This window comes from Sporosarcina sp. SG10008 (assembly GCF_044569405.1).
In the GTDB taxonomy this organism is placed as follows: domain Bacteria; phylum Bacillota; class Bacilli; order Bacillales_A; family Planococcaceae; genus Sporosarcina; species Sporosarcina psychrophila.
Genome location: NZ_CP172607.1, coordinates 2,234,095 through 2,291,765, shown reverse-complemented (window position 1 = coordinate 2,291,765; position 57,671 = coordinate 2,234,095). Strand labels below are relative to the sequence as shown.

At 39.4% G+C, this 57,671-nt stretch carries 49 protein-coding genes and 1 pseudogene (2 of these 50 only partly in view); 41 read left to right on the top strand and 9 right to left on the bottom strand.

Annotated features, from left to right (window positions below):
- The 3 genes from ACGLYD_RS11105 to ACGLYD_RS11095 form a co-directional block, all read left to right on the top strand.
- On the top strand, positions 1 to 935 hold the 3' portion of the coding sequence (locus tag ACGLYD_RS11105) for a sugar ABC transporter permease (RefSeq protein ID WP_338656823.1). The gene continues 163 nt to the left of window position 1, outside the view; the window shows 935 of its 1,098 coding nt (coding positions 164-1,098); the start codon falls outside the window, past its left edge; the stop codon is at positions 933 to 935.
- A 203-nt stretch (positions 936 to 1,138) separates the two neighbouring features.
- Complete coding sequence (locus tag ACGLYD_RS11100; RefSeq protein WP_399632977.1) at positions 1,139 to 1,693, top strand: Gfo/Idh/MocA family protein; 555 nt, start codon at positions 1,139 to 1,141, stop codon at positions 1,691 to 1,693.
- Positions 1,684 to 2,130 carry a Gfo/Idh/MocA family oxidoreductase gene (locus tag ACGLYD_RS11095; protein WP_399633195.1) on the top strand — a complete coding sequence of 149 codons (447 nt, stop codon included), beginning with the start codon at positions 1,684 to 1,686 and terminating at the stop codon, positions 2,128 to 2,130. The genes ACGLYD_RS11100 and ACGLYD_RS11095 overlap by 10 nt, the downstream gene beginning before the upstream one ends.
- An 89-nt stretch (positions 2,131 to 2,219) precedes the next feature.
- On the opposite strand, the gene ACGLYD_RS11090 is transcribed toward ACGLYD_RS11095, so the two are convergent.
- Positions 2,220 to 2,882 carry a ribonuclease H family protein gene (locus ACGLYD_RS11090; protein WP_399632974.1) on the bottom strand — a complete coding sequence of 221 codons (663 nt, stop codon included), beginning with the start codon at positions 2,880 to 2,882 and terminating at the stop codon, positions 2,220 to 2,222.
- 802 nt (positions 2,883 to 3,684) lie between these two features.
- Between ACGLYD_RS11090 and ACGLYD_RS11085 the strand changes: the two are divergent.
- From ACGLYD_RS11085 to ACGLYD_RS11065, 5 genes and pseudogenes are all read left to right on the top strand, one after another.
- Positions 3,685 to 3,825: pseudogene (locus ACGLYD_RS11085) on the top strand (vitamin B12 dependent-methionine synthase activation domain-containing protein); the annotation flags it as partial.
- 231 nt (positions 3,826 to 4,056) lie between these two features.
- Entirely contained in the window at positions 4,057 to 5,664 is a 1,608-nt protein-coding gene (locus ACGLYD_RS11080) for a spore germination protein (RefSeq protein ID WP_399632971.1), read from the top strand.
- A gap of 15 nt (positions 5,665 to 5,679) precedes the next feature.
- A complete protein-coding gene (locus ACGLYD_RS11075) occupies positions 5,680 to 6,867 on the top strand; it encodes a Ger(x)C family spore germination protein (protein WP_399632970.1) in 1,188 nt (395 codons plus the stop codon).
- Between the two features lie 6 nt (positions 6,868 to 6,873).
- On the top strand, positions 6,874 to 7,098 hold the full coding sequence (locus ACGLYD_RS11070) for a hypothetical protein (protein ID WP_399632967.1): 225 nt from the start codon (positions 6,874 to 6,876) through the stop codon (positions 7,096 to 7,098).
- 35 nt (positions 7,099 to 7,133) lie between these two features.
- The gene (locus ACGLYD_RS11065; protein WP_399632964.1) at positions 7,134 to 8,246 is read left to right on the top strand and encodes an endospore germination permease; all 1,113 of its coding nucleotides are present in this window, start codon (positions 7,134 to 7,136) and stop codon (positions 8,244 to 8,246) included.
- 560 nt (positions 8,247 to 8,806) lie between these two features.
- Here ACGLYD_RS11065 and ACGLYD_RS11060 read toward each other — a convergent pair.
- Both ACGLYD_RS11060 and ACGLYD_RS11055 read right to left on the bottom strand, forming a co-directional pair.
- A complete protein-coding gene (locus ACGLYD_RS11060; protein WP_067210690.1) occupies positions 8,807 to 9,031 on the bottom strand; it encodes a small, acid-soluble spore protein tlp in 225 nt (74 codons plus the stop codon).
- A gap of 288 nt (positions 9,032 to 9,319) precedes the next feature.
- Positions 9,320 to 9,889: a biotin transporter BioY gene (locus tag ACGLYD_RS11055; RefSeq protein ID WP_399632962.1), complete on the bottom strand. Its 570-nt coding sequence runs from the start codon at positions 9,887 to 9,889 to the stop codon at positions 9,320 to 9,322.
- A 343-nt stretch (positions 9,890 to 10,232) separates the two neighbouring features.
- On the opposite strand from ACGLYD_RS11055, the gene ACGLYD_RS11050 reads away from it, so the two are divergent.
- A complete protein-coding gene (locus ACGLYD_RS11050; protein ID WP_399632959.1) occupies positions 10,233 to 11,159 on the top strand; it encodes a dipeptidase in 927 nt (308 codons plus the stop codon).
- Here the strand turns inward: ACGLYD_RS11050 and ACGLYD_RS11045 are convergent.
- Entirely contained in the window at positions 11,144 to 11,521 is a 378-nt protein-coding gene (locus ACGLYD_RS11045; protein WP_067210682.1) for a DUF3899 domain-containing protein, read from the bottom strand. The genes ACGLYD_RS11050 and ACGLYD_RS11045 overlap by 16 nt on opposite strands.
- A gap of 134 nt (positions 11,522 to 11,655) precedes the next feature.
- Here ACGLYD_RS11045 and ACGLYD_RS11040 point away from each other — a divergent pair, with 134 nt between their 5' ends.
- The 6 genes from ACGLYD_RS11040 (at position 11,656) to ACGLYD_RS11015 (ending at position 19,156) form a co-directional block, all read left to right on the top strand.
- Positions 11,656 to 13,305: a peptide ABC transporter substrate-binding protein gene (locus ACGLYD_RS11040; RefSeq protein WP_399632957.1), complete on the top strand. Its 1,650-nt coding sequence runs from the start codon at positions 11,656 to 11,658 to the stop codon at positions 13,303 to 13,305.
- A gap of 209 nt (positions 13,306 to 13,514) precedes the next feature.
- The gene (locus tag ACGLYD_RS11035; protein ID WP_399632954.1) at positions 13,515 to 14,447 is read left to right on the top strand and encodes an ABC transporter permease; all 933 of its coding nucleotides are present in this window, start codon (positions 13,515 to 13,517) and stop codon (positions 14,445 to 14,447) included.
- 53 nt (positions 14,448 to 14,500) lie between these two features.
- A complete protein-coding gene (opp3C, locus tag ACGLYD_RS11030) occupies positions 14,501 to 15,502 on the top strand; it encodes an oligopeptide ABC transporter permease (protein ID WP_067213991.1) in 1,002 nt (333 codons plus the stop codon).
- A 14-nt stretch (positions 15,503 to 15,516) separates the two neighbouring features.
- Positions 15,517 to 16,536, top strand: coding sequence for an ABC transporter ATP-binding protein (locus ACGLYD_RS11025; RefSeq protein WP_338656178.1), 1,020 nt, complete (start codon positions 15,517 to 15,519; stop codon positions 16,534 to 16,536).
- Between the two features lie 5 nt (positions 16,537 to 16,541).
- Entirely contained in the window at positions 16,542 to 17,555 is a 1,014-nt protein-coding gene (locus ACGLYD_RS11020) for an oligopeptide/dipeptide ABC transporter ATP-binding protein (RefSeq protein ID WP_340742624.1), read from the top strand.
- Positions 17,556 to 17,860: 305 nt separating this feature from the next.
- Positions 17,861 to 19,156, top strand: a complete 1,296-nt coding sequence (locus ACGLYD_RS11015) for a serine hydrolase domain-containing protein (RefSeq protein WP_399633191.1) — start codon at positions 17,861 to 17,863, stop codon at positions 19,154 to 19,156.
- A gap of 686 nt (positions 19,157 to 19,842) precedes the next feature.
- Here the strand turns inward: ACGLYD_RS11015 and nagE are convergent.
- From nagE to ACGLYD_RS10995, 4 genes are all read right to left on the bottom strand, one after another.
- Positions 19,843 to 21,303 carry an N-acetylglucosamine-specific PTS transporter subunit IIBC gene (gene nagE / locus ACGLYD_RS11010; RefSeq protein ID WP_399632951.1) on the bottom strand — a complete coding sequence of 487 codons (1,461 nt, stop codon included), beginning with the start codon at positions 21,301 to 21,303 and terminating at the stop codon, positions 19,843 to 19,845.
- A gap of 75 nt (positions 21,304 to 21,378) precedes the next feature.
- Positions 21,379 to 22,197 carry a PRD domain-containing protein gene (locus tag ACGLYD_RS11005; RefSeq protein WP_187045214.1) on the bottom strand — a complete coding sequence of 273 codons (819 nt, stop codon included), beginning with the start codon at positions 22,195 to 22,197 and terminating at the stop codon, positions 21,379 to 21,381.
- A gap of 39 nt (positions 22,198 to 22,236) precedes the next feature.
- A complete protein-coding gene (locus ACGLYD_RS11000) occupies positions 22,237 to 22,719 on the bottom strand; it encodes a PTS glucose transporter subunit IIA (RefSeq protein ID WP_187045213.1) in 483 nt (160 codons plus the stop codon).
- A 292-nt stretch (positions 22,720 to 23,011) separates the two neighbouring features.
- Positions 23,012 to 23,275 carry a YqhV family protein gene (locus tag ACGLYD_RS10995; protein ID WP_067213988.1) on the bottom strand — a complete coding sequence of 88 codons (264 nt, stop codon included), beginning with the start codon at positions 23,273 to 23,275 and terminating at the stop codon, positions 23,012 to 23,014.
- A 404-nt stretch (positions 23,276 to 23,679) separates the two neighbouring features.
- Here ACGLYD_RS10995 and ACGLYD_RS10990 point away from each other — a divergent pair, with 404 nt between their 5' ends.
- From ACGLYD_RS10990 to ACGLYD_RS10895, 20 genes are all read left to right on the top strand, one after another.
- Positions 23,680 to 25,776 (top strand): helix-turn-helix domain-containing protein, encoded by a 2,097-nt coding sequence (locus ACGLYD_RS10990; RefSeq protein WP_399632947.1) that lies wholly within the window; start codon positions 23,680 to 23,682, stop codon positions 25,774 to 25,776.
- A gap of 343 nt (positions 25,777 to 26,119) precedes the next feature.
- Positions 26,120 to 28,294, top strand: a complete 2,175-nt coding sequence (locus ACGLYD_RS10985) for an acetate--CoA ligase family protein (protein ID WP_399632944.1) — start codon at positions 26,120 to 26,122, stop codon at positions 28,292 to 28,294.
- Between the two features lie 5 nt (positions 28,295 to 28,299).
- On the top strand, positions 28,300 to 28,743 hold the full coding sequence (locus ACGLYD_RS10980; RefSeq protein WP_399632941.1) for a MaoC family dehydratase N-terminal domain-containing protein: 444 nt from the start codon (positions 28,300 to 28,302) through the stop codon (positions 28,741 to 28,743).
- A gap of 17 nt (positions 28,744 to 28,760) precedes the next feature.
- Positions 28,761 to 29,180, top strand: a complete 420-nt coding sequence (locus ACGLYD_RS10975; RefSeq protein ID WP_187045209.1) for a MaoC/PaaZ C-terminal domain-containing protein — start codon at positions 28,761 to 28,763, stop codon at positions 29,178 to 29,180.
- A gap of 37 nt (positions 29,181 to 29,217) precedes the next feature.
- Positions 29,218 to 30,378, top strand: a complete 1,161-nt coding sequence (locus tag ACGLYD_RS10970) for a thiolase C-terminal domain-containing protein (RefSeq protein ID WP_340763750.1) — start codon at positions 29,218 to 29,220, stop codon at positions 30,376 to 30,378.
- A gap of 11 nt (positions 30,379 to 30,389) precedes the next feature.
- Positions 30,390 to 30,809: an OB-fold domain-containing protein gene (locus tag ACGLYD_RS10965; RefSeq protein WP_338656187.1), complete on the top strand. Its 420-nt coding sequence runs from the start codon at positions 30,390 to 30,392 to the stop codon at positions 30,807 to 30,809.
- Between the two features lie 28 nt (positions 30,810 to 30,837).
- A complete protein-coding gene (locus ACGLYD_RS10960) occupies positions 30,838 to 32,031 on the top strand; it encodes an acyl-CoA dehydrogenase family protein (protein WP_187045206.1) in 1,194 nt (397 codons plus the stop codon).
- A 22-nt stretch (positions 32,032 to 32,053) separates the two neighbouring features.
- A complete protein-coding gene (locus ACGLYD_RS10955; protein ID WP_399632936.1) occupies positions 32,054 to 33,187 on the top strand; it encodes an acyl-CoA dehydrogenase family protein in 1,134 nt (377 codons plus the stop codon).
- 43 nt (positions 33,188 to 33,230) lie between these two features.
- A complete protein-coding gene (locus tag ACGLYD_RS10950; protein WP_222617985.1) occupies positions 33,231 to 34,709 on the top strand; it encodes an aldehyde dehydrogenase in 1,479 nt (492 codons plus the stop codon).
- A gap of 349 nt (positions 34,710 to 35,058) precedes the next feature.
- The gene (locus ACGLYD_RS10945; protein ID WP_399632932.1) at positions 35,059 to 35,994 is read left to right on the top strand and encodes an MFS transporter; all 936 of its coding nucleotides are present in this window, start codon (positions 35,059 to 35,061) and stop codon (positions 35,992 to 35,994) included.
- Positions 35,979 to 36,533, top strand: a complete 555-nt coding sequence (locus ACGLYD_RS10940) for a hypothetical protein (protein ID WP_399632929.1) — start codon at positions 35,979 to 35,981, stop codon at positions 36,531 to 36,533. The genes ACGLYD_RS10945 and ACGLYD_RS10940 overlap by 16 nt, the downstream gene beginning before the upstream one ends.
- A gap of 359 nt (positions 36,534 to 36,892) precedes the next feature.
- The gene (locus ACGLYD_RS10935; protein ID WP_399632927.1) at positions 36,893 to 38,539 is read left to right on the top strand and encodes a glycerol-3-phosphate dehydrogenase/oxidase; all 1,647 of its coding nucleotides are present in this window, start codon (positions 36,893 to 36,895) and stop codon (positions 38,537 to 38,539) included.
- Positions 38,540 to 38,585: 46 nt separating this feature from the next.
- The gene (locus tag ACGLYD_RS10930) at positions 38,586 to 39,146 is read left to right on the top strand and encodes a glycerol-3-phosphate responsive antiterminator (protein WP_067210665.1); all 561 of its coding nucleotides are present in this window, start codon (positions 38,586 to 38,588) and stop codon (positions 39,144 to 39,146) included.
- 157 nt (positions 39,147 to 39,303) lie between these two features.
- Entirely contained in the window at positions 39,304 to 40,128 is an 825-nt protein-coding gene (locus ACGLYD_RS10925; protein ID WP_399632924.1) for an MIP/aquaporin family protein, read from the top strand.
- Between the two features lie 54 nt (positions 40,129 to 40,182).
- The gene (glpK, locus tag ACGLYD_RS10920) at positions 40,183 to 41,676 is read left to right on the top strand and encodes a glycerol kinase GlpK (protein ID WP_067210660.1); all 1,494 of its coding nucleotides are present in this window, start codon (positions 40,183 to 40,185) and stop codon (positions 41,674 to 41,676) included.
- Positions 41,677 to 41,804: 128 nt separating this feature from the next.
- The gene (gene hpaB / locus ACGLYD_RS10915) at positions 41,805 to 43,238 is read left to right on the top strand and encodes a 4-hydroxyphenylacetate 3-monooxygenase, oxygenase component (protein ID WP_399632920.1); all 1,434 of its coding nucleotides are present in this window, start codon (positions 41,805 to 41,807) and stop codon (positions 43,236 to 43,238) included.
- Positions 43,239 to 43,591: 353 nt separating this feature from the next.
- Complete coding sequence (locus ACGLYD_RS10910) at positions 43,592 to 44,152, top strand: DUF1697 domain-containing protein (RefSeq protein WP_342538610.1); 561 nt, start codon at positions 43,592 to 43,594, stop codon at positions 44,150 to 44,152.
- Positions 44,153 to 44,374: 222 nt separating this feature from the next.
- On the top strand, positions 44,375 to 44,809 hold the full coding sequence (locus ACGLYD_RS10905; protein WP_067210656.1) for a YugN family protein: 435 nt from the start codon (positions 44,375 to 44,377) through the stop codon (positions 44,807 to 44,809).
- A 351-nt stretch (positions 44,810 to 45,160) separates the two neighbouring features.
- A complete protein-coding gene (gene cax / locus ACGLYD_RS10900; RefSeq protein ID WP_067213987.1) occupies positions 45,161 to 46,216 on the top strand; it encodes a calcium/proton exchanger in 1,056 nt (351 codons plus the stop codon).
- A gap of 161 nt (positions 46,217 to 46,377) precedes the next feature.
- The gene (locus ACGLYD_RS10895) at positions 46,378 to 48,051 is read left to right on the top strand and encodes a ribonuclease J (protein ID WP_067210653.1); all 1,674 of its coding nucleotides are present in this window, start codon (positions 46,378 to 46,380) and stop codon (positions 48,049 to 48,051) included.
- A 125-nt stretch (positions 48,052 to 48,176) separates the two neighbouring features.
- On the opposite strand, the gene ACGLYD_RS10890 is transcribed toward ACGLYD_RS10895, so the two are convergent.
- Positions 48,177 to 49,109 carry an MBL fold metallo-hydrolase gene (locus tag ACGLYD_RS10890; protein ID WP_067210650.1) on the bottom strand — a complete coding sequence of 311 codons (933 nt, stop codon included), beginning with the start codon at positions 49,107 to 49,109 and terminating at the stop codon, positions 48,177 to 48,179.
- A gap of 352 nt (positions 49,110 to 49,461) precedes the next feature.
- On the opposite strand from ACGLYD_RS10890, the gene ACGLYD_RS10885 reads away from it, so the two are divergent.
- The 6 genes from ACGLYD_RS10885 to ACGLYD_RS10860 form a co-directional block, all read left to right on the top strand.
- Positions 49,462 to 50,229: a formate/nitrite transporter family protein gene (locus ACGLYD_RS10885; RefSeq protein WP_067210647.1), complete on the top strand. Its 768-nt coding sequence runs from the start codon at positions 49,462 to 49,464 to the stop codon at positions 50,227 to 50,229.
- A gap of 390 nt (positions 50,230 to 50,619) precedes the next feature.
- The gene (locus ACGLYD_RS10880) at positions 50,620 to 51,117 is read left to right on the top strand and encodes a DinB family protein (RefSeq protein ID WP_067210644.1); all 498 of its coding nucleotides are present in this window, start codon (positions 50,620 to 50,622) and stop codon (positions 51,115 to 51,117) included.
- A 1,095-nt stretch (positions 51,118 to 52,212) separates the two neighbouring features.
- Positions 52,213 to 53,643, top strand: a complete 1,431-nt coding sequence (locus ACGLYD_RS10875) for an NAD-dependent succinate-semialdehyde dehydrogenase (protein ID WP_399632917.1) — start codon at positions 52,213 to 52,215, stop codon at positions 53,641 to 53,643.
- 193 nt (positions 53,644 to 53,836) lie between these two features.
- Positions 53,837 to 54,262 carry a hypothetical protein gene (locus ACGLYD_RS10870; protein WP_399632914.1) on the top strand — a complete coding sequence of 142 codons (426 nt, stop codon included), beginning with the start codon at positions 53,837 to 53,839 and terminating at the stop codon, positions 54,260 to 54,262.
- Between the two features lie 13 nt (positions 54,263 to 54,275).
- Positions 54,276 to 54,740, top strand: coding sequence for a hypothetical protein (locus ACGLYD_RS10865; RefSeq protein WP_342538606.1), 465 nt, complete (start codon positions 54,276 to 54,278; stop codon positions 54,738 to 54,740).
- 948 nt (positions 54,741 to 55,688) lie between these two features.
- Positions 55,689 to 57,671, top strand: the start of a protein-coding gene (locus tag ACGLYD_RS10860; protein WP_399632911.1) for a S8 family serine peptidase. The gene runs 2,481 nt beyond the window's last position; the window shows 1,983 of its 4,464 coding nt (coding positions 1-1,983); the start codon lies at positions 55,689 to 55,691; its stop codon lies off the right edge, out of view.

Here is a 57,671-nt window from a genome sequence, read left to right as displayed (position 1 = left end):
GGCATATTGATTTATCTGTCGGTTCCTTAGTAGGTTTAACCGGTGGTGTTACGGCGATTTTACATGTTTGGTACGACTGGAATACTTTTGCTGTTGTCGTTGCCGCGATTGTAGTTGGTGCAATTTTGGGAGCATGGCAGGGATGGTGGGTTGCGTACAGAGCGGTTCCAGCATTTATCGTTACGCTAGGTGGAATGCTTATTTTCCGTGGTATCCTTATTGGATTAAGCAAAGGGCAAACGATAGCCCCGATGAGTAATAGTTTTAAGGATATTAGTAATAGTTATTTCCCATTTGGTCTAGGCTATTTATTAGCGTTAGTTAGTATTGGAATGTTGTATTTTTGGACGGTTCGAAATCGATCTAAAAGAAAAGATATGGGCTTGTTACTTCCAACGCAGTTAATAGATTATGGCAAGATTGGAGTCTATTCGTTTTTCATTTTATTAGCTACATATATGTTAAATCGTTACCATGGGATTCCGACGCCAATATTAATTGTTGTTTTATTAGCGGCTATCTTTATCTTTATTTCTAATAAAACTGCGTTTGGTAGATACGTTTATGCAATCGGTGGAAACCCAGAAGCAGCAGCCCTTTCGGGTATAAACATTAAGCGAAATACATTATGGGTTTTTATATCAATGGGCGCGCTAGCAGGAGTTGCAGGTGTGATTTTAACAAGCCGACTAAATGCGGCTACAGTAAATGCGGGTAATATGTATGAGCTTGACGCAATTGCGGCATGTGTTATTGGTGGAACGAGTTTAATGGGTGGTAAAGGGAAAGTCGTTGGTGCCCTTATTGGTGCATTAATTATGGCCAGTATCGATAATGGGATGAGTATGATGAATATTGAAACGTTCTGGCAATACATCGTTAAGGGGTTAATCTTAATTGTTGCTGTCTGGATTGATATTGCTAGTAAAAAGTAAGGAAGTATCATAGTGATATAGTTTTTAAAATATAAATTTTCTGGAGGAGTTTTCCATAATTTATTTCAAAAATATCAATCAAATCAAATATGAAGGACGAAAATCTGCTAATTCACTTGCATATAAACATAATAACTCCGCGGAAAAAGTGGCAGGTAAGACTATTGAAGAGACTTTGAGATTTGGTAATGGAGAATGTTACGATGGATAAAATTCGTTGGGGAGTTTTAAGTACGGCAAATATCGCTCAAACACAGGTGATTCCTGCTATGTTTCGTGCGAGGAATGCAGAAGTAGTTGCAATTTCAAGTCGAGGGAGTAAAGTACATGCAATTGCATCTGCACTAAATATACCTAAAGCATACGAAAGTTATGAGGAGCTTCTGAATGATCCTGAAATAGATGCAGTTTATATTCCTCTTCCGAATCACTTACATAAGGAGTGGGTGTATAAGGCAGCGAGGCAAGGTAAACACATACTTTGCGAGAAGCCAGCAGCTCTAACATCTATTGAGGCTGCCGAAATGGTTGAAGTATGTCGTGAGCAAAAAGTGAAGTTCATGGAAGGGTTTATGTACCAGTTGCATCCACAACATGAGCGGGTGAAAGAAATTATAGCTTCCGGAGAAATCGGTAATCTTAAACTAATAAAATCAAGCCACTCCTTTAATTTAAAAAACCGTGACTATGATATTAGAATGGAAAAGGATATGGGCGAGGTAGTCTATATGATGTTGGTTGTTATTCTATCCAAGTAATTCGCCATATATCAGGTGCAGAACCTGTGGAAGTACACGCTATTGCAGAAATTGATCCTAAATCAGGGGTTGATATGAGCACCTATGGATATTTAAAGTTGGATAATGGCTTGACTGCTACTTTTGATTGTAGCTTCGATATGACTGAAAGAAATGAATATGAGATTGTGGGGACAAAAGGCACTATTAAAGTGCCATTGGCTTTTCGTCCAGATACGAGTGGCGGTATAGGTTCTATTATTGTAGAGGGAAGTGGAATAACCCGAGAAGAAAAAATATATGGTGATATTTATCGACTAGAAGTTGAACACTTTTCCGCAGCTATTTTAAATAATACGAGTCCTGTAATTACTGGGCAATCTACTATTAATAATATGCGTGTAATAGAGGCCTGTTATCAATCAATTCGAACAGGGAGCTTTGTAGAAGTGAAGTAACATATTTATTGGAAATCTTATAGAAACGCTGTGCGACAATCATAACTGTTTGTCGCACAGATGTATTTTACCTTAATTATCCACAATTACTAATCCACTGTAACTTCGCTCGTGGCCGTAATCGAGACTCCATTCAGCGCTTGTGTTGCCAGCCGATCCGCTTCTGAATTTAATTTCCGCTGTACCAGTTTGTATTCTGGTTGGATGCCGAGGTCTTTCAGCTTATCTTCTATCCGGTCTGCCCAGTTGGACAAATTATTTTCGAGCGCTGGCCATTCCCCGGTCAGCTGGTTGATGACCACCTGTGAATCCCCGATGAAGCGGACAGGTAGATGATGGACATTCAAATGCTCGAGCTCCTGTAGGCCAAGGTAGAGTGCTGCATATTCTGCCTCGTTATTCGATGAGAGTTCGGCAGAAGGTGCATTTTGCCGTAACCTATACGATTTCCCGCTTTGTTCATAATAGATGACGCAGCCTAATCCTGATTTACGTGTTTTAAGATCGAAGCCGCCGTCGAAATAAACCGTGATGTTATGTGGTTCGGTTTCAATTCCTTTCAAATAACCTTTCATCTCTTTGACCGTCCACGTGCTGTCGAACTGGTCAATGAATAGTACATTTTTGGTACGTCCGGTCCGTGCCAAGTCTTCCGCAACTAGTATGGCTTGTGCTGCCGGCATCTCCTCGGAGCGGAAGACGGTTTCTGCTCCTTTTGGAGATTTGTAAATCCATTCGATTAGTATATTCATCGCTAATCCTCCTGTATCAGTAAGTCTATGTATTCATCTTCTATCTCTCTCAAAAATGCAGATACAATATGAGTATACCCAATTCAGGCTATATTTATGAAACGACCCAATTTATTAGGTACCTAAGCGGGACACTACAATTGCATGAGCATAGCAAGAAAACCAGGCAGCTCAATGTCTGGTTTTTTTAATGTGTATTGAGATATGTGAATTACTTATTTTGCTCCTCTCACGTGGAAACTCTTAAGGTGATTTTTACCGATAACCATTTCTTGATTTTCTTCGTATTCAAATGGCCAACAAAATCTCGGCAAATAGACTACTAATCGCAAATATAGTAGTGGCAAAGAAGGCGAAATTAATCCCATGTAGTATTTCATCTGCAGAAATAATACTGAGGTGTTTCGATTGCTCACGCAATAGCATGGAGCGTATTTTGCATGCTGTAGAATATACGTGTAATTTACTTGGCAATGAATTTAATCTAGCAATCGAGAGGTTATTGAAAATACTCATCGAGGTTATTTAGTACTGGGTTCCGATTTCATTTAAATGATTACGTTCGATGGAAAACCAGTTGTGTTGAATGACTATCATCTTGGAGACAAAGTAATGACATTAATTTCTGAGAGTATAATTTGTGGGGGAATATACAGAAGAAATCATTACACCAGTGGCCAAGTTTTGTGCTGGAGCAATTGGACCTGCGACGAAAAAGCTGCTTGTCACATGTGAAAATAGGTTTGATTAAGTAAGACATGACTTTTAGATACAAGCGAAAGTGACTTGATTTTACTAGAAACAAGCCAAGTTATTTAATTTGAAAAGACCTGAAGATATTGGCATGCAGTTAACAGAAGGATTGCTGATGGAATCCAAAGTATGCGTATCTGCGATGGTATTCGCTCATCCAGATGCGAGGTGTTTTTTGCAGCGAAACTGAAATGTCTATTGTCTAATAAAGTAAGTATTGATGGATAAGCAGGGGTTTAAAATCACAACGGAGTTAGTTTAAGCTTACAAGAATACCTATGGACTACGACATAACAAACGTATGAAAAAAAGAGAAATAGCTCATGCTGAATACTATAAAAGGGACTTGACCCGCCGAATAATGTAATTTTTATTAGCAGAATATAATCGTATTCATAATAGAAAGTGAGGGACAGAAAGTATGCGGTTTTTTAAAAAGAAAAAAACAAACGAATCAAATAAAGCTGTTCCCTCACAAAGTCAAATGGTGGATCCAAATAAAAAAGATGGTCTGAAAGTTAGTCTTCAGGAAAATATACAAATCTTAAAAGATACACTTGGGAAAAGTACGGATATTGTCTTTCGAGAAATACGAATTGGAAAAGAGGGATGCATTAAAGCGGGCATTATATACACTGATGGATTAACTAATACAACTTCGTTACAAGAATACATTTTAGAAAAACTTATGTTGGATAGTAAAGATATTGAATTACAGGAAAAGTTGTCAACTGGGCAAAGTATAATAAACATATTAAAAGATTTCGCCATGACAGTAGGAGAAATTAAAGATTTCACTACTTTTGAAGTACTTTATAACGGCCTTTTGTCGGGCGATACAATAATACTAATTGATGGCTATGCACAAGGGTTAGTCATTTCAAATAAGCACTGGATTGAGCGTGGGGTAACGGAAGCAGTGGCCCAAACGGTAGTGAGAGGACCCCGCGAAGGATTTTCCGAAAACTTACGTGTAAATACGGCCTTAGTTCGTCGGAAACTTAAAGATCCTAATCTTTGGGTGGAGTCTAAGGTAATTGGAACACGGACGAAAACGGATATTGCGTTGATGTACATCAACGGTGTTGCAGATGAAAAAATAGTGAAAGAAGTCCATTTGCGTTTGGATAATATTGAAATTGATGGAATTCTAGAAAGTGGATATATCGAAGAATTAATTGAGGATTCACCTCATTCACCTTTTCCCACTATTTTCAATACAGAACGCCCAGATGTAGTAGCTGCAGCACTACTGGAAGGAAGAATAGCCATTTTGGTAGATGGAACGCCATTTGTACTTATTGTTCCTGCGTTGTTCATTCAATTTTTCCAGTCTTCTGAGGACTATTATCAACGTGCGGATATTTCGAGTTTTATTCGACTCCTTCGTTTTGGCTCTTTTGGTATTTCTTTGCTGGCGCCGGCGTTGTTTATTGCAATCACAACTTTTCATCAGACAATGCTGCCACCTGCACTGCTAATTAGTCTGACAGCCCAACGAGAAGGTGTTCCATTTCCCGCATTTTTTGAAGCATTGCTAATGGAATTGACCTTTGAAATTTTACGTGAAGCAGGCGTAAGGATGCCTCGTTCGGTTGGACCTGCCATGTCTATTGTAGGTGCATTCGTCGTAGGAACGGCAGCAGTCGAAGCAGGTGCAATTTCTGCGGCAATGGTAATCATTGTTTCTATAACTGCTATCGCGAGCTTTGTTTCTCCAACTTATGATATTGCGATAGCTGTAAGATTACTACGTTTTGGTTTTATGGGACTAGCTGCCTCGTTCGGTTTATTTGGAGTTATGGTGGGTTTAATTGCCCTCGTACTGCATTTATGTAGTATTCGTTCTTTTGGCATCCCCTACATGTCTCCATTGGGTCCATTTAATATTTCCGATCAAAAGGACACATTTATTCGACTGCCTAGATGGAAAATGTTTACCCGACCTCGTCTTATCAATCAACAAAATATAGTTAGGCAACAAGATTCAGCTTCTGCAAAACCAAAGCCACCAGAAAATGAGGAGTAAGAAGGAGCTTTAACGATGAAAAAACATATTTTCGTGCTCCTAATTCTCAGCCTTACCCTAACGGGGTGTTGGGACAGGAGGGAATTAAATGAGATTGCGATCACTTTAGCGCTAGGAATTGATAAAGTGGATGAAGAATTTCAATTAACTGCTCAAGTAGTTGTACCGTCGGAAGTATCCATGAAACAAAGTTCTGGTCGTTCAACAGTAACCTTATTCCAAGCTACCGGTGAAACAATATTTGAAGCCTTTCGGAAAATGACAATCGACTCACCCAGAAAGATATATCCCGGTCATCTTCGAATGCTTGTGATTGGCGAGGAATTAGCTAAAGCAGGTGTAGGTGAGTCATTGGATTTACTATCAAGAGATTGGGAACTAAGGTCAGATTTCTATGTTGTTGTTGCAAAGGATAAGACTGCTGCAGAAATACTGAATGTTACAACACCGATTGAAAGCATACCTGCAAATAAAATGTTTAATACGCTTAAAACGTCTGAGGAAAACTGGGCTGTGACGAAAGGGGTTACATTAGATGAGCTGTTAGGCGATTTGATAACTGATGGAAAGGATGCAGTTTTAACGGGTATTCAGGTGTTTGGAAATCAGGAAGTAGGTTCAAGCAAGCAGAATGTGGAGTCAATTACGCCTGCTGCCCAAATTCAATATGATTATTTGGCGGTATTTAGGAAAGATAAACTAGTGGGATGGTTAAATGAAAGTGAAAGTAAGGGATATAACTATATTATCGACTCCGTTAAATCGACAGTAGCATCAATTCCTTGCCCCGAGAAAGGGAAAGTTTCAATTGAGGTAATTCATTCAAAATCTGAAATGAAAGGAAAGATTAACAAAGGGAAACCGGAAGTAAATGTAACTATCGAGGTAGAGGGGGATGTGGGAGCTGTGGAATGTCACATCGATCTGACAGAAACAAAATCAATAGATGCGTTAGAAAAAAGTTATGAAAAAGAATTGAAGGAAATCATTCATCAGACAATTGAAACGGTACAAAAACAATATAAAACAGATATTTTTGGATTTGGACAAGCCATTCATCGATCAAATCCGAAAAAATGGGCAAAAATTAAAGATCAGTGGGATGAAAAGTTTACGGAATTAACAGTAAACGTTGAGGTTGATATGAAAATACGTCATACGGGTACAGTAAGAAATTCATTCTTACAAAAGTTAGAGGAATAAAGAATCATGCTGAAAAATATTGGACTCCTGTTGATAGTAGCTGCAATCGTACGATTTGAAGTTCCATCCCTATTACGAAAGAAAAATAAAAAAGAATTGGTTGTCTTTTTACTCTTTCTTTCTATTGGTACAGGTTTAGGGATTGCTCAAGTATTAGGAAAACCCATTCCAAATCCAATGGACTTACTAACTTTCATTCTAAGACCAATAAATGAAACGCTCTTCCGTTAGTTGAATTAGAGAGGTAAGGAAGGTGAAGAGTTGAAATGATGCATAATATTAAAATAAATTCAAATCAGTTTCTAGTGTTAGTTATCTTTTTTACGATTGGTACGAGCATTTTAGAAGTTCCGTCAGTTTTAGCAGCAAAAACGAACCAAGATGCTTGGATTACAGCTATAATTGGTATGGGAATCGGGTTTTTGGTGATATGGTTTTTCACAGCGATAGCACTTTGGTTTCCTCACCTCACCTATGTTCAAATCAATGAAAAGGTATATGGAAAATGGATTGGTAAAGCCGTTTCAGTTTTATTTGTAATGATGTCACTTCTTTATGCTTCAACTCTTTTATTTCAATCAGGGAATTTTTTCAATACCCATATTATGCCAAACACTCCAGTGTCAGCCCTTAATATTCTGATGGCTGGAATTATGGTATTGGGCGTTTATCTTGGATTAGAGACCATCGCACGTTCTGCAGAAATCTTTGCCGCCTTTTTCATTATCACCTTTATTGTATTTACCGTTTTAATTGTACCTGATATCCGGTTTGATAACATAAAGCCTGTGTTTGAGGCAGAACCGAAAACGATGATCAAATCCTCCTTCTTTTTTGTCCTTATATCTTCTGGAAATGCGATTGTTTTATTAATGATTTTCCCTGCATTTATTAATAAAGTTAAACAGGCAAAAAAATCCTTTCTAATTGGAAATTTAATTGGCGGACTTATTATTATTCTCATTACATTTTTGAGTATCTCGGTATTAGGAGCAGCAAAAACGGCAAACGAAGTTTATCCAAGCTATGAATTGGCCAAAAGAATTAGTGTCGGAAATTTTATTGAGCGAATTGAAGTATTAATGGCTTTACTATGGATTATCTCTCTCTATTTCAAGTTGATCCTTTATTTTTACGCTACTATTTTAGCAATTGCACAAATCTTAAATTTGAAGGATTATCGTCCCATAATAATGCCAATGGGGATAATTGCAGTGGTTCTCTCTCTCGTGGTTTATCCTAATATTATCTATAAACAGAATTGGGACAATACTACGGGGAATTCCCTCACATTAGTAGTCGGAATTATATTTCCACTTTTGTTAGCTATCGTTTACGGAATACGAAGGAAGAATTTGAAGAAAGAAGTTACAAAATAACAAGATACGAAACGAATAAATTTGTAGCGTAAGTATTTTACTAGAGGGTTAGATGACCAACTCTGGTTAGGTCGGGTACGTTTATTTGATACTTAGATGTTTATATACCAGGTTGATTTTGTACTGGCTTTTGTTTCACTGTTTTTAAAAAATCTGGGCACCAGACCTTATGATAGAACGATCACGACGATATCCAATGGTAAAAATTCTACCATTCAAGATCGGACTATTATATAACTGAATCCGTTGTTAAATCGACAGAACTTGATGAGAAACGGTTAATTGAAACGTTGTAATAATTGAAGGATACTTATTTATATATATTTAGATACATAAATTGCTCGATTGTCTGTCTGGCAATTATTATTAATCAGTATAGGAATAGTCCTAGGCTTTATCTGTGGAAAAATATTCAATATAAAAATAACCCACCATGGTCCGCATTGTAAGAGGCATGGTGGGTTCTATTGTCGATACTAAACATATAGCTAAGAAATTGTGCGAAGCATACATACGTAGTAGAAATGCACAACTAGGCACAATATCGCCTAAATCTATACTTACATTCTTTTTTTATACCCGTTAATTCGTGATTCTTCTTCTGCACTTATTTCAGTTTGTAATCCTTCAATGCTTTCTTTACGTCGCTCGTTTTTCTCCTTGATTGCAGCAAGTTCTTTCCCCTCGGCGAATTCCATCGCTGCTTCGGCTGCTTCCATATTACTGATGGTTTTCTTTAGCCTATTTACATTGTCATCTGAATCATTCGGTTTGATGTTAGTCATTATACTTCCTCCTTCAACTTTTTTAAAAACCTTCAAGAGATAGCGTTCCCAAATTCATAATAATTATTTGTCGATTACAGTTCTCGGGAAGAAGACGATTACTACAATGATATTTTCCGTATGGCAAAGAATCCTCATATCTGGCGTTTAGAATATGTATGAAATAGTGGAATGGGACGTTAATCTACTAGAGTTTTATTGGGGTAGAAAGTAGGTTGGATAGCAGATGAAAAGTGTGAAATACCGAATTCCAAAACAATTACTAGCCGTTTTGGAATCCGGTGTGATTTATTTTACTTCAGCGTTCCATGCATATATTAGATTTGTTGATTTCAACCTATTTCTAACAGTAATGCCAGCCCATGCTGCCAGTGTCGCTTTAATGAAGCCAACAAGAAGAAACGGTGCAAATCCACCTGAAAATGCTGCGGTCCAAGAAAGATTTGCAATGACTTTTAACCAAACCGTTCCAAAAGTTAATGCAATAAACATTCCGATTACGTTTGCGATGATTGCGTTTTTAACCGTAAAACTCGTTTTTTCAAGAAAATAGCCAATGATAAGTGCAGTTGGGATGAACCCGATCAAATACCCACCAGTTGGCCCAACTAGAATCCCTAAACCACCAGACATCTGTGCGAATACCGGTATACCTATTGCGCCCATGCATAAATAAATAAGTACTGACAATGTACCATATCGTGCGCCCAATATTGTCGCAGCAAGTCCGATGGCAAGCGTTTGTCCAGTAATTGGTACAAGTGGTAATGGAACTGTAACTTGCGCTAATACACCAATAATTGCTGCGAATAGTGCTGAAATAATCATCATTCGTAGTTTGTAACTTGACTCAGTCATAATGTTCAAATCTCCTTTTTGTGTTAAATTAATTTAAATATAAGTTTACTCATTAATTGAATAGTAACCCAACTGCTTTCGTCAATACGATTATTTTTAAATGAAATGTATTGTTTAGGTATTGACTAAACCTACAGTTCCTTTGTAAGGGATTAGTGTGAGTTGTGAAACCTTATGACTGTTTATCGAATAGATAGTCGAAATCCATCACTTGGACTATACAGGTGATGGATTTATTTTTGCGAATATGAAGTTGAAATCCAACTAGTTGTTTGCTACTATTTTTATTAACAGATAGTTCTAATTGTTGATTCTATTTGTGTATCTGAAAGGGGCAAATAAATTGAAAATTATCGACTTGCATTGTGATGTATTGCTTAGATTGTATGAATCAAAAGGGGAAATGAAGTTTCAAGATTCTTTGGAACTCGATACGAGTTATGAAAAACTAATAAAGGGTGGAGTAAAAGTACAAGCATTTGCTATATTCGTGTATCCGGAAATGAAGTCAGATCAGAAATTTCAAGCTGCTTTAGATCAAATCCATTATTTCTATACAGATGTGCTTGGGAACAATCCGAATATGAAACTGATCAAGGAGTGGAGCGATTTCGATCAGTTAAAAGACGGAGAAATTGGAGCGATGTTGACGCTTGAAGGTGTGGATGCAATCGGAAACGATCTACAAAAGCTATCTATTCTTCATCAATTGGGAGTCCATTCGATTGGTCTTACTTGGAATAATGCCAACTTGGCAGCAGACGGAGCGGGAGAACCACGTGGAGCGGGACTGACGTCGTTTGGCAAAGAGATTGTTCATTTCAATAATGAACATAAAATTTTGACCGATGTCTCCCATTTGTGTGAAAAGGCTTTTTGGGATGTCATGGAAGAAGCAAACTATCCAATTGCGAGCCATTCGAATGCCAGAGCATTATGCAATCATGTTCGTAATCTGACAGATGATCAGGCAAGAACACTGTTTGAAAAAAATGGGCTCGTCCATGTTGTCTACAATCCGCCGTTTGTGAAGGAACAAGGGGAAGTTGTGATAACAGACCTAATCGAACATATTGACCATTTCTGTTCTTTAGGCGGAGAGAAACAAATTGGGTTAGGCTCAGACTTCGATGGTATCTCGTCGAAGATTGTTAATTTGGAAGATGCATCTATGCATCCGAATTTACTAAATGAGTTGCTAAAAAAATACAGTGAAGAGACGGTCAAAGGTTTTGCCTACCAAAACTTTATGGATCATCGTCCTAATTGAACGGTAATAAGAGAGCCAATCAAGCTGAGTGAGAAGTAGAAAGCGCCGAGGGGTAAAATATAGGCTAGTAAGGGAAACTGTTTTAAATAACTCGGGTTTTCTCCGTTTTTACCTTCTACGTCCTGTATAACTTGCTCGCGTTTGCTAAGGGTTGAATAGAAACGTCTCGAGTTGTTGATAAATCTAGTGAAAAAACCATCTTGGATGATGAGTAATACACTGCCGATTAGTAACATGATGATGCCGATATAGAAAAATAAATCAAGTAAAATAATGATATACTTTGGGGCCATAAATACAGTAGAGAATAAAATAACGAAAGATGTGATGCAAAAAGAAAGAAGTAAGCTTTTCTTTTTCATAGAGGTTAACAACTCCTACCTTATTTATAGATTAATAGGGATATATCTATTAATTAAAAATATTATTGCTATTGTGATTGTAAGCACTTACAATTATATATAGTTACTAGAATAGTACAAGGGGGGAATGGGAAATGAAGAAAAAAACATGGTTAGGCTTAATTTTCTTGGCCATTTTTTCTTTGATTGTTTCGGGTTGTAATTTCAGCTCATCAACTGAAGAGAAAGACGACAAGAAAGAGGATGAAAAAGAAGCAGACGGCAAGGTTGCACAAGTACTTAATTTGAGTGCAACGGCTGATATTCCAACATTGGATTCAACAAAAGCGCATGACGCTATTGCATTTGACGTTTTGAATAACGTGAATGAGGGGCTGTATCGTCAGGATCAAAGTAACCAATCTGTTCCCGCGCTCGCAGAGAAGCATGAGAAAAGTGAAGATGGCATCGTTCATACATTTACAATTAGAGACGCGAAGTGGAGCAACGGCGAACCTGTAACAGCTGCCGATTTTGAATACGCGTGGAAACGTGTTATGAAAGAAGCTGGTGCATATAATTACATGCTTGTTACTGCAGGCATCAAGAATTCCGAAGCTATCATGAACGAAGAAATGGATGCTGCAGAACTTGGTATTAAGGCAACAGGAGAAAAAACGCTTGAAGTGACACTTGAAAGTGCAAATCCATTATTTGAAACATTACTGGCATTCCCGACATTCTTACCGCAAAATCAAAAGTTTGTAGAAGAGCTTGGAGATCAGTATGCACTCGAAGCTGACAACATTTTAGCAAATGGTCCATTCAAACTTGTTAACTGGTCACAAGAACAAAGCTGGAAACTTGTTAAAAATGAAGATTATTGGGATGCAGGCACAGTGAAAATTGAAGAGGTAAATGTATTTGTCGTTAAAGACCCGTCTGCCGGGGCGAATTTATATGAGACAGAGAAAATTGACCGCGTCAAATTAACTTCTGCACTTATCGACCAATATGTTGAGGATAAAAACTTTAAAGTTGAAAAAGACTCAGGTATTGTCTTCTTACGCTTTAATCACAACCATCCAGTGCTTAAGAATTCAGAAATTCGCCGTGCGATTGGAATGGCAGTTGACCGTCAAGGTTTGACAGATGTTATTTTGAAAGACGGTTCTTCACCAATTTACGGAGTAGTTGGAGAAGGATTTTACTTCTCGCCTGATAATAAGGATTACCGAGAGTTAAATGGAGACTTCAATAAAGGGACTCCTGAAGAAGCAAAAGCAATATGGGAAAAAGCTTTAGCTGAAGTTGGACAAACAGAATTGACAGTGTCACTCAATATTGCTGACTCGGATGAAATGAAAAAAGTAGCTGAGTACTTACAAGCGCAGCTTGAAGACAATCTTCCTGGATTTAAGCTTGATATTAAAGCTGTACCATTCGCTCAGCGTCTTGAAATTGAAAAAGCAGTCGACTATGAACTTTCTCTTTCTACATGGGGACCAGATTATAGTGACCCGATGACCTATTTAGATATGTGGGTAAAAGGCAGTTCTTCAAACCGTATGGATTATAGCAATCCAAAATTAGATGCATTAGTTCATGATGCACGCGGTGAGACGGATTTAAGCAAGCGTTACGAGATGTTGCTTGGTATTGAAAAGGTTTTGTTGGAAGAAGATGCAGCAGTTGCGCCTCTTTATCAACGAGGGTCTGCAATTCTTGTACGTGATAAAATCAAAGATTTAGCTAAACATCCAACGGGTGCTGAATTCACTTACAAATGGGCTCACATCGAATAAACATATGATTTAAGCAACAGATAAGCGAAGGTGTGTCCAACTGGAGCATCTTCGTTTTCTGATTGATAAATAACTTGAGAAAAGAATATCTATTTAATCTGAGCGAAGGCGCCTTACAAGGGTTAGCCGAAGCAAATTCAATGGGATATTTTATATCAACCTTTATAGAAGGAAAATCAAGAGCTTTTTAAGGAATTGGGGTGTCCGATTTGAAGCGCTACATAGTAAAAAGATTCGGGTTTATGATTATTACATTGTTTATCATTATCACAGCAACGTTCTTTCTTATGCAATTCCTTCCGGGAACGCCGTTTACAAACCCGGAAAAGTTATCTGATAAGCAACTCGTTATTTTAAATGCCAAATATGGATTAGATCAACCGGCAGCAATCCAATACATTCGCTATTTAGGGAATTTAGTACAAGGCGATCTTGGCTATTCATTCCAATATGAAGGTCGAACTGTAAAAAGTATGATCGTTAATCGTATTGGCCCTTCTGCGCTCATTGGTTTACAAGCACTTGTATTTGGGACGATTGTAGGGCTAGTACTCGGTATTATTTCTGCATTACGACATAATACACTTCTTGACTATGGTGCTGTGACACTTGCAGTACTCGGGATGTCTATCCCATCGTTCGTTTTTGCAGCATTGCTACAATACTTCATTGGGGTGAAGTATGAATTATTACCTGTTGCTTTATGGGAAAGTTATGCGAGTACCATTTTACCGTCGTTCGCACTTTCAGTAACAGTTATCGCAACGGTCGCACGTTTCATCCGAAGTGAAATGCTCGAAGTATTAGGACAGGATTATGTGACGATAGCAAGAGCAAAAGGCTTGCACGAATCCACGGTTATGGCGAAACATGTCATTCGAAATGCGCTAATCCCTGTTGTTACGATGCTCGGTCCGTTAGCGGTATCGATCATGACAGGAACATTAGTTATTGAAAAGATATTTTCAGTACCTGGTCTCGGGGAACAGTTCACATTGTCAATTATGGTCCTCGATTATAGCGTAATTATGGGAATTACCTTGTTTTATAGTGCGTTGTTCATATTCGTTGTCTTTATTGTTGATATTTTATATGGTCTTCTGGATCCTCGGATTGATTATAAACAGGGGGGACAGGCATGAACAAAATCGAAAAAGATTCGTCCATTCAAAGCAAATCTACGGATAACTTTAAAATGAATACAGATGGAATTACAGCTGATCTATTCGTGCCCGCACCGCTGGATCCAATGGAACTGGAAGACATCAACTCGCCATCTGTCTCATTTTGGCAAGAGGCATTCCACCGATTATTTAAGAATAAGGGAGCAGTTATTTCACTGGTTTTACTCGTATTGCTAATCATTTTGGCCCTAATAGGTCCCTTAATGAATGAACATACGTACCGAAGTCAAAACTTGGTTCACTCTAATTTACCTGCAAAAGTCCCTGGACTTGGGTGGCTTGGTTTTGATGGAACAGATATAAAAGGTGTAGATGTTTATGAAAAAAGAAATATAGAAGCAAATTACTGGTTCGGGACAGATGAATTTGGCCGGGATTTATGGACAAGGGTATGGAAAGGAACGCAAATCTCACTCTTCATTGCGCTTGTTGCTGCGGCTTTAGATTTAGTTATTGGTGTCGTTTATGGCGGTATCTCCTCCTTCTACGGAGGCAGAGTAGATAATGTTATGCAACGAATAATTGAAGTATTAATGGGAATACCGAATTTGATTATCATTATCTTATTCATACTCATTCTTGAACCGGGTATTACGTCCATTATTTTAGCGATGGTGATAACCGGGTGGGTAGGAATGGCACGTGTTGTACGCGGACAAATTTTGCAATTGAAAAGTCAAGAATTTGTCCTAGCCTCCCAAACGCTCGGTGCATCAAATTCTAGATTGATTTGGAGGCATTTATTGCCAAACGTAATGGGGCCGATTATCGTTACCATCATGTTTACAATTCCTACAGCCATATTCTTCGAAGCCTTTTTAAGTTTCATAGGCTTAGGATTGCAGGCGCCACAAGCATCGCTTGGTGTGTTAATTGAAGATGGTTATAAATCTATGAGGTATTTCGCATACAAGCTACTTTTCCCGGCACTTGTAATAAGTACGATTATGATTTGCTTCAATCTACTCGCTGATGGATTACGTGATGCGTTAGATCCGAAAATGAGAAAATAGGGAGTGGGTCTTTAATGAATGAAGAAATATTGTCAGTCAATAATTTACACATTTCCTTCCAGACCCAAACAGGTGCGGTTAAGGCAGTAAGAGGTGTGAATTTTAAGTTAAACAAAGGTGAAACGTTGGCGATTGTTGGTGAATCAGGTTCAGGGAAATCCGTTACCGCAAAGTCAATTATGCGTCTTTTACCAAAGCATAATACCTTAATTCCACAAGGGGACATTACTTACGAGGGGCGGGATCTTTTAAAACTATCGTTAAGTGATATGCAGAAGGTAAGAGGCTCAGAAATATCAATGGTGTTCCAAGATCCAATGACTTCCTTGAATCCGACGATGAAAATCGGGAAACAAATTATGGAGGGCCTCATAAAACATCAGAAGATGACAAAAAAAGAGGCCAAACAAAGAGCATTTCAAATGCTTAAAATGGTCGGTATACCGAATGCTGAAGAACGCCTAGATGGATATCCGCATCAGTTTTCAGGTGGAATGAGGCAGCGTGTTGTCATAGCAATGGCGCTTGCTTGTAATCCAAAAGTATTAATAGCTGACGAGCCGACAACAGCTCTCGATGTAACAATTCAAGCTCAAATCCTGCGGTTAATGAAGGACTTGCAAGAAAAAATGGATACGGCAATTGTTTTAATTACGCATGATCTTGGCGTTGTCGCAAACATGGCTAATCGAGTTGCTGTCATGTATGCGGGTGAAATCGTGGAGCAAGGGACGCTAGATGAAATTTTTTATAAACCACAACACCCGTATACGTTAGGACTTCTTCATTCCATGCCTAACTTGAATGCCAGTCGATCCGAGCCACTTATTCCTATTCCGGGTTCACCGCCAGACTTAGCAACACTTGGTACAGGCTGTCCATTTGCTGCCCGTTGTCCGTATACGATGAAGGTCTGTCATAACTTCCATCCAGAAACGACGCAGCTTGGTGAAAGTCACTCAGTTTCATGTTGGCTGCAAGATGTGCGAACGCCGGCCGAACATGTCCCGGAAAAAGTTAGGAGTGTAAAATAATGAATATGAATGAAGATTTATTAGTCGTTACAGAATTGAAAAAACATTTCAAGCTTAATAAGAATAGTACATTAAAAGCCGTTGATGGAATTAGTTTTACGATAAAAAGAGGGGAGACGCTGGGTCTTGTTGGTGAGTCAGGATGTGGGAAATCGACAGTCGGGAGAACCATTACTCAAATTTATGAGCCTTCGAGTGGCGAAATTCTTTTTGCTAATGAAGTAGTCCATTCAAAACGCGGTAAACAAGAGCAAAAAAAGAAGAAGCGCAATATGCAAATGATTTTCCAAGATCCCTATTCTTCATTGAATCCGCGTATGACTGTTATGGAAATCATTTCAGAGGGGCTAGTCATTCATTCAGCCGAGTTATCATTGAAAGAACGAGAAGTAAAAGTGAATGAGCTGTTAGAGCTCGTGGGCTTGAACAAAAAACATTCGCAAAGGTATCCTCATGAATTCAGCGGAGGGCAAAGGCAACGTATCGGTATTGCACGTGCCTTGGCCGTTGAGCCAGAATTTATTGTCGCAGATGAACCAATCGCTGCACTGGATGTATCGATACAGGCCCAAATCGTCAACTTATTGAAGAAACTCCAAAAAGAAAAAGAGCTTACTTTTTTATTCATTGCGCATGATTTATCAATGGTGAAATACATAAGCGACCGAATTGCAGTTATGTATTTAGGGAAAATTGTGGAGTTAACGGAAAGTGAAACGCTTTATGAGAAACCATTGCATCCTTATACAGAGGCTCTACTTTCAGCTATCCCATTGCCCGATCCGAACCTGGAGCGCTCTAGAAAACAAATTGTCCTGAAAGGTGACGTCCCTAGTCCAATCGACATTCCAAGTGGATGTAGGTTCCGGACGAGATGTCCGAAAGCGATGAAAGTTTGTGCGGAGCTTGAACCGGCGTTTATGGAAGTAGAGAAGGGCCACTATGTCGCCTGTCATTTGCACGATGAAAAAGTAATGTCCCGACAAGATGCAGTTCCAATTAATGTAGAGTTGTCCTGATTAGCAGGGGCAACTTTTTTGTTTGCTAAAGATCGTTTAAGATAACGTTATCTACTAGCATAATCCCTATAAATGTAATATCTATAATTAATTAAGCGAAGGCGCCTTAAAAGGGGTAGCCGAAGCCCTAAGACTGGCAGCAAAGCTGCTTGGCTTATGGCGGGAGGCATCCCCGAGCGCCGCAGCGGATTCAATGGTGTTCTAGATTTCAACCTATACAGTCTTATTATTAACACAATCATTTCCTGTCTAATACTACCTATCTACTTAATAACAATAAACTTACGAAGGGATTGATACAATTGATGCAGTGGGAACAATTTGAAAAGTTTATAGTGGAAGTAATGGAAAAGGAACAAATACCGGGTGTTGCAGTTGCACTTTCGAAAAACGGACAATCCATTTATGAGCGAGGATTTGGGACAAGGAATTTTGAAACGAATGAGCCGATCACCCCAGAAACGATTTTCGGAATCGCATCAATCACAAAATCATTTACCGCACTTGCTATTATGAAACTGGCAGAAGAAGGACGTTTACAAGTTGAAGACGCGGTGATCGAGCATCTTCCTGAATTTCAATTAGTCGATTATGCCGATATGGAGGATATAAAAATACGTCATCTCCTTTCTCACACAACAGGTCTTGCAACAATGGAGCGAAAGGAACAACTCACGAAATTCGATGAACATCTTCATTATTTAAACGAAAAAGCATGGAGCTGGGTAGGGAAGCCTGGGGAATATATGTGCTATAACAATGATATGTTTCTCTTACTGGGCGCAATTATTGAAAAAATAACTGGCGAAAATTATCAGGCATATATCAATAATCAAATTATAAACCCCTTACAAATGACCAGAACGACATATAATCTTCTTGGATTACAGAGTTTTGAAAATGTCACAACACCATATGTGCTGGAGGATGGTAAGCCGGTAGCATGTCCGTGGCCGACGTTAGGAAATTATGCCGTTGGGGGTGGTATTCGGTCGACGGTAGTTGATTTGTTGAAATACGGAAACATCTATGTGGATGTACTTGAAAGGAATATTGTCAGTAGGGCGTATACTTCACAAATGGCACAACCCGTTCATCAAACGAATGGCAAGAGTTTTTATGGGTTTGCCCTTCAAACGACTCCAAATTACTCAGCGGTTACATTAGTCGAACATGGCGGAGGCCAGCCGGGTGTATCTTCTAATTTCGGTTTCATTCCAGAAAAGGGAATTGTTGCTGTCGTTTTAGCGAATATGAGCGGTGTAAGTGCCGACGCAATTTGGCTTGCGGCTGTGAATACTGCATTAGGTATCCCAATCGACCAAAAGAGAAACACAGAGCCTGAATTTGAAATGACTAAAGAACAAAAACAGCGTGTACTCGGGACATATATATCAGCTGAAGGGTCCCAAGTTGATATTTCATTAGAAGATCAAACCGTCATGGCAACAATTGATAATAAAACCTACACACTTCGCGCAAGTAACGAGACAACACTAATAATTATGCCGCTCGAGAAGCCGATTCGGTTCTTTATTGATGAAAAGAATGATGCATGGGCACTATTTATTGGGCTAAGAATGCTAGTAAAGAGTAGGTAGTAATCGCGAGTATGTATATAGTGAAATATTCCATCAAACACGCATCGGCTACCTCTTGTAAGGCGCATACGCTCAATTTATACAGGTATTCATAAGTATATATGTTGAATTAAAAAATACTATTGAATCTGTTGTGGCGCTCAATAATGAGAGAGGTGTAATTCGGGGAGTGGATTGTAGAACGCTTGGCGCTTTGGGGATGCCTCTCGCCCTAAGCCTGGATTGGCGCTTCGCATCCAGTCTACGGCTTCGGCTACCCCTTTACCGCGCCTACGCTAGCGTTGTTCATTATTGAAGAGAGTTATGATTCGGAGTGTATATGCCGAGATTATAATGTGATTATTTTTTGAAAGTGATTTAGTTCAAGAAGGACGCACTAGAGATTGCAGGTCTCATTCCGATAACGAAAAGCTCTTTCTCACATAGTCCATCCAGCGAAGGCGCGACTTCGTGGTAGCCGGAGCGATAAGACTGAAAGCGGTCTCCTTTCTGGCTTATCGCAGGAGGCATCCACAAAGCGGCGAAGCGGTATTGGTAGGAGTTCTAGTATTAGAACTTTTCAGCGGCCTCCCAAAACCCTTTGTAAAGCGCATATGCCGTATTCATTTGTTCGACATATATAGTTGTTTTTAAAATACAAAAAGACCAGGTCTGCAGAGACCTGGTCCATTCATAATCGCATGTTATCATTTGCGGATTTTTTCGATTTCATCCGCAACGAATTGTACATTTGTGCCAACAATAACTTGAATACTTTGTGGCCCTACCACGTTTATCCCTGGTACGCCTGTATCTTTAATTTTCTTTTGGTTGACCGCATTCATATCTTTTACTTCTACACGTAAGCGTGTTGCACAGTAGTCAACGGAAGTTACGTTAGCGTCTCCGCCTAAGCCATCAAAAATCGTAGCGGCCATGCCTGAGAATTTATTACCTGTTGTAGTACTTGCTACTCCGTCTACGTCCTCATCTGCTACATCCTCATCGTCTTCTCTACCTGGTGTTTTTAAGTTGAATTTCACGATTAAGAAACGGAATAGGAAGTAGTAAATGACTGCAAAGACTAAACCTTGAACGATTAACATATAAGGTTGATTAGCAAGTGGTAATCTGAAACTCAAGACTAAATCGACAAAACCAGCACTAAATCCAAATCCTGCTGTCCAGTGGAACGTAGCGGCAATAAACAAGGATAAACCTGTTAACGCAGCATGAACAACATAAAGAGCTGGTGCCAAGAACATAAATGCAAATTCAAGTGGTTCTGTAACACCTGTAAAGAATGCAGCGAAACCTGCTGCTAACATCAAAGATGCTGCTTGTTTTTTTCTTTTTGTTTTAGCTGTATGATACATTGCAAGTGCTGCAGCTGGTAGCCCAAACATCATAATTGGGAAGAAACCTGCCTGATACATACCGGTAACACCCTTCGTGCCTGTTCCAGCCCAGAAGTTACCAATGTCATTAATACCAGCAACATCAAACCAAAATACGGAGTTCAATGCATGGTGTAATCCGGTAGGGATCAATAGTCGGTTAAAGAAGCCGTATAATCCTGCACCAGTAGCACCTAATCCACTAATACCTTCACCAAAACTAACTAAAGCTGTGTATACAATAGGCCAGATAAAGAATAATGCTGCTGAAGCGACTAACATAGCGGCAGCTGTCATAATGGGAACTAAGCGTTTTCCACTAAAGAAGGCAAGTGCATCCGGTAACTGTACATGACTAAAACGATTGTACATAATGGATGCGATAATTCCAGACAATATCCCGATAAATTGGTTTTCAATTTTTTCAAATGCAGGATTTACATTAGCAATATCCGTGCTAAGTAACATAGCTACCGAATCTGTTGATAGCAATGTCGTAGTTACGAGGAAAGCGACCAAACCACTTAACGCGGCAGAGCCATCCTTATCTTTGGACATACCCAGTGCTACCCCGACTGCGAAAAGAATAGACATATTTTGGCTGTCGAGAATCGAAGACCCGGCTTTGATTAAGAAGGCAGCAAATACGTTTCCTGAACCCCAACCATCATGGTCAATCCAATACCCGATTCCCATTAAAATTGCCGCAGCAGGTAATACAGCTACAGGTAACATCAAAGAACGGCCAAGCTTTTGAAGGTATTTCATCATGTTAAACTCACCCCTATTCATAGTTTTTAGATAGTTTGTTCGGAAGAATATATATGATGACGACTCATGTTGGCTTTATTGTTTTCTTAATCGTTCAATATGAAGTGCGATATAGCCCAACTCTTGTTCATGCAGCTCGACTGCATGTAACACAACTAATTCCTTTGCAACCTCGGTTGCACAATTATATGAAAGAGGAAACTTCTTTTTAATCATGACCAACATTTCCTCATCCATCGTGTGAAGCCCATACTGATTCATTCTTGTTAGGGTGGAGCGAAGATGCGTAATTAGGCGATGATAAGAAATATCGTCCTCTTCAATCGTGATCATTAAGTGTTCCTTGATTGTTTGGACCATGTCTCTAATAATCGCCGTTTGTCTTACGGTTTGATGCAAATCACCTCCTTGCGGTTTCATGGTATGGATATGAAGGGCAATATAAGCGGCTTCATCCTCAGGCATGTCCACTTGACATCTTTCTTTTATATGTTGGATTGCCCAAAGCCCAATTTCAAATTCTCTTCTATAAAGTATTTTTATTTCATGCAATAACTTATTATTTAGATGAATACCATCTCTAATTCTTTCGATTGCAAATGACAGATGATCAGTAAGGACGATGTGAATATGCTCGTTTAATTTCGTGCCCATATACGCCTCTGCGTATGTAATAATTTCTTCTGAGATGGTGAAATGCTCTTCTGGAATTCGACTTAGAAGCTGCTGTAACTTGTCATTCTCCCTCATAACAAATAACTTTTCGATTTTTTTGACATTCACAATATCGTTGCGTTTCTTATTAAAAGCAATCCCAGTGCCAACAGCAATCTTCTCATGCTGGCCATCTAGTACGACGACAGCGTTATTATTGAGAATCTTTGTTATTTTCATCGAAAGTCACCGCCTCTTTTCACTGGATATACTCATGCATTACTTAGTGGAAATTGTCATTAACACTGTTTCTCCCATGATGCCTTCTTTTGCAACTTCGCACTTTACATTCCGTTCCGCACTATTTGTAATCACGATGGGTGTTATAATGCTTTTTGCATGTTCGCGAATATAATCCCAATCTACTTCAATAAGTGATTGACCGACTGAAACTGCGTCGCCTGCTTTGACTAATACTGTAAAGCCATTTCCTTTTAATGAAACCGTTTCCAATCCGACGTGAATAAGAATTTCTGTCCCATCACTTGAACGGAGGCCAATGGCGTGCTTTGTATCGGATACTAAGATGACAGTTCCTTCTATAGGAGCATGAATACTACCTTGCTTTGGCATGATAGCGACTCCTTCGCCCAACATTTTTTGGCTAAAGACTGGGTCCGGAACTTGGTCAAGTGGGATTATTTCTCCATTAATAGGTGCGAATATCTGTAATTTACTCTTCTTGAATAATTTTGATAGCATGTCTGTGGACTCCTTTATTGTCGGTGATGTAGGGCTCGTATCCCTCGATTTATATTGTGCAATCACAACGAGCAAACAAGAAAAGGCATGGGGTAAAAAAGAAGATTTTAAAAAAACCTTCTAAGTTTACCACCACGCCTGATCGAGTCAGTAACATGTGATCCGCTATTAAACTTCTATTCGGATAATAACATTTAATTTATTATAATGCAATAGAAAAATAAACTTTTTTTTACAAGGTTGCAATCTTATAGTCCTATTGGTTTATTCACCGAAGGGACTTATGCTTTTCTTATTTAGATTTTAAGCTGATAAGGATGAGTAAAATTCCGCCAAAGAGGCAAATCATCCTTACGAATGAAATTTTTTCAGTTAGTCCAACCAATGCTATTCCTGTCGTAATAATTAAAATACATGGACCTACTAAGGCCAGTAGGGTGTTGATATAAAAGGCTTTTTCTAAATCATTAAATTTAAACATAAACATTGCCGCTGTAATATCAATACTTCCTGATAAAATTCTCAATAAAATTATGAAAATAAGTGCTTTTTCCATCAATGAATAAGACGCCTCCACCCTTTGTTATCCAGCTATATTAGCCTGCCCCTAATCGTAGTTACTAAAGTGTATGTTTGCTTTCCTTCTATTAGTAGAGAAAAATGAAAAGCCCTTAGACAGGCTTTACGGCTGAGATTAGAATCTTTCTATTTTCACCACCTTGAATTAGAGAAGTTTTTTTGAAGAACCCCTGGATGTTACAAAGTAATAAGGTGTTTATTCTCGGCTTGGACAAGTATCAGAATTAGTACCTATCTATCAAAATGATTACATTACATATACTCATGAAGCTGGAAGTCTGAGCGATTCTTGCAAAGAAAGTAATGGTAATTTGAAAATGCTGAATTAATAAATATTTTGTGGTAAGCTAAATAGAATTAGCTGGCTAGGGGGTCTCCAAATTGAGAAATTTTAATGGTTTTGAGATAGATGACATTGTTCCTTCAACTAATAGAAATAAGTCCTTATCTGGAAATTTGTCAAGTAAGATTAATAGTTTTCAAGTTCTATGTATTTATAACCAAAAAATAAAGCCTAGTGATAATGGTTCTGAGGAATCGCTTTATAAGAATATTATTCAGGGAAATATAACAAATATGCCAGTTGTCCAAAATAACTTCAAATCTAATACATTTATTATTTGGGAGCAATCCTATCAAGAAAATGAAAAGTTATTTATAAACTTACGCCTAGCAGCTAGAAATAATTTAATTTTGCGTATAGGTGAAAATATTGTTGGTTACTTAATAAAAAAATATGAAGGCTATCTTGGAATTCCTATAAAAACTCATTCGAAATTAAATGATAAAGGTTTTATAGATCACTTGATACAAAAATTCGATTCCATTTTGAAAAAGGATACATTTTTGAATGAAAACCTTATTTGGGAAGACTTTTGCAATTGGTTTAGAGTTTATCTAACTGATTGGATTCTTGAAGATATAGAAAGTTCGATTGGCTTTAGTGAAATGGAAAAATTAGATAAAAGCGAATTGAACGAGTTATTTTACAAGTCTATTACTGAAAGTTTTTCGGAAGACTTAGCGTTCATGGAGAAATTCACAAAAATAATAAATAATTATACACTAGCGTGGATAAAAAAAGTGATGTCCTTAATGGGGATTGATGAAATTTCGGTCGAGGGAATAATGGAACTGCTTGATGTTAAAGAAGAAGCGCAGTTAGATAAGCAGTCAGGATTGGTAGTGAAAAAAGATATTACATTTACATTGATTGATCAAGGCAACTTACTTGTGATGAGTAATGCACCTTATCAATTGGTAAGGGAAGCACTTTCTAAAAAGAAATTTATGAGTTATGAGCACACGCCTTGGCCAACAGTTCGATTAAGTAAAGGAAGTGTCGAAGGAATAGTACAAATAATCCCATGCAAATATAGCGACAAAGTAATATCAATTGATGACACTACAGTTCAAAAGGCTTGGAGTCTAACAAAGGAATTATCGGAACTGGATGTTGATATATTTGACGCACTTTGTTGTTTTTTTTTATCCAAGGCAAAGCATCATAAAGATAGTATAGAAATTCATCTTGATGATTTGTTATCCATTCGCGGTTTAAAACAAAAACTGGGGGGGAGTGGTCGAAGAGGTGGATATGAAATTGATCAACGACAACAAGTTTTGAAAGCGCTCTCAAGAGTGCAGAGTTTGTGGATTGATTTGGAAAAAGCAATTGTTTATAAAAAAGGAAAGCCTATTCAGATGAAACTACAAGGACGCGCGTTTATTTTTAATAATCAAAATGGCGATCAGCATCATATAGAAGAACAACCGATGGAAAAGAAGTTTGTGTTTACTATCGGTGAAGTATTTTCCCAATATCTTTACGGATCAGGGAGACAGGTCGCACTACTTCCCGTACAAGCGTTACAATATAATCCCTATCGACAAAGATGGGAAAAAAACCTCATTAGATATTTAAGTTGGAGGTGGAGAACCCAAGCAAGAAAAGGAGACTATTTGCAGCCCCATAAAATAAGAACCCTATTAGATGCGACAGGTAAAGAAATGAACGAGCGTACACCGTCTCGTACGAGAGATAGATTGGAACAAGCTTTTGACACATTACTTGAGGATGGGGTCATTGCAGCGTGGCATTATGAGAAATGGGATGAATCGATTGCATCTACTAATGGGTGGTCCCGAATTTGGGGAAATTCAACGGTTCTGATTGAGCCCCCCGTAACAATTAAGGAACATTATCGTCCGATAGAAAGAAATCGAAAAGTTCAACGTAAATCTCCCGAACAACCAAAGTTCATGGATAAGCAAAGAGATGTGGAACACATCGGTGAACAAATTAGAGCAATCCGAAAAAGTTTTGGATTTACTTTATTGCAGGTATCAGAGGAATTAGATATATCAGTTTCCTATTTAAGTAATATTGAAAGAGAAATAAAAATGCCATCAAATAAAATACAAACACGTATGATAAAGTGGGTGGAATCTCTTGGGGGAAATCTTCTGTCGACATAACATGAAATTTAAGCTCAATGAAGGCAATGAAGCAGTCTTATAGGAGAGACAGTAGAAGAATCTTGTGCACAGGTAAGCATTGTGCATGGGGTTCTTTTTTATTGCTGCGTTCATATTAGTCGTTTGTCGGGGTTGGTATGTACGGTTGTCGGGCTTATTGAGATCATAAATAATCTGGAGCTTTTTTTAACCCTTGATATGAAAGGCGTTATCGTCATTTATTTAATAATTTCACAGCTTAACAATTAAATTAACTCAGTTGATTTAATTTTCAGAATAAAATAACTCAATCATTTAAGATTACTAATAGGATATTCATTAATATAAGAAGGGGTGTTGAGAAATGACTCATGAACCGGCTTCACATTTAACGCTAGAACCATTATTTAATCCTACCTCTGTAGCGGTCCTAGGAGCATCTGAAAATAAAGGGAAAATAGGGTACATGCAAGTGAAAGCATTATTGGATGGGAAATTTAAGGGCGATATTTATCCGATAAATCCGAAATCGGAAATGATTGAAGGATTAAGATGCTATTCTTCTCTATCAGAAGTTTCGAAGCAAATTGATTTAGCGATATTCTGTGTAAGCGCTAACAGGGTGAAGTCAAGTCTTGAGGAGTGTGTTCGAAATAAGGTTAAAGCCGCAATTATTTTTGCTTCGGGGTTTTCCGAGGCAGGAGAAGAAGGGATCAAAGAACAACAATCAATTTGCAAAATTGCCAAAGAGAGTGGCATTCGACTTATCGGTCCAAATTGTGTGGGGTTAGTGAATACTACTAATGGATTAATCGGTACTTTTTCGGCGGGCCTCACAAATATCCCTTTAAATGATCAAAAAAGTGTAGGTTTTGTTACACAAAGTGGCGCATTTGGAGTTTTAACTTATATTGCAGCTGCCCAGAGCGGGCTTAGCTTCAATTATTTTGTGAGTGTGGGAAATGAAGTGGAAACGGAATTTTCAGATGTAATTGAGTATATGATTCATGATCCGAAAACTAGCGTAATTAGTGGCTATTTAGAAGGAGAAAAGAATCCTGGGAAATTACGACAGCTTGCGGAACAAGCATTAACTATAAATAAGCCAATCATTATTTTGAAGACAGGGCGTAGTTCAGCAGGTATTAGGGCGGCGGCCTCTCATACGGGTTCATTAGCGGGTTCAGATAAAATCTATGATGGCTTTTTTAAACAAACCGGAATTGTTCGGGCAGATGATTATGAAGATATCATTTCTTTCTCTAAACTATTTCTCACAAAAAAACTACCAACAGGTGGAAATACTGTAATTGTTACGAGTTCAGGTGGTCGAGGAATTAATGAAGCGGACCGTTGTGAAGCTTACGGACTTAAAATTAACCCTTTGAAAATTAACGTTCAGGAGGAAATAAAACGCAATATCCCGCCATTTGCGAGTACTTCCAACCCGATAGATTTAACAGCAGCTGCAGCTGTTTCAAATCCAGAGTTATATCTTGAACCCCTTAGAGTTCTTGCTAATGATCCAGATACTGATATTATCATTTTTACAGAATTTCCGATGCGGTGGAAAGCAGATGATCCATTGCTGAAAGAGTTTATGGACCTGTGCAGAAATTCAAATAAATTCATTTTAATAACAACTTTTCCGTTAGAAGGAATGTCTATTCCGGCATCGGCCTCTGAGCTGGAGAGAAATGGAATCCCTGTCATTCCGGGAAACTTAAATCCTATACGAGCCCTTGCGAAGTTAGTTAAATATAGTGATAAATACAGAAAAGCCAAACAAGGTACTATTCAAAAAGTTCCGGAAATCAAGGGGGAAATAGAGTTGGCAGATTTATTACTACCCGGGATCAAATTAAGCGAATCCCAAGCCAGTGATATATTGAATTCATATGGGATTCCGACAACTACTAGAGTCATTTCCACCTCGGAAAAAGAAGCTATTCGTTATGCGAATGAGATAGGATATCCTGTAGTCCTAAAAGTTGATTCGCCGGATATACTCCATAAATCAGAAGCAGATGCTATTAGGTTGAATATAAAAAATGAACTAGAAGTACGTAACGCTTTTAAAGAAATTATTCGGAATGCAAAAAACTATGATCCGAATGCTGAAATCAATGGTGTTTCAGTACAGGAGATGTTACCCGAAGGAGTCGAAGTGATTGTAGGTGTAACAAATGACCCCGTTTTCGGACACGTTATTATGTTTGGTCTAGGTGGAATATTTGTGGAAGTTTTTCAAGATATTTCGTTTAGAGTTGCACCACTAACAAAAAATGATGCTTTTGAGATGATTGAAGAAATTAAAAGCTACAAAATCCTTAAAGGAGCTCGTGGAAAACCGCTAGTCGATGTAGATGCGATTGTCGATGTTTTATTAAAAGTATCAGCATTAGTTTCGGATTATGGTGATTATATAGATGAATTGGATATAAATCCTCTTATTGTATACGAGAAAGGAATTAAAGCAGCAGACGCTATGCTTGTAGTCCGAGATTCGGTAAATCAGACAACATTAGTAGGGGGGTAAATTAGGTGGATTTAGATAAAAGTATTATTGGTTTATCAGGGAAATCATTTATTTTTGAAGTAGAGAAAAGACATGTTCGACAATTTGTAGAAGCAATCGGTGATTCTAATCCATTATACCTTGACGAAGAATATGCTGCCAAAACAGCATATGGAGGACTGATTGCACCTCCCACCTTTCCAATTGCTGTTGCGTCGGAAGGTGGAGAGTTGCCAATTGAACTTGATACTAGACGAATGCTACATGGGGAACAGGAATTTATTTACTACCAATCTATTCGTCCGGGAGATCATCTACACTGCCAAATGAAGATAGCTGATTTATATGAGCGTGTTGGTAAAAGTGGGAGCATGCAGTTCTTAGTACTCGATACTGAAATGAGGGATGGTACTGGAGAGATGGTGGCAATCAGTCAAATGACGATTGTGTATCGGAATTTGGCCAACTAAGAAATGGAGGGAATCGAATGGTGTTGGAATTTGAGTCACTGAAAGAAGGACAGCAGCTTGAATCATTAACAAAGCAAACGATTACAAAAGTGCAATTAGTGAAGTATGCAGGTGCTTCAGGAGATTTCAATCCGCTACATACGGATGATGAATTTGCTCAAAAGGTTGGAATGGATGGCGTAATTGCCCATGGCATGTTGGTGATGGGGTTTTTGGGTGAATATGTCATGGGGATCGCTGGAGATTTTGCCGAACCTTCTCGATTTCGTATGCGATTTGGTGCAGTGACCAGACCAGGTGACCGAATTACATGTTCAGCAATTGTAGAAAAGGTTTATGAAGTAGTTGGTGAACGCTTTGTTGATTTAGCATTAAAAGCTGAAAAAGCACCTGGTGAGGTGGTTGGTTCCGGTAAGTCCACATTACGTTTTCGTTAAGAAAAATCCAAGTAAATAGAAATACGGAGGTTTTATCATGGGGAAAATAGCTGACCGCTATGCAATTGTTGGAGTAGGAGAAAGTGAACGTTCGCGAAAGTCTGGAACAACTCCACTGCATTTAGCATTAGATGCTGCCAGAGCAGCCCTTAATGATGCTGGTCTAGATGCTCGAGATATTGATGGGTTTATGAGTTATAACGAGAATGACTCTTGTACTTCCCATCAGTTGGCAACCTATCTAGGTGTCCGTCCGAAGTATGTTAAGGATATTTTAGGTGGTGGGAGCAGTACGGAGATGTTAATAGCAGATGCTGTCGGACTAATTGAAACGGGACAATTAAATACTGTTTTAATCTTCCGCTCTATGAATGGTAGTTCAGGGCAACGTGTGGGTCGTGGATATGATCCTGATATGTTACAAGAAGCTTTACCAGGTGGAAGTTATATTATTCCATATGGTTCCGCAAGCCCTTCACAGTGGTTTGGTATGTTTGCAACTCGTCATATGCATAAAACGGGAATTACTAAAGAACATCTTGGGCATGTTTGCACAAGTTTCTATGAGCATGCGCAAAGGAATCCAAAAGCATTTTTGCATGGTAAACCTTTGACAATGCAACAGTATCTAGAAACTCCGGATATCAGTTATCCATTTAATATACATGATTCTTGTCTTGAGTTGGATGAAGCAAACGCAATTATTGTGACATCGGCGGAGAGAGCTAAGGATTGTAAATCAAAACCTGTATATATTATGGGGATGTCAGCTAGGCAGTGTCATCCACATGCTCATTATTGGTCCGATTTGGACCAGGTGGCTTCGGATTATGTGGCAGCTGAATTGTATAAGTCTGCCGGTGTGAAGCCGGAAGATATTCAAGTTGCTTCTATCTATGATTGTTTTAGCTGGGTAGTTCTTCGTCAACTTGAAGCGTATGGTCTTGCGCCTAAAGGGGAAATCGGAAACTTTGTTGCAGAAGGTAATCTGCGGATAGGTGGCAAGTTGCCAACCAATACAGCTGGAGGGATGTTATCCGAAGGCTATACACACGGTATGAATAACGTGCTAGAAATTGTTAGGCAATTGCGCCATCAGTATAAAGGAACAGATCGTCAAGTGAAAGAATGTGAAATTGGCATATGTACGGGCTGGAGTGGTCCAGATATTGCCGGTGCAATGATACTTAGAAATTAGGAGGGATGACAATGGGATACCAAAAACCAGTTCCACTCAAAAATCAAGATAACAGTCCTTATTGGGATGCGGCCGATCGCCATGAGTTGAGCTTGCAAAGATGTGATAGTTGTCATGAGTATGCACATCCACCTGGACCAAGTTGTGCAAAGTGTGGAAGCACGGAACTTAGCTGGATAAATCTTGGCAGTGATGTAAAAGCAAGAATTTATTCGTATGTCATTTCCTATCGCCCATTCTTACCTGGTTTCCAGGATGATTTGCCATTGATTATTGCGCAAGCTGAGTTAGAAGAAGTACCAGAAGTAAAAATTACATGTAATGTACTGCAGTGTAAACCAGAAGATATTGAAATTGGCATGCCTGTTCAAATGATATGGGAAGGTATCTTGGAAGACAGAGCCCTTCCGCAATGGATTGCAGTCAAATAGATAACTCCATAAGGAGGAGGGAAAATTTATGGATTTCTCATTCACAAAGAAAGAAGAAGAATTTCGTTTGGAATTAAGGACATGGCTAGAAAATAACCTACCAGCAGGATGGTTAGAAGGAAATAGAAAATTGCCCGAAGAAGTGGATGAGTACTCAGATTTCTTGAGAAAGTGGCAAAATACTCTATATGAAGGTGGATGGGCAGCTATTGCTTGGCCGAAAAAGTATGGGGGGCGAGATGCTACATTGATGGAAGAAATCGTCTATCAACAAGAGATGGTACGTGTAAAGGCACCACCACTTGTCAATTATATAGGTCTTCACATGGTTGCTCCGACATTAATGCAAATAGGCACTGAAGAACAGAAAGAGCAGTATATTAATAAAATACTCACCGGAGAAGAAGTCTGGAGTCAAGGATACTCAGAACCAAATGCTGGATCGGACTTATCCGCTATTCAAACGAGTGCTGTAAAGTCCGGTGATCGATGGATTATTAACGGTCAGAAAGTTTGGACGAGTTTTGGCCATTTGGCCGATCGATGCTTCTTACTAGTTCGAACAAGCCATCAAGAAAAAAAACACAAAGGAATCACTGTATTTCTCTTGGATATGAATCAACCAGGAGTTGAGACTAAACCGATTGTGCAGATGGACGGAGAGCAAGAGTTTAATGAAGTGTATTTAACCGATGCAGTTGCATATGACACTGATATGGTAGGTGAGCTTGATGAAGGCTGGAGAGTCATGATTGCCTTGCTCATGCATGAACGTACAGGTATTGGAGCTCAATTATTTACGTTAGAGCAACAGTTTGATGAATTAGTGGCGTTAACAAAAGAACTTCGTGTAAATGGACAGCCAATGTTAAAAGATCCTTTTATACGTCAGAGGATGGTTAGTATCTATATTCGTTTTCGTGGTTCTCTATTGAATTATTATAGACACCTGACAAAAACGCTTAAAGATGGTCAACCTGGTGCGGAAGGTTCAATGGATAAGCTAATGGTCAGTGAATTAACAAAAGAGTTATTTGGATTTGCTATGTCGATTCAAGGTCATCAGGGCGTTTTATGGAAAGAAGATGCACTTGTGAACTCTAGCTGGCAAGAGAAGTTTCTTCAGTCATTTGGAATGACGATTGGCGGAGGCACAAGTGAAGTTCTCCGCAATACAATTGGAGAGAGAATACTTGGTTTGCCAAAAGATTTGGGGCGATAGATTAAATGGAGGTGTGGATCATATGGACTTTTCGTTAAATCAAGAACAAGAAATGTTTCGTGGGTTTGTTCGCAAATACTTAAATGACGTTGGACAAACCAAGGTTGCTAGGGAGTTCATTAAAGGGGATACGAAAGCGTTACAATCAGTCTTTTCTGGTTTGGCCGAACTTGGTTGTATGGGTATCACTATTTCAGAAGAATATGGAGGTCTAGGTCTCGAAGCATTAGACCTCGTGCCTGTCTTCGAGGAAATCGGAAAAGTGATATTGCCAGGAGCTTATTTGGAAACAATGGCTTTGGCGGTCCCGCTACTTGAGAAGTATGGTTCGGAAGGACAGAAAGAAAAGTACTTAACGGATATTGCATCAGGATCTAGAAGTATAACCCTTGCTTGGTTAGAACCGAAGAAAGACTACAATCCGGATGAAATTGAGTGTTGGGCACGATTAGATGGCGATGATTTGATTATAGATGGGATTAAAACATTAGTTCCTGATGGGGATCTAGTTGATACAATTCTACTTCTCGTTCGGACGGATGAAGGTAAAGAGGGAGATGGGCTATCCCTAGTGCTTCTGGATCGCACAAATGAAACAGTAATTAAAGTACAACAATGTATAGATGAAACGCGTCACCTAACTGAGTTAACCTTTACTAATGTAAGAATTTCGAAAGAACAACTACTTGGCTCAATCAATCAAGGGTGGCCAATTTTACAAGAGGGATTACTATACTTGAATGCAGCGCTTAGCAGCATGATGGTTGGAGGTATGGAGCGGGTTGTTGATATGGCCACAGATTACGCAACTATTCGCAAGCAATTTGGTCAACCAATTGGTCGCTTTCAAGCAATTAAGCATCGGATTGCAGATATGAAAATGGACTTGGAAGCAGCTCGTTCTTTAAGTCATTACGCTAACTGGGCACTTGAAAATGACTATGAAGATCGTGAAGGCGCGATACACAGTGCAAGATCTTTTTCAACAGAAGCTTTTATCCGCATAGCTTCGCAAAATATCCAAATCCATGGTGGAATTGGGTTCACTGAAGAAATCGATTGTCACCTATATTTGAAGCGTGCTCGGTTCTTTGAAAATTATCTTGGTTCAACTCAACATAACAATGAACAGGTAGCTTTAGCATTAGGATGGTAATATAAATCTACTTATCCCAACCATTAGAAAGGGTGAATTAGTTTTGATCACTGCAAATGAATTGAAAAAGTATCATAATCTAATAAACGGGGATCAAACTCCAGCATCTACGGGAGACATGTTAGATAATATTGACCCTTCAACAGCCAAGGTTTGGGCTAAAATACCAAGAAGTACTATAGAAGATGTTGAAACGGTCGTAGCTTCAGCACGTAAAGCTTTTCCAAGCTGGGCGGAACTACCTTCTATAGAACGTGCAGAATACATGAGGCGCATTGGTGATTTACTAGCCGAGCATGGTGAGGAATTATCAGCGTTGGAAACAAGGGGAAATGGGTGGGTCATTAGGGAAACTAGCTATGGTCTTATTCCTGCGCTGAAACAAATATGGTATGATGCCGCGGGAGCCGCGTCTGAAGGCAGTGAAGGTGAAACGATTCAAATGGGAAAGAGTAGCTTCGGGTGTACACTGCGTGAACCTTTAGGGGTAGTGTTAGGGATAACGCCTTGGAATGCACCATTGTTTACATTCACGATAAAAGCAGCCTATGCTCTTGTAGCAGGTAATACAGTAATAATTAAACCATCAGAGCACGCAGCGGCATCTTCACTACGTTATGGTGAATTGTTAGCCGAAATTCTACCTCCAGGTGTACTTAGTGTTATTTCTGGTTTAGGTAGTGAAATAGGAGATGCTTTAGTTAGTCATCCAGAAATCAACAAAGTGAGCTTAACTGGTTCTGGAACAACTGCTAAGGCAATTGCTCAAACTATAGCTGGAAATCCTAAACCATTAATATTTGAACTTGGAGGAAAGTCTCCAAATATTGTTTTTGCAGATGCAGATTTAGATAAAGCGGCTGATGGAATAACCGGAAGTATTTTTACAGGAAACGCAGGGCAATTATGTGTCGGCGGTTCCAGAATACTTATTCAACGATCTATCTTCGCGGAGATGATAACACGCATAAAAGGAAAAATGTTGAATCCAGAAATAACGAGACTGGGTGACCCAATGAAACCGGAAAGTACAATGGGGCCAATCGCTAACTTGGCGCAGTATGAGAAGGTTTGTTCTTATATTGACTTAGGTGTAGAAGAGGGAGCTGAAATAGTCTTTGGTGGAAGACATGGTGGAGAAGTTGTCTTTTCTGACCAGCCGCAACTATCCGATGGTTATTGGGTTGAACCAACATTGTTAAAGGTTAACAGTAATTCCCTTCGCATCTGTCAAGAGGAGATTTTTGGTCCGGTTGCAACTGTTATGCCTTTTGATACAGAAGAAGAAGCGGTTGCAATTGCAAATGATACCTCTTTTGGTTTAGGTGCAGGGGTATGGACGAATGATCTGAGTCGTGCCCATCAGATGATTCGTAGAATATCGGCAGGCAATATCTGGGTGAACACTTATGGTAGGGTAGGTCCTGGATTACCATTTGGTGGATTTAAAGAAAGTGGATACGGCACCGATTCGATACTAGAATACACGCATAAAAAAGCGTGTGTTATTGAGCTAGGATAGTAAATTTAAGGGCAACTATACAGTTGCCCCATTTTTATAATGAAATTGAGAAGTTGATGACGTTAATTTAAGTGAATTAATTCTTGGTCGCTCTTTTCTAAGTGAACTGTTTGGGGATTAAGTTGAAGTGAGTATTAAATTCTGAATAAGTGCTCCGTATTCAACACTTTTTTTGCTGGTTTCGATACGTTTGTTCAATGTGGAAATGGAAGTAGGAGATAATTCAAAAGGGGTGTTAAGCAAAAGAAAATCTATGTAAATAACTGAATATTATTATTGTTATAATTAGTTAGATTTCCTACTACTCCAACCAGAACGTATCTATTTAAAAACCAAGGGGGTAATAAGAGTGGAAGAAAAATTATTTGATGAGAAATCAATTACTAGAGGTTTTTATTTTATATGCTTTGGGACATTCTTTGTTATGTTAAGTTTAGCTACACACCTACCAGCATATCCCCACATGTTAGCAAGTTTTGATTTAGGTCCAGGGCATGCGGTATGGATGCAGTTAGGACTTGCTCTAGGCCTAACTGGATTCCAGCCTTTATTAGGATGGCTAGGTGATGCTTTTAGTCTAAAGGTTGTTATTCTTTTAGGCGCAGTATTTATGGTGATAGGATCTATGTTAGTTGCACTTTCACCAGCTTTTTGGGTATTAGTAGTAGGTCTCTTTTTCAAAGGAATGGCCGGCGCTGCTATAGCTCCTTCCGGCATTGCTTATGCCGGAAGGTTTTTTACGGGCGAGAAGCGTGGAAAGACACTTGGTTTATTTATCGCATTATCTACTATTGGTGCCCTATTCGGTCCGGTATTAAGCGGGATATTTGTAGATACTTTAGGATGGACATCTAGTTTTTGGTTTACTGCAGTTCTTGGAGGCGTCGCATTTTCATTGTTTTTCTTAGGCGTACCAAGTATTAAAATGGAGACTCGACGCTCTTTCGACTTCTTGGGAGTGGTTTTCGTACTAGTTGTATTAGTAGGTCTTTTAACAATCCCAACGTTTATTAATAATTATGGATTTTCTTCCGGTTTGTGGCTGCCTTCTTTTGCGGTTTTTGCTATTGGCTTATTCTTATTAATTAGAGTTGAAAAAAGACGGAAAGAACCTCTGCTTGACTTGAATTATGTGACTAACCGAAGTTTTTGGGTTCCGACAGTGATGGCTGTTTTGTTGCTGGTTGGGTTCGCGGGCGTCATGTATTTATTGACATTTTTGTGCAAAATGTACAAGGGAAATCTGCTACGACTGTTGGCATCTTGCAAATGGCGATATTCTTAGGGGCTTCAGGGGCTGCAATATTGAGTGGTAGAATTATTAAAAGGTTTTCTGCTCGTGTGATGCTCGGAACGGGTATAGTTACTTTTATTGTAGGCTTAGTAATGCTAACCATGGTTAAGATAGATGCTTCATTTACGTATCTATTTATCGCAATGAGTTTAATAGGAATTGGCTCTGGTTTCAATAACCCTGTAATAAAAGCGATTATTGTTTCAAAAGCAACCTTATCCCGTATGAATGTTATTACATTTACAAATTCAGTGATAGAGAATGTTGCACAACGTTTAGGGGCTTCTTTCGCACTAGTAGGGTTTGCTTTATTCGCCGCTAAAGGCAATGGAGTAAATGCGTTAGCTAATACATCATTGATTTTTATAGCACTTGCGGTAGGGTCTTTATTATTTCTTGTATTAATTCCTAAAAAAATTGAGGGAATTCATGAGGTGAATGAAAGGGTAGAAGGTGTTCAAGAGGTAAATGATTCAACAATTACTAGTATTAAAGTAGATAGTAATGAGAAAAAAACTATCAAAATATAATCAAATTCATGATGGAATTCCGATAAATGTGAGGATTTGATTGAAAAGTAATTTAATGAAAAAACAAGCATTATCGGATTCCAAATGGCTTGTTTTTGCAGGTGATTGTGGAGGATTCATTGGTATTGAATCCTGAAAATAAAAATCATTGTATACACATGAACAAGGGGGTGATGATTGTATCTACCGATGAAACAAACTATTATGTAATTCATTGGATATATGATAAACTAGATGTAAGTTAATATATTGGGTTTGAGCTAATGAGAGACCTCAGGGAATGGTTGCGTATCGCAACTTATTTCTTGAGGTCTCTTTTTCACTTATAAAATACCATTATTTAGAAGGAGACGAGATAAATGACAAACTTTTCATCATTAGAACGGGAAGAGACATTAGACAAATTAGCAACAGAGGAATTTGATTTACTCATTATCGGAGGCGGAATTTCAGGAGCTGGAATCGCTTTAGACGCTACGGCACGTGGGTTGAAAACAGCGCTTGTCGAGATGCAAGACTTTGCTTCTGGCACTTCAAGCCGTTCGACAAAACTTGTCCATGGCGGATTACGTTATTTAAAACAATTTCAAATCAAAGAAGTAGCGGACCTTGGGAAAGAGCGGGCAATCGTCTATGAAAATGGACCACATGTTACGACTCCAGAATGGATGGTCCTTCCTTTTCATAAAGGAGGAACGTTTGGCAAATACTCGACTTCCTTTGGTTTGAAAGTATATGACTTTCTCGCAGGCGTTAAGAAAGCTGAAAGAAGAAGGATGTTAACAAAAGAAGAAACCCTTCAGAAAGCACCGCTTGTGAATCAAGAAGGATTATTAGGCGGTGGCATTTACGTCGAATACCGCACTGATGATGCTCGCCTGACAATTGAAGTTATGAAAGCAGCCGCTGAAAAAGGCGCAACCTTAGCAAACTATGCGAAAGCAGAAACCTTTATTTATAAACAAGAAAAAATTGCCGGTGTGCAAGTGTTAGATACATTAACAAATAAAAAAGTTGTTATTAAGGCGAAAAAAGTTGTCAATGCGGCTGGACCTTGGGTAGATGATGTGAAGGGGATCGAAGGCGAAGCTACAACAAAAGGAAAACACTTAATTTTATCAAAAGGTGTGCATCTTGTATTCGATCAAAAAGACTTTCCGTTGCACCAAGCAGTTTATTTTGACACACCCGATAAACGTATGATTTTTGCAGTGCCTCGCGATGGAAAAGCTTATGTGGGAACAACGGATACATTCTATGAAGGAGATCCAAAAGTGATGCAAATTACGGAAGAGGATCGCTCGTATATCTTAAATGCGATTCATTATATGTTCCCAAGTCTTAAATTGACAGCGGAAAACGTGGAGTCGAGTTGGGCAGGTGTCAGGCCACTCATCCATGAGGAGGGCAAAGGTCCGTCGGAAGTATCGAGAAAAGATGAGATTTGGGAATCGGAGAAAGGTCTCATTACAATTGCAGGTGGGAAATTGACCGGCTATCGTAAAATGGCGGAAACTGTGGTGGATAAAATAGTTGATCAGCTTAGAAATGAAGAAATTCGTCATTTTAATAAGTGTGTGACGAAGAATTTGCCAATCTCAGGTGGTGATATTGGTGGTTCATCAAATATGAACCGTTTTATGGCCCAAGCGATTGAGGAAGGTAAATTAGCTGGATTTACGGAACGACAAAGCCGACACTTGGCAACACTATATGGCACCAATGTTGACCAAGTATTTGCGATTCCCTTTGAAGCAAACACAGCAATTCCACGTATTCTTTATGTGAAATTACGCTATGCAATTGAATCCGAAATGGTTGCCAAACCAACTGATTTCTTTGTTCGGAGAACTGGGGATATGTTCTTCAATATTGACAACGTTAAAGCTGGGAAAAAAGACGTGCTGGATGAAATGGCATTCATTTTCGAGTGGACAGATGCAGAGCGTCAGCAATACGAAAAAGAACTGGCTGATGAGCTGACCATTGCAACAACAGTGTTGTAACATGCTATATTGGAGACAGGAAGCATGAAAGGAGGCAGTGCAAAAGATGCCTTTTCACGATCAAAAGATATTGCCCGCTGCGCGAAGCTTAAAGCAGTTTGAACAGTTGCTAAAAAGCCCATTTGAATACATTGTTCTTTTAGAAGTGCATGTTGGCAATCTTAAAACGCTCAAAACAGAAGCAGAGAAATATGGGAAAAAAGTAATCATCCATGCCGATTTGATTCAAGGATTGAAAACGGATAATTTTGCTGCCGATTTTCTATGCAATGACATAAGACCAGCTGGCATTATTTCGACGAGGTCCAATATGATCATGAAAGCGAAAGCCAAAGGAATTATCGCTATTCAACGCATGTTTCTCTTAGATACAATCGCTTTGGAAAAAAGTTATTCCTTGATTGATCAGACAGTTCCTGACTATATTGAAATGTTGCCGGGGGTAATACCAGAACTCATTAGCGAAGTGTATGATAGAACAGGAATTCCAATTATTAATGGAGGCTTGATTCGGACAAAAAAACATGTCCAAGATGCATTGGATGCGGGTGCTGTCGCAGTAACAACATCAGACCATGAGCTGTGGGATTCATTCATCAAAGATTGACAGTCTTTTTTAATAAGAATATACTAATAGCAAGTCAATAGTAAGTGGTTGAGCTAAGGAGTCCACGTTTGAACCCTACGTAATGTAGGTGTTTAAACGTGGGCTTTTTCATGTCTAAAATCAACCACTACAAAATAGAAACGAAGGTGGATTAAAAATGACACCCTTTATAGCAGAGCTAGTTGGGACAATGGTTTTAATTATTTTCGGTGCTGGAGTCGTCGGTGGTGTTTTGATGAAGAAGTCGAAAGCCCAAGACTCTGGTTGGATTGTGATCACAGTTGGATGGGGACTCGCCGTTGCAATGGGGGTATATGCAGTTGGTGGTGTCAGCGGTGCACACTTGAATCCCGCGGTGACCCTCGGAATGGCTTCGATTGGTGAATTCCCATGGGCTGATGTCCCCATGTATATGCTAGCTCAAATACTTGGAGCGATTTGTGGAGCAATCATTGTTTATTTCCATTACTTGCCTCACTGGAAGGAAACTGAAGACGAAGCGGCGAAGTTATCTGTATTCGCTACAATTCCGGCAATACGTCATCCACTCTCCAATTTAACGAGTGAAATAATTGGTACGTTCATTTTACTGCTTGGTTTACTAGCAATCGGTGCAAATGAGTTTACGGAAGGCCTGAATCCACTAATTGTAGGTGCGTTGATTGTTGCCATTGGGGTCTCATTGGGTGGAACAACTGGCTATGCCATTAACCCAGCCCGTGATCTAGGCCCGCGTATAGCCCATTTCTTTTTGCCGATTCCTGGGAAAGGGAAGTCGGATTGGAGTTACGCATGGATACCTGTCGTAGGTCCGTTATTGGGCGGAACATTTGGTGCGCTGTTTTATCAACAAGTGTTTGAAGGTGTTACTAGCATTGCATTTTGGATTGTTGGTAGTATTGTGTTAGCGGTATTGTTAGGTGCACAGTATTCATTAAGAAAAGAGTCGGCACAAGACGCAAAACAAAGTGTTACAGAATAGCTAAGAAGATTCATACATTATGTAATAAAAACTCACTATATGGGGGACTAAATAATGACTAAAAAATATATAATGGCTCTTGACCAAGGCACAACAAGTTCGCGGGCAATTCTATTCGATAAAAGCGGTAAGATATTACATACAGTCCAACAGGAATTCACTCAATACTTTCCTCAATCTGGATGGGTCGAACATAATGCAGACGAAATCTGGAGCTCCGTTTTAGCTGTTATTGCAGGTGTATTGTCAGAAAAGAATATTGCAGCTGAACAAATCGAAGGCATTGGCATAACAAATCAGCGCGAAACAACAGTTATATGGGATAAAAATACAGGAAAACCAATTTACAATGCCATTGTTTGGCAATCACGTCAAACTGCTGAAATATGCGACGATCTGAAAGAGAGCGGTTACAATGATCTGTTTCGAGATAAAACTGGCTTACTTATCGATGCTTATTTCTCAGGCACAAAAGTGAAATGGATTTTGGACAATGTACAAGGGGCAAGAGAAAAAGCGGAGCGTGGAGATCTTCTATTTGGAACAATTGACACATGGATTGTATGGAAATTATCTGGCGGGAAAAGGCATGTAACCGACTATTCCAATGCTTCGAGAACACTTATGTACAATATTCACGAATTAAAATGGGATGAGGAATTGCTCTCTATCTTAGACGTCCCTGCGTCAATGCTACCAGAGGTCCGTCCCTCTTCTGAGATTTATGCGCATACGGAAAAAAGTCACTTCTTTGGTCATGCTGCTCCGATTGCTGGAATCGCCGGTGATCAACAAGCCGCATTGTTCGGGCAAGCTTGTTTTGAAAGTGGGATGGTAAAAAACACATATGGAACTGGTTGCTTCATGTTAATGAATACGGGGGATAAAGCAGTCAAGTCAGATCATGGTCTATTGACAACCCTTGCGTGGGGAATCGACGGAAAAGTAGAGTATGCACTTGAAGGTAGTATTTTCGTTGCAGGATCTGCCATTCAGTGGTTGCGTGATGGACTTAGAATGTTCCGTAATTCATCTGAAAGTGAAGAATACGCTAAACGCGTTGAATCGACAGAAGGCGTTTACGTTGTGCCAGCATTTGTCGGCCTTGGAACACCTTACTGGGATAGCGATGTAAGAGGTGCCATTTTCGGATTGACACGTGGTACAGAGAAAGAACATCTTATTCGTGCAACATTGGAATCACTTGCATATCAAACAAAGGATGTACTTGATGCAATGGAAGCAGATTCTGGAATCTCTTTAAAAACGTTACGTGTAGACGGCGGCGCAGTTGAAAACGATTTCCTTATGCAATTTCAGGCAGACTTATTAAATGTACCTGTCGAGCGTCCACTGATTAGTGAAACAACTGCACTAGGAGCCGCTTACTTAGCAGGTCTTGCCGTTGGTTTTTGGACGGATCGCTCAGAAATCTCGGCTCATTGGAATCTAGACCGACCTTTCGAACCGAAAATGGAGCAGCAACAACGCGAAGACTTATACGCTGGGTGGCAAAAAGCAGTCAAAGCCGCTATCGCTTTTAAGTAAGATTTGCTGATAATACGCATGGGCATAGATATGACCTTGTAACAACCGAAAGAACATAATAATAGTATACAACTAAAGAAATAGATGGATGCTAAAACAATCCGCTACTATTAGTTAGGGGTGTGTCTATGCCAGCGATTACAGGAAACGATTATCTTGAACGAATTGATCGGCTACAAACGAATGTATGGATAGATGGTAAACTTGTAACGGACAATATTTCTAAACATCCTGCATTCAAAGGTGTCATGGAAAGCCAGGCAGCGCTATATGATTTGCAATATGATGCGACATGTAAAGACGTCATGACCTATCCATCGCCATCAACTGGAGATTCAATAGGTCTGTCTTATTTACAGCCGAAATCAAAAGAGGATTTAGTTAAAAGGCGGGCAATGGTTCAACAGTGGGCTAAATCGAACAATGGTATGATGGGAAGAAGTCCAGATTATATGAATACTGTGTTAATGGCTCTTGCATCGTCTGTGGGTTTATTGGAAGGAAAAGAAAATTGTTTCCCGGAAAACATACTTGCGTTCTATGAATATGCACGTGAAAATGATTTGTCCATGACACATACATTTATTGACCCACAAGTAAACCGGGGGCAATTCTATTTTGAAGATTCAGATGAGCCGATTGCTGCCAAAGTGATGGATAGAAACGAAGCGGGAATCATTATAAAAGGTGCGCGGTTGCTGGCAACACAGGGCGGCATAACGGATGAAATCATGGTGATTTCAGCGGGTGGGGTTGATGATAAAGCGTATGGATTTGCGTTTTCTATCCCTAGTAATAGTCATGGTCTAAAGTTTGTCTGCAGAGAATCATTTGTTGGGGGCGACTCCACATTTAACTATCCATTAAGTTCGCGGTATGAGGAAATGGATACGATCGTTGTTTTCGACAATGTATTAGTCCCATGGGAGCGCGTGTTTTACTACGACAACATAGAAGTATCGAACAGTTTCGTGGCTTTGAGTTCGTTCTTACCATTTACATTGCATCAAGTTGTTTCTAGACAAATTGTCAAAACGGAATTTGTATTGGGAATAGTTCAGTCAATCATCGAGACCATTAATATCGGTGAATATCAGCATGTTCAAGAAAAGGCTTCTGAAATTATTGTAGCTTTAGAAACAATGAAGGCATTGGTAATGAAATCAGAAATTGAAGCTGAAATCGATGAATGGGGATTTATGCGACCCAATCGAACAACGCTGCAAATCGCGATTAATATATTTCCACGGGTTTACCCGAGATTTACTGAAATTATTCAGCTTTTAGGTGCAAGTGGCTTGATGTCCATTCCAACGGAAAAAGCTTTTCAATCAAGTGTTAGAAAAGATTTAGATCAATATTTGCAGGCTAAATCGAAAAATGCAGAGGATCGCGTCAAAATATTTCGTTTAGCATGGGATTTAACGATGAGCTCTTTTGGTACTCGCGAAACGTTATATGAACGATTTTTCTTTGGCGATCCTATTAAACTTTCGTGTGAATTATATCGTTCCTATGATAAGAGACCATATGTGAAGCGAGTGAATGATATATTGGGATAAATATTCAATGGAAATTGATTGGCTCTTTTTTAGGAGACAATCAATTTTTTTATGGAGAAAAAGGGCATGGCGAGCATAAACTCGTGTGTGGCGGTCATAATGTGCTTAAAGACGGTCATAAAGCCATTCATGGCGATCATACCTCCACTCAAGACGGTCATAACCCATCTCATGGTAATGATATCCTTTAACACGCAAAAAACGCGCAGCGTGACTTAATCGAAACCGTATTGTAATGACACGCTAGAGGAATTAGGCTAAATGAGTGGAATTTACTAATAGATTGGGTAGAGAAGATAGACACCTTTTGTTTGAATGAATGGTTGTTACTAATAGAAAGGCGGGATATTGGGATGAGAATTAATATTGCATTACTACGCGGCATTAACGTGGGTGGGCATAATAAAATAAAAATGGTAGAACTACGACAGCTATTTGAAATGCTGGGCTTTAGCCGGGTGCAGACCTATATTCAAAGTGGTAACGTTTTGTTCGAATCAGATGAAAGTGAGCAATCCCTAATCAAGTGTATTCAAGGGGAGATTGAGAAGGTCTTCGGATTTTCGATCAATGTTGTAATCAGAACGGCTGCAGAGTTGGAATGGATTACTAAGAATTGTCCGTTTACTGAGGAAGCTGTAGCAGAAGCAAAACTTACTTCAGAAGGAGAAAGCCTTTACGTTTCTTTATTGCAGGACAAGCCTTCACAAGACAGAATCGATCGATTGGGTGCTTATAAAAGTGACAATGATGAGTATTTGATCGAAGGGCGGGAAGTCTATCTGTTGTTCCAGCGTGGTGTTCGAAACGCTAAGCTTGCGAATAATTTACAAAGACTAGAGGTTCCTTCAACGATGCGGAATTGGAAAACAATCAACAAGCTCTCAATGTTAGCAAAAGAAATGGAGAATTAACGTTCTGAAATGGGGACATTATAGGAAATGCCTCGTAATCAATCAAATAGTCGAACGGTTTGGAAATAATTTAACACACTATGAATTTGATGCGGATAGGGAAGGGAATAAAGAGACTGCTTGCTACATTTTTTCTTTTGTTGTCCTTGTAAATGTTGGTAGTATTTTTCCGCCTTCTTTTGTGAATGCTGTTTATAGAGCAATTTACAAGGAGGAAAAACAATGTTGAAATTACAAACTGAGCTTGATGGGCAAAGGGCTTCATTTGGTGTTGTGAGTGATTGTATTCAAGGGCTCGGCTATCACTTAGGTGGAAACTGGGATTATCATAAAGGATGTTTTGACCATATTTTATGCCGCGAAGGCGGTGAAACTATTTATGTGCGAATTCCATTTTTCGTAACGGACGGAGAACTTGATGAATATAATGCTTCCATAGAATTTGAAACACCTTATGTGATTAAGCATGTCGTGCATGTTGGTCTAGATAGTGATGAAAGTTCATTGTTAAATGCAACTGGTTTTAGCCAATTCCAAAAACCGATTGATCCAGATGGGAAAATCGTTGATAAAAATAGGTGGATTCATGCAGGTGAAGTTGCCGTAAAAGAACTTATAGATTGTTTGCATGCTCAAGAGCACCTAAAATCAAGTTAATGGAAATGTCATGATATATAGGTTGAAATAAAAACCCCCCATTGAATTCGCTTGGGGATTCCTCCCGTCATAAGCCAAGTCAACAGAAGTGATAGTAGAAAATAGTTAGTTGTTAAAAATTGGATTAAAAAATCCGGGATTGACGTCGGGTGCATGAAATTAGTTGGTAAACAATTTACAAATGCATAAGAAAAACTAAGAACCAACCGAGAGTAATCCGGTTGGTTTTTTTAACTATCATTGTATTCCGATATGGCTGCATCAAAATAAGTTATGAACACATTTTTAAGTTTGTTTTATCTTCATAAGGGAAAGATAGGGAGAAGATTTCAATTATCCCAAGAGGTGATTCTGTTGAATCGGTTATTTGCCATCCTTGTTATCACCGGTGTCCCACTCGTGATTGCTGGTGCATTCCTAAATTGGTCGGACATCTTGATGTTCATCCTTTGCTGTATAAGCATCATAGGGCTTTCAGGATACATAGGCCGGGCTACAGAAAGCCTTGCTATCGTTAGTGGACCAAGGATTGGTGGGTTGTTGAATGCGACATTTGGCAACGCAGTCGAACTCATCATTTCCATTTTTACATTGAAGGCAGGAATGGTGGGCATCGTCTTGGCTTCGCTCACAGGCTCTGTACTTGGGAATCTGTTGCTTGTGCTCGGGCTTTCCTTCTTCGCGGGGGGCATCAAATTCAAACGTCAAAATTTCAGTCTCCATGATGCACAATACAATTCGGGATTGCTGATTTTTGCTGTCATCGTGGCATTTGTCATCCCTGAGATTTTCTCCATGTCAATGGATACACAAACGACATTTAACTTGAGTATCGGCATATCTGTTGTACTAATTACACTTTATCTTGCAGGTCTATTTTTCAAACTCGTCACCCACCGTGGCGTCTTCGCCTCTTCTGATAAGGTAGTGGAGGAGCAGGAAACGCCAGAATGGACAAAGCGCAAGTCGATTCTTGTACTATTTTTAGCAACGCTAACGGTTGCTTTCGTATCAGAGCAGTTGGTTCATACATTTGAAATGCTTGGTGAAAAGTTTGGTTGGACCGAATTGTTCATTGGTGTCATTATCGTTGCTATTGTTGGAAATGCAGCGGAACATGTGTCCGCAATCACAATGGCGGTCAAGAATAAGATGGATGTAGCTGTGGAAATTGCAGTAGGTTCCACGTTGCAGGTCGCCATGTTCGTTGCGCCAATCCTCGTACTCATTTCACTAACAATGTCGGAACCAATGGCACTTGTTTTCACTGTGCCAGAGCTAGTGGCGATGGTATCCGCAACATTCCTTGTCATTACTCTGTGCAGTGATGGTGAATCAAATTGGTTCGAGGGTCTAATCCTCTTCTCCGCTTATCTGATTATGGCAATCGGTTTTTATTTACTTTAATGTCTGCAGATAGTTGGAAGAGGTAGCTCTAAAAAGAGTGACAGTCGAACTTATCATCAGCCAAACTGCTACTCGAATGTTCTCTTAAGAACCTTAAGTCATAAAAGAATTTTTTACGGGCATACTTTGAGTACTATTTCAAAAGTAGGAGGCTATTAAATTTGATTAAAACTGAAAATAAATTATCAGTTTTTGCACTAGGTGGTATTAATGAAATTGGGAAAAATATGTATGTCCTACAATATGAAGACGATATCGTTGTGATTGACTGTGGTGCTAAGTTTCCAGATGAAAGTTTATTAGGAATTGATTTGATTATCCAGGATATTTCATACTTACAGGAAAATAAGGATAAGATTCGGGCGTTAGTTATCACTCATGGACATGAAGATCATATTGGAGGCATTCCGTACGTATTAAAGCAATTAAATATGCCGATTTATGCGACACGATTAACGCTAGGTTTAATTGGGCTTAAGTTAAAAGAACACGGACTTTTTAGGCAAACTGAGTTAGTTCTGATTGATTCTGATTCGGATTTGGAGTTTGGAACAGTGAAAGTAACATTTTTCAAAACAAACCACAGCATTCCTGATTGTTTAGGCGTTGTATTTCATACGCCAGAGGGGGCAGTTGTGCATACTGGTGATTTCAAGTTCGATTTAACGCCTGTCAATAATGACTATCCGGATATTCATAAAATGGCTAAAATCGGCAGTGATGGTGTGTTGCTATTGTTATCAGAAAGTACCAATGCGGAACGTCCTGGTTTTAATCCGTCTGAAATACTTGTAGGAGGGCATATTGAAGAAGCATTCCGCAAAGCCCGTCGGAAAGTATTTATTTCTACTTTCGCTTCTAACGTTCATCGTGTACAGCAAGTAGTAGATGCCGCGCAAAAAACGAACCGTAAGCTTGCATTACTTGGCCGAAGTATGGTGAATGTAGTAGCGGTTGCTTCAGAACTCGGGTATTTGACTATCCCTGAAGGAATGTTAATTGATAAAAATGAAGTTAGAGGAATGGATCCGGAGAAGGTTGTTATTCTTTGCACGGGAAGTCAAGGAGAACCTATGGCGGCTCTGTCACGTCTATCCAGTTCAAACTTCCGTGAGGTAGAAGTCCACCCTGATGATACGGTTATTTTTGCTTCATCGCCAATTCCTGGAAATGAAAAAAGTGTATCACGTATTATTGATAATTTATATCTTTTGGGAGCCAAGGTGATCTATGGATCGGGGACTGTAACGGGTATGCATGTTTCAGGACATGCCTGTCAGGAAGAATTGAAATTAATGCTAACCTTAATGAAGCCGAAGTATTTCATTCCCATTCATGGTGAGTTTAGAATGCTTTATCAGCATCGTTTATTAGCAGAATCCGTAGGTGTGGAAAGAGAAAATATTTTCGTTATTAACAATGGTGATGTTGTCGATATTAACAACCGCGTTGCCCGCCAAACACGAAAAGTCCAATCGGGGAACATTTTCGTAGATGGATTGGGCATTGGTGATGTTGGAAACATCGTGTTACGTGACCGTAAATTGCTTTCTGAGGAGGGCATGCTCGTTATTGTTTTAACGCTAAGTAAAACAGATGGACAGCTAATTTCCGATCCGGATACAATTTCACGCGGATTCGTCTATAGGAATGATTCACAAGCACTATTGAATGAAGTGAATCAGTTAGTCATTACGACCATTAACAACTCGCGAGGCGAAAGTGGAAACCAACGAATTAATCTCAGACAACACATAAAAAAATCGGTTGAAACACTTTTATATACGCGGACAAAAAGAAGGCCGATGATTCTTCCAGTCATTATTGAAATTTAACTTGATTTAGCAGAATTCAACCACTTCTACTGAATAACCAACATCCTGTTGACCCAAGTCTCCGGCGTTGTGGCCCATTAAAAGAGCGAACCCCTTGAAAGTATAGGGAGTTCGCTCTTTTTAGCTCAAGTAGTTGGAGTCTCCATCTGAATAGTTTCCCCAAGTTTCAAAACAGTTAACTTCTTGCCATCTAACTTTCTTTTCTCCCATTCAGCTTGTAATCTATCAAGTGCTTCTTTAGGTGTATCGTCGGCTAACCTATAAGCGCCGTAATGCATCGGAATCATCACTTTCGACTGTGTATTGATGAAGGCTTTGACAGCATCTTCAGGGTTTACGTGTTGAGCAGCCATGAACCATTCCGGCTCATATGCGCCAATCGGCATCAAGCAATAATCAATGGCATACTTTTCTCCGATAGTGTGAAAGCCTTCGAAATAGCCGCTGTCTCCTACGAAATAGAGTGTTTGATTTGGATTTTGGATAATCCATCCCCCCCAATGAGAGTGATTTGTATCCGTCGGCGTTCTTTTTGACCAGTGCTGAGCTGGAACAAAGGAAATCGTTAATCCGCTTATTTGTTGCTCATCCCACCAGTTAAATTCCACAGTTTTGTTGAATCCTTTTCTTTTAAACCAGTTACCAAGTCCAATTGGCACAAAAAAAGTTGGATCACCTTTTAGTTTTTTAATAGAACCATAGCTCAGGTGATCGTAATGGCTATGTGAAATTAGGACCATATCGATTGGCGGTAATTCCTTAATTGGCAGTCCTGGTGGTGTCAGCCGTTTATCTGTGCCAAGACGATTTGCCCAAACTGGATCTGTTAGGATGTTTAGTCCATTTAGTTGGATTAAAAATGTGGAATGGCCAATCCAAGTGATTGTTGGAATCGTCCGGTTTGATTGCAAGAACGCTGTTTCCGTTTTATCTACTAGTGGCACTTGGAATGATAAATCTTTCAGTTTGCCTTTTCTTTCTTTGCGCCACTGTAGTAAATCTTTAAACGTGGCAAGTGATGCATTCCTATCCGTATTTTCATAGCGTGTTTTTTTCATAAATAGACACCTCAAATGATTTTAAGTTCCCCTTAATGATAGGACAATGGGTTTAGGACTATGCCTAGTATACATGACAATCATACACTTGAATTACGAAAAGGTCTGTTGGCGTTACCCAGTGCCATGACTGTTATCTTAGTAGGAGGTTTAGTTTACCGGGTGTATTGTCTGAATGACGAAAAACCAACCCCATATCTCGGATTGGTCGTTGTATTATCATCCGTTTTCCGTCGGAAGTACCGTATATCTGTGATTAGTAGTATAGTCGTTAGAGATAGAATATATACTTGGGTAAAAAAAGATACTAGGCATCCAAAAAGTCATGCTAATGGTAGTTGGAGGGAAAAAAATGAAAGCAACAATCGCTGTGTTGGGTGATACAGCCATTTCTAAAGTGAATCAATTACATACGAGTAAAAGTAGATACCTAACATTGACAATGATGGCTGGGGTTTTCGTTGGATTTGGAATCATACTTATTTTTACGATTGGTGGTTTGCTAGGACCAACTGATTTTGCAGGAACGAAAATTATTATGGGCGTTACATTTGGGATTGCGTTAAGTTTAGTGTTAATGGCAGGGGCAGACCTTTTCACAAGTAATAATATGATCATGACGATTGGTATATTGACGAAGAAAACGACTTGGTATGAAACCATACAAATTTGGACATTCAGCTATGTTGGAAACTTTGCAGGCTCTATTCTCGTTGCGGCACTTTTTGTCTATTCGGGACTGGCCATAGGTGGGACGGCGGACTATATCAATTCAGCGGCAAGCGCCAAGATGAATACGCCATTTGTAGAGTTGCTTATGCGTGGAATTCTGTGTAATATACTCGTTTGTCTGGCTGTTTGGTGCGCATTTAAACTTAAGGATGAAACAGCAAAATTGATTATGATTTTTTGGTGCTTATTTGCTTTTATCACTTCGGGGTTTGAACATAGTATCGCAAATATGACCTTGCTTTCCCTCTCGTTGATGATCCCTCACCCGGACACTGTTTCATTGGCCGGGATGACGGCAAACTTAGTACCAGTAACAATTGGCAATATAATTGGTGGAGCTGTGTTCGTTGGGGCGGCATACTGGTTCGCGAATTCTGAAAAGAATTAGGGAACTTTTCATCGATAACGAGAGGAATACTTTTTAAAGATTGAGTGTATTCGAGTAGTCGATGTCCTAGTATTTATCCCGCATTAACGGGCTGTAAGAACCCCCCCCTGATTGTAGATTAACTTTATCTGGATAATTACTAAAAAAACGAATTGAATAATCCCTCATTTTAAACGACATAAAAATGTCTTTAGCAAAAGTGTTTTTCACTAAATCACTTGCGAAAAAAGAGAAAAGCTTCTATTGTAGGTAGGGAAACAAAAAGATGACTAAATCAGTTCCTACACTATCAAATAGGCGTACACATTAACTGTACTATCATGTGAAACGTACCACTTGCAAACAACAATAACGGAAAAGATTTCTGAGGTTATCAAAGGAGATATTTAAATGATTTTAGGAAAAAATACTATCATCCGAAAAGAGTTATTTAAAGCAATTGAAGGGTTAACGGATGAACAATTCAATAAAATACCTTCAAATGGCGGATGGTCTCCGAAACAAATATTTGAACACCTTGTACGTATGGAGACAGTCATTGCGACAAATATAGCCAAAGAACTAACAAATCCTGATAGCCCGAAATCGATGAAGAAACCAATTGCACTTTCTACGATTCGTTTCATAAAAGTGGAAGCTCCAGGCTATACTGCACCAACGAAAGAGTACAAATCAAAAATAGAGATGAAAAATGCACTATATGATTCGCGCCTCTTTTTATTAGATGTATATGAATCAAGTACAAAGGACGTACTTCGTGAAAAATCATTCAAACACCCAATTTTTGGGCAAGTGCCACTGATTCAGTGGTTTCCTTTTGTTGGATTGCATGAAAAACGCCACTTAAAACAATTGAAGAAAACGATTGTAATGGACTATAAATTATAACAATCTAATTGAGTACGATGACTTTTGATAAGGTAATAGATTAACCTTATAATACAACTATATAATTTTCAGCGAAGGCGTCTACTGGGGTAGCTGAAGCAATAAGACTGAGAGTGATTTTCTGTCTGGCTTATTGTGGGAGGTATCCCCTAGCGCAGAGCGTTGTTGGTAGGATTCTTTATTACAACATATATAATAGGTAGCAGCACTTCTGTTGATTACCCAGTTTTTTGCATAAAATACTGGTGAGTCGGGTTTGATGACCTACATTTTCACTGCACTATTTTCGGACGGCTTCCTACACTATTCAAGTGGAAAATGCAGTTGCTTTGAAAGAAATGAGTAGATGACTTTCTACAGAGAGTGTAAGTGCCCGAAGATACAATTTCGGGCACTCTAGCACTTTGTACAATGTGTTCCTTGCTTACTTTTAGTAAAGATTATGCATCAAATTCATGTGATGTCTTATAGAAAGCATCAGCCGCCAAAATTGCATCTTTGGCGGCTTATTTCCAGTTAAGAAGACACCTATTCTTTCGACAAAAAAAGTTTCAGCACTACGAGTACTTATGCATTTAGAGCGCGATGGATGAAGGACCACCATACGATTACCGAAAAAACTGTGTAGGGATGCGACAAGGTCGTATCCCTACACAGCCAGACATCCCGGTAACTGTATAGAAGTCATTCAATCCGGAGCACTCGAAAATGCAACTATACAAGTAGCGTCTAGTAGGAAATTATGATATTCACTGGTTACTTTTGGTTAATCAACAGATGTGAGCTAGTAGCCATTTATAAAGACGAGATTTTGCTTTACAATCTCTTGTCTTTATAAATGGCTCTTTTTAGTTGGATTGATTCTATTTCCATCAGGGGCATTTTTACTGTGGGGCTGCTCTTAATTCGAAAAAACACTATTAGTTTGACTTTTACGAATCATCAAACTAGGATGGGGCTAGTAAGTAGTGATGTGGAACTGCGAAGTCCCATGAAGAGATGAAGCAAGAAATAAAGCGTATACTTAGGGAATAAATAGGGTAGTAAAGAAATAGATAGGTTTGTTGAATAAATAGAGAGTGGAGGTAATAGGAAATGAAACATCATTTAATGTATATAAACGGTGAATGGCTTGGGGGAGATCTAGAAAAATTAAATGTTATCAATCCAGCTAATGGTCAAATCGTAGGTAGTGTGCCAATTGGTGGGGAAGAAGAAGCACACGTGGCTATTGACGCTGCTTATGATGCATTTCAAACGTGGTCACAAACGACAGCTTATGAGCGTGCGAACTATTTGAAAAGGCTCTATGAACTGATGATAGAACATCGTGATGATTTGGCTCAAACGATGACGATGGAAATGGGCAAACCAATTAATGAATCCATAGGAGAAGTGACAAGCGCCGCTGCTTTTCTAGAATGGTTTGCTGAGGAAGGCAAGCGCGTTTACGGTGAAATCTTGCCAACACATACGACGAGCAAACGTTTGCAAGTGTGGAAAAAACCAGTTGGCGTTGTAGCCGCTATCACTCCTTGGAATTTCCCAGCCGCTATGTTAGCGAGGAAAATGGGGCCGGCTTTAGCAGCGGGGTGTACCATTGTTATTAAACCTTCAAGTGAAAGTCCGCTGACAGCCATTAAAATGATAGAGTTATGTGAAAAGGCTGGGTTCCCTAAAGGTGTCATTAACTTGGTAACTGGATCTTCAAGCAAAATAGGGAAAGCAATCATGGAAAATGAAAAAATTCGAAAAGTTACCTTTACTGGATCTACCGAAGTCGGTAAAATTTTAATCGAACAAAGTGCTCATCAGGTAAAACGATTATCACTCGAACTCGGTGGTCATGCGCCTTTGATTGTATTAAATGACGCCAATGTAGATCTAGCAGTGAAAGGTACTATTGCGTCAGCATTCAGGAATGCTGGACAAACATGCGTTTGTGCTAATCGTATTTATGTACAGTCAGGTATTCATGACGAGTTTGTAGAAAAGTTTTCTGAAGCAGTTAGCCAGTTGAAAGTAGGAAATGGTACAGATGTAAATGTAGATATTGGACCATTAGTAAATCGCGCAAGTCTTGAGAAGGTGTCGCATCATGTTGAGGATGCACTGTCTAAAGGCGCTTCCCTTATGACAGGAGGCAAGCTAATTACAAAAGATGGGGGGACTTTCTATGCCCCTACAGTCCTTAGTAACGCGGATCCGTCCATGGTTATTATGAAAGAAGAAACATTTGGACCTGTGGCTCCTATTCAGAAAGTGGAAACAATAGAAGAAGCAATCGTATTAGCAAATGATACACCATATGGTTTGGCTGCTTATGTATTTACGGATAGCATTGCTATAGGGACACGTTTAATCGAACAACTTAACTTTGGTATTGTGGGTTGGAATGATGGAACACCTTCTGCAGTACAAGCTCCCTTCGGTGGGATGAAAGAAAGTGGGGTTGGACGTGAAGGTGGACGTGAAGGGATTGAAGCCTTCTTAGAGTCGCAGTATGTTTCAATTGCGATTAGTTAACTGAAATAATAGTGGGGTGTTTTCACTGCCATGCGATGAAGTGATATCTTTTGGTTGATAAATGACTAACAAACAATTCATCAGAATAAATCGGTGCCAAGCACCAACGCAATTTTAAATTGTGTTGGTGCTTGGCATTTTTTTGATTCTTTTACTCCCCGTTTTCATACAATGTCGTGAGGAGGGAATCCGTTTGTCGGCATGGATTTGGAGCTTGTTAATTTTTCAATTTCTACTTGCTGGTGTCACTTATCAGTTTTTATACAGGCGAAGAAAGTTGATAGATTTTCATCTGGGCATGAATATCGCCATGGTAGCGGGCGGAGGACTGGCTCTTGGAACGGGCGTCCTCTTGATTTATGAATTCCCGGTCTATTATATGGAAGTGACCGTAGTAGCTGCTTTGACAGGGATGCTGGTGGGAAGTTTGTTCGGAGGAATTTTTGACAATCAAACGTTGCTCACCGGATATATTAGCGGGCTTATGACGGGAATGATGGCACCAATGATTGGAGCTGCCGCATCATACAGTATTCCGTTTGCCATAATGATGGAATTATTCGTCTTGTGTTCATTTATGATGTTGTTTAAAGCGACAAAGTCTTCTCGAAAAATATAAGGAGAGGCATGCGATGATCTTATTTGGATTATTTTTGCTCGTGTTAAGTAGTTTGTTGGGCGTTTATATGTATGCATTATTCCATAAGTTACGTTTTAGAATCAGCGACCGTCTCAGCTTTACAGTTACCTTAGCCGCGGGGCAGATTACCAGTTTTGTCATCGCAATCACATTATATTTGGTTTTTCCGATGGATTTTACTGTTATCTGTACGGTTAACCTATGGATTGGTATTGTAATAGGCACTCAATTCAGTTCGGTGGCAAAGAAACAATCGGTTCTTGCCGGTTTTTTTAATGGAGGAGTAGCAGCAATCATGGGAACGATGTTAGGTGCTATCTCTTTCGATCCCACCCTTTGCGGTTTGCCTGCATCGACCCTAACATTACAAAACACGGGTATTGCGGTTGGGATCTTCGGATTGTTGTTGCTTTGTGCCACGACATTGTTAGTGAGATTTTCGTTGATGAAAAAGTGAAGGGCGCTAGGTAATAAAATGGGTTTAAACTATTTTATAACCGAGTAAAAAGTTATGCCGGGATCATTCTAGAACCCGGTTTTTTTGTGCTTTTATAGTCAATAAATAATTCTCCATTACTACTTTTTTATCTCGCATTAACGGGCAGTAAGACCCCCACTTCAAGTCTTCAAGGACACGAGAAGAATAAGTGGGGGATGAATAACCCGTTAAAGCCCGAATGGTTAAACTATCCATCAGTGAGGGGGAGAAAACCCCCTCTGATTGAAGATGAAATTTATTATCGGAAAAATTTATGCCGGGATTATTCTAGAACCCGGTTTTTTGTGCTTTTATAGTCAATAAATAGTTCGCCATTACTACTTTTTTATCGTTCTCCAGAACTTCAAATCCTTTCAGTGGTGAAATCCCCCCTAAAATGAAAATTCACGTCTGGGCATCTACATTACTGAGAATAGGAATTAAATCGATGAAATATGATCGAATTAGTACTTTATGCATGCTTTGTTTCTATTTACACAAGTTACAAATACCTATTTATTCCTATCTGTATAATTGGAAATTGGCATTATTTTATCATACCTAGTCATATCTATGTATTTATTCATTATGATGCAAAAAAATGGTAATCTATCTTCAATTCAAGTCATCAAGAAAACGCAATGATACCAAGGGCATAGCATACTCATTTGTCGAAGTGCTAATTATTTCCATAGAACTTTTCTACTGGAATAAATAGGGTTAGAGTAGATAAAAACTATCAATTGGTAAAGTTCTGTCAATATTCGACAAAAAGAGATTTAGTATCCGTGTATGTTTAGTAGTATCAACTAGATTTTCACAAGCGACACCGTCGGGTACCTACACTAACTTTTAGGAAGGGGGCAAGGGGTGTTTTTTATTGATTTAAAAAATGCAGTTCAATTGTTCTAAAAATCGGAGGGAGGAATGAATTTGAAGAAGCGTAGTCGAATAAGAGTGTTCAGCATTATTGCATCGTTACTCATGGTGTTTTCCCTGGTCACACCTGGAGTTGCGAACGCAGAGCCGAATCAAAAACTCCACGAATCTTTAAATAACTCTAATGTAATTTCAAAGGACAAAGTAAGTGATCGCTTGCTGGAAAGCTTCGGAAAAGCTGACACCGTCACTTTTTTGATAAAATTTAAAGAAAAAACGGATACGGAAAAAGTAGCGAGTGAAGCAAAGCAACATGCAATTAATGCAAATTTATCGGCACAAAAAGCGGAACTTATGCAACGATCGGCTGTCGTATCCGAGCTGAAAACAACATCTATCGAAACACAACAAAATGTTAAACAGTATCTTGAACAGCAAGTTAAAGCAGGAAACGCTAAAGACATCACCTCTTACTTTATCGTAAACGGTATGGCTGTTACGGCCACGAAGGAAGTCGCGCAAAAGGTAGCGACATTCGCAGAGGTTGAAAAAGTGCTACCCAATGAAACGCGCGAACTTTTTGCAACAAAAACTGAAAATGCAGTTGCTCCTGAATCTAAAATTGCAAATGTAGAATGGAACGTTGAGCGTGTCAATGCACCGCAAGTTTGGGACATGGGCATTGACGGTTCCGGTACGGTTGTTGCGAGCATCGATACAGGTGTTCAATGGAACCATCCCGCATTGAAAGAACAATATCGAGGGTATAATGCGGCATCAGGTGATGTGAACCATGACTTCAATTGGTTTGACGCAACTGTAGGACAAGCTACACCATATGATGATGTCGGTCATGGAACACATGTTACTGGCACAATGGTCGGTAGCGAACCGAATGGATCTAACCAAATCGGTGTTGCTCCAGGTGCTAAGTGGATCGCTGTTAAAGCATTCACTACGGCTGGTGGGTCAGATAGAGATTTACTGGCTGCAGCTCAATGGATTTTGGCACCGACAGACGCCAACGGTAATGTACGCGTCGATCTAGCGCCAGATGTCGTGAATAATTCATGGGGGGGTGGTCCAGGACTTGATGAATGGTATCGTGATGTTGTCAAAAACTGGCGAGCAGCAGAAATCTTCCCAGAGTTTTCTGCAGGAAACACGACGCTATCTAATCCAGGCGGACCCGGATCAGTTGCAGCTCCATCGAATTACCCTGAATCTTTTGCAACTGGCGCAACGGACATTAATAACAAAGTAGGCAGCTTTTCTCTACGTGGTCCTTCTCCATATGCAGAAATTAAACCCGACATTTCTGCACCGGGTGTGAATATTCGTTCATCCGTTCCAGGCAGCGGTTATGAAGGCGGCTGGAATGGAACATCAATGGCAGGACCGGCTGTATCGGGCGTGGCAGCACTCCTTCGCCAAGTAAACGCCAACTTAACAGTCGATGAAATGGAACAGATTTTACTTGATACAGCGACACCGTTGACTGACGCAGTATATCCACAGTCTCCGAACCACGGCTATGGATATGGACTTGTCGATGCTTACGAAGCTGTTTCATCAATCGCTAGTGGCCTTGGGAAAATTGAAGGTCAAGTTTCAAAACAAGGTGACGATCATGAAGCACCAACATACAAGCATGATGCGCCTGCAGAAACATATGCAGGAATGGATTTAGATTTGAGAGTTCAAGCGACAGATAATATTAGTATCGCGTCTGTCACATTGAACTATAAGGACGCAGCTAACAAGTGGCAAGCGGTGGAAGCTAGCCGTAAGTCGGGTAATTACCAGTCAGGTGAATTTGGAGCAACGATTGCGGGCGAAAGTATCGCAGGCAATACATTCACTTACAAATGGACAATCAATGACTTTGGGAATAATGAAGTGACAAGTGAAGAATACACGATTCAAGTGAAGCCGGGCATCACAATCGGCTTCTCAGAAGACTTTGAAACAACGCCGATTGGTTGGACTTCATTTGGCGAGAAGAACAGCTGGGAGTGGGGCGTACCAACA

Excerpts from the sequence above, each read along its gene's own strand:
- ACGLYD_RS10890 (WP_067210650.1), bottom strand. The coding sequence starts at position 49,109 with ATGAAAAAAACACGCTATGAAAATACGGATAGGAATGCATCACTTGCC.
- ACGLYD_RS10930 (WP_067210665.1), top strand. The coding sequence starts at position 38,586 with ATGCCTTTTCACGATCAAAAGATATTGCCCGCTGCGCGAAGCTTAAAG.
- ACGLYD_RS10975 (WP_187045209.1), top strand. The coding sequence starts at position 28,761 with ATGGTGTTGGAATTTGAGTCACTGAAAGAAGGACAGCAGCTTGAATCA.
- ACGLYD_RS10865 (WP_342538606.1), top strand. The coding sequence starts at position 54,276 with ATGATCTTATTTGGATTATTTTTGCTCGTGTTAAGTAGTTTGTTGGGC.
- ACGLYD_RS10905 (WP_067210656.1), top strand. The coding sequence starts at position 44,375 with ATGTTGAAATTACAAACTGAGCTTGATGGGCAAAGGGCTTCATTTGGT.
- hpaB (WP_399632920.1), top strand. The coding sequence starts at position 41,805 with ATGCCAGCGATTACAGGAAACGATTATCTTGAACGAATTGATCGGCTA.
- nagE (WP_399632951.1), bottom strand. The coding sequence starts at position 21,303 with ATGATGAAATACCTTCAAAAGCTTGGCCGTTCTTTGATGTTACCTGTA.
- ACGLYD_RS10960 (WP_187045206.1), top strand. The coding sequence starts at position 30,838 with ATGGATTTCTCATTCACAAAGAAAGAAGAAGAATTTCGTTTGGAATTA.
- ACGLYD_RS10955 (WP_399632936.1), top strand. The coding sequence starts at position 32,054 with ATGGACTTTTCGTTAAATCAAGAACAAGAAATGTTTCGTGGGTTTGTT.
- ACGLYD_RS10995 (WP_067213988.1), bottom strand. The coding sequence starts at position 23,275 with ATGGAAAAAGCACTTATTTTCATAATTTTATTGAGAATTTTATCAGGA.
- ACGLYD_RS11015 (WP_399633191.1), top strand. The coding sequence starts at position 17,861 with ATGCAGTGGGAACAATTTGAAAAGTTTATAGTGGAAGTAATGGAAAAG.
- ACGLYD_RS10875 (WP_399632917.1), top strand. The coding sequence starts at position 52,213 with ATGAAACATCATTTAATGTATATAAACGGTGAATGGCTTGGGGGAGAT.
- ACGLYD_RS11070 (WP_399632967.1), top strand. The coding sequence starts at position 6,874 with ATGCTGAAAAATATTGGACTCCTGTTGATAGTAGCTGCAATCGTACGA.
- ACGLYD_RS10965 (WP_338656187.1), top strand. The coding sequence starts at position 30,390 with ATGGGATACCAAAAACCAGTTCCACTCAAAAATCAAGATAACAGTCCT.
- ACGLYD_RS11055 (WP_399632962.1), bottom strand. The coding sequence starts at position 9,889 with ATGACTGAGTCAAGTTACAAACTACGAATGATGATTATTTCAGCACTA.
- ACGLYD_RS10970 (WP_340763750.1), top strand. The coding sequence starts at position 29,218 with ATGGGGAAAATAGCTGACCGCTATGCAATTGTTGGAGTAGGAGAAAGT.
- ACGLYD_RS11075 (WP_399632970.1), top strand. The coding sequence starts at position 5,680 with ATGAAAAAACATATTTTCGTGCTCCTAATTCTCAGCCTTACCCTAACG.
- ACGLYD_RS11060 (WP_067210690.1), bottom strand. The coding sequence starts at position 9,031 with ATGACTAACATCAAACCGAATGATTCAGATGACAATGTAAATAGGCTA.
- ACGLYD_RS10925 (WP_399632924.1), top strand. The coding sequence starts at position 39,304 with ATGACACCCTTTATAGCAGAGCTAGTTGGGACAATGGTTTTAATTATT.
- ACGLYD_RS11025 (WP_338656178.1), top strand. The coding sequence starts at position 15,517 with ATGAATGAAGAAATATTGTCAGTCAATAATTTACACATTTCCTTCCAG.
- ACGLYD_RS11065 (WP_399632964.1), top strand. The coding sequence starts at position 7,134 with ATGATGCATAATATTAAAATAAATTCAAATCAGTTTCTAGTGTTAGTT.
- ACGLYD_RS10935 (WP_399632927.1), top strand. The coding sequence starts at position 36,893 with ATGACAAACTTTTCATCATTAGAACGGGAAGAGACATTAGACAAATTA.
- ACGLYD_RS11005 (WP_187045214.1), bottom strand. The coding sequence starts at position 22,197 with ATGAAAATAACAAAGATTCTCAATAATAACGCTGTCGTCGTACTAGAT.
- ACGLYD_RS10940 (WP_399632929.1), top strand. The coding sequence starts at position 35,979 with ATGGCGATATTCTTAGGGGCTTCAGGGGCTGCAATATTGAGTGGTAGA.
- ACGLYD_RS11020 (WP_340742624.1), top strand. The coding sequence starts at position 16,542 with ATGAATGAAGATTTATTAGTCGTTACAGAATTGAAAAAACATTTCAAG.
- ACGLYD_RS10985 (WP_399632944.1), top strand. The coding sequence starts at position 26,120 with ATGACTCATGAACCGGCTTCACATTTAACGCTAGAACCATTATTTAAT.
- ACGLYD_RS11040 (WP_399632957.1), top strand. The coding sequence starts at position 11,656 with ATGAAGAAAAAAACATGGTTAGGCTTAATTTTCTTGGCCATTTTTTCT.
- opp3C (WP_067213991.1), top strand. The coding sequence starts at position 14,501 with ATGAATACAGATGGAATTACAGCTGATCTATTCGTGCCCGCACCGCTG.
- ACGLYD_RS10880 (WP_067210644.1), top strand. The coding sequence starts at position 50,620 with ATGATTTTAGGAAAAAATACTATCATCCGAAAAGAGTTATTTAAAGCA.
- glpK (WP_067210660.1), top strand. The coding sequence starts at position 40,183 with ATGACTAAAAAATATATAATGGCTCTTGACCAAGGCACAACAAGTTCG.
- ACGLYD_RS11080 (WP_399632971.1), top strand. The coding sequence starts at position 4,057 with ATGCGGTTTTTTAAAAAGAAAAAAACAAACGAATCAAATAAAGCTGTT.
- ACGLYD_RS11100 (WP_399632977.1), top strand. The coding sequence starts at position 1,139 with ATGGATAAAATTCGTTGGGGAGTTTTAAGTACGGCAAATATCGCTCAA.
- ACGLYD_RS11000 (WP_187045213.1), bottom strand. The coding sequence starts at position 22,719 with ATGCTATCAAAATTATTCAAGAAGAGTAAATTACAGATATTCGCACCT.
- ACGLYD_RS10910 (WP_342538610.1), top strand. The coding sequence starts at position 43,592 with ATGAGAATTAATATTGCATTACTACGCGGCATTAACGTGGGTGGGCAT.
- ACGLYD_RS11045 (WP_067210682.1), bottom strand. The coding sequence starts at position 11,521 with ATGAAAAAGAAAAGCTTACTTCTTTCTTTTTGCATCACATCTTTCGTT.
- ACGLYD_RS11090 (WP_399632974.1), bottom strand. The coding sequence starts at position 2,882 with ATGAATATACTAATCGAATGGATTTACAAATCTCCAAAAGGAGCAGAA.
- ACGLYD_RS10885 (WP_067210647.1), top strand. The coding sequence starts at position 49,462 with ATGAAAGCAACAATCGCTGTGTTGGGTGATACAGCCATTTCTAAAGTG.